General features: G+C 65.6%; 52 protein-coding genes (1 of these 52 running past the window's edge). 29 read left to right on the top strand and 23 right to left on the bottom strand.

The features are described from left to right. Positions 1 to 638: the 5' portion of a class I SAM-dependent rRNA methyltransferase gene (locus D7T59_RS09315; protein ID WP_049436108.1), read on the bottom strand. The gene continues 532 nt to the left of window position 1, outside the view; 638 of the gene's 1170 nt are visible here — the first part of the coding sequence; the start codon lies at positions 636 to 638; its stop codon lies beyond the left edge, outside the window. 349 nt (positions 639 to 987) lie between these two features. Here D7T59_RS09315 and D7T59_RS09310 point away from each other — a divergent pair, with 349 nt between their 5' ends. After that, on the top strand, positions 988 to 1950 hold the full coding sequence (locus D7T59_RS09310) for a TerC family protein (RefSeq protein WP_010487446.1): 963 nt from the start codon (positions 988 to 990) through the stop codon (positions 1948 to 1950). A 106-nt stretch (positions 1951 to 2056) separates the two neighbouring features. Continuing rightward, complete coding sequence (locus tag D7T59_RS09305) at positions 2057 to 2827, top strand: rhomboid family intramembrane serine protease (RefSeq protein WP_180851899.1); 771 nt, start codon at positions 2057 to 2059, stop codon at positions 2825 to 2827. 241 nt (positions 2828 to 3068) lie between these two features. On the opposite strand, the gene D7T59_RS09300 is transcribed toward D7T59_RS09305, so the two are convergent. The 7 genes from D7T59_RS09300 to rpmH all read right to left on the bottom strand — a co-directional run bounded on the left by D7T59_RS09300 (position 3069) and on the right by rpmH (position 11850). Then, the gene (locus tag D7T59_RS09300) at positions 3069 to 4175 is read right to left on the bottom strand and encodes a glycerophosphodiester phosphodiesterase family protein (protein WP_180851897.1); all 1107 of its coding nucleotides are present in this window, start codon (positions 4173 to 4175) and stop codon (positions 3069 to 3071) included. Positions 4176 to 4280: 105 nt separating this feature from the next. Beyond that, positions 4281 to 5198, bottom strand: coding sequence for a BRCT domain-containing protein (locus D7T59_RS09295; RefSeq protein ID WP_343203081.1), 918 nt, complete (start codon positions 5196 to 5198; stop codon positions 4281 to 4283). A gap of 155 nt (positions 5199 to 5353) precedes the next feature. Continuing rightward, on the bottom strand, positions 5354 to 6703 hold the full coding sequence (gene mnmE / locus D7T59_RS09290; protein WP_180851895.1) for a tRNA uridine-5-carboxymethylaminomethyl(34) synthesis GTPase MnmE: 1350 nt from the start codon (positions 6701 to 6703) through the stop codon (positions 5354 to 5356). Positions 6704 to 6706: 3 nt separating this feature from the next. Beyond that, entirely contained in the window at positions 6707 to 9379 is a 2673-nt protein-coding gene (locus tag D7T59_RS09285; protein WP_180851893.1) for a polysaccharide deacetylase family protein, read from the bottom strand. A 115-nt stretch (positions 9380 to 9494) separates the two neighbouring features. Further along, positions 9495 to 11210: a membrane protein insertase YidC gene (gene yidC, locus D7T59_RS09280; RefSeq protein ID WP_180851892.1), complete on the bottom strand. Its 1716-nt coding sequence runs from the start codon at positions 11208 to 11210 to the stop codon at positions 9495 to 9497. Further along, complete coding sequence (gene rnpA, locus D7T59_RS09275) at positions 11210 to 11704, bottom strand: ribonuclease P protein component (RefSeq protein ID WP_080355007.1); 495 nt, start codon at positions 11702 to 11704, stop codon at positions 11210 to 11212. The genes yidC and rnpA overlap by 1 nt, the downstream gene beginning before the upstream one ends. A gap of 5 nt (positions 11705 to 11709) precedes the next feature. Next, the gene (rpmH, locus tag D7T59_RS09270; protein WP_005411729.1) at positions 11710 to 11850 is read right to left on the bottom strand and encodes a 50S ribosomal protein L34; all 141 of its coding nucleotides are present in this window, start codon (positions 11848 to 11850) and stop codon (positions 11710 to 11712) included. A gap of 255 nt (positions 11851 to 12105) precedes the next feature. Between rpmH and dnaA the strand changes: the two genes are divergently transcribed. Further along, on the top strand, positions 12106 to 13437 hold the full coding sequence (dnaA, locus tag D7T59_RS09265; RefSeq protein ID WP_180851890.1) for a chromosomal replication initiator protein DnaA: 1332 nt from the start codon (positions 12106 to 12108) through the stop codon (positions 13435 to 13437). Positions 13438 to 13712: 275 nt separating this feature from the next. Continuing rightward, positions 13713 to 14813, top strand: coding sequence for a DNA polymerase III subunit beta (dnaN, locus tag D7T59_RS09260; protein ID WP_005411731.1), 1101 nt, complete (start codon positions 13713 to 13715; stop codon positions 14811 to 14813). Between the two features lie 207 nt (positions 14814 to 15020). Here the strand turns inward: dnaN and D7T59_RS21190 are convergent, their stop codons facing one another. Then, positions 15021 to 15371: a hypothetical protein gene (locus D7T59_RS21190; protein ID WP_180851888.1), complete on the bottom strand. Its 351-nt coding sequence runs from the start codon at positions 15369 to 15371 to the stop codon at positions 15021 to 15023. A 429-nt stretch (positions 15372 to 15800) separates the two neighbouring features. On the opposite strand from D7T59_RS21190, the gene recF reads away from it, so the two are divergent. From recF to D7T59_RS09195, 13 genes are all read left to right on the top strand, one after another. Further along, positions 15801 to 16895, top strand: coding sequence for a DNA replication/repair protein RecF (gene recF / locus D7T59_RS09255; RefSeq protein ID WP_180851886.1), 1095 nt, complete (start codon positions 15801 to 15803; stop codon positions 16893 to 16895). 112 nt (positions 16896 to 17007) lie between these two features. Then, a complete protein-coding gene (gene gyrB / locus D7T59_RS09250) occupies positions 17008 to 19467 on the top strand; it encodes a DNA topoisomerase (ATP-hydrolyzing) subunit B (RefSeq protein WP_164137083.1) in 2460 nt (819 codons plus the stop codon). A gap of 67 nt (positions 19468 to 19534) precedes the next feature. Then, positions 19535 to 20380, top strand: a complete 846-nt coding sequence (locus D7T59_RS09245) for a CPBP family intramembrane glutamic endopeptidase (RefSeq protein WP_164137082.1) — start codon at positions 19535 to 19537, stop codon at positions 20378 to 20380. A 71-nt stretch (positions 20381 to 20451) separates the two neighbouring features. Further along, entirely contained in the window at positions 20452 to 21258 is an 807-nt protein-coding gene (locus tag D7T59_RS09240; RefSeq protein ID WP_010487422.1) for a M48 family metallopeptidase, read from the top strand. A 132-nt stretch (positions 21259 to 21390) separates the two neighbouring features. Next, positions 21391 to 22578, top strand: coding sequence for a tetratricopeptide repeat protein (locus tag D7T59_RS09235; protein WP_180851885.1), 1188 nt, complete (start codon positions 21391 to 21393; stop codon positions 22576 to 22578). 143 nt (positions 22579 to 22721) lie between these two features. After that, positions 22722 to 23390, top strand: a complete 669-nt coding sequence (locus D7T59_RS09230; RefSeq protein ID WP_049429181.1) for an energy transducer TonB — start codon at positions 22722 to 22724, stop codon at positions 23388 to 23390. Between the two features lie 94 nt (positions 23391 to 23484). After that, on the top strand, positions 23485 to 24246 hold the full coding sequence (gene exbB / locus D7T59_RS09225) for a TonB-system energizer ExbB (RefSeq protein ID WP_004132614.1): 762 nt from the start codon (positions 23485 to 23487) through the stop codon (positions 24244 to 24246). Positions 24247 to 24303: 57 nt separating this feature from the next. Beyond that, the gene (locus D7T59_RS09220) at positions 24304 to 24729 is read left to right on the top strand and encodes an ExbD/TolR family protein (protein WP_012509603.1); all 426 of its coding nucleotides are present in this window, start codon (positions 24304 to 24306) and stop codon (positions 24727 to 24729) included. Between the two features lie 3 nt (positions 24730 to 24732). Beyond that, complete coding sequence (locus tag D7T59_RS09215) at positions 24733 to 25146, top strand: ExbD/TolR family protein (RefSeq protein WP_032129281.1); 414 nt, start codon at positions 24733 to 24735, stop codon at positions 25144 to 25146. A gap of 150 nt (positions 25147 to 25296) precedes the next feature. Continuing rightward, positions 25297 to 26757: a cardiolipin synthase gene (gene cls / locus D7T59_RS09210; protein ID WP_180851883.1), complete on the top strand. Its 1461-nt coding sequence runs from the start codon at positions 25297 to 25299 to the stop codon at positions 26755 to 26757. Between the two features lie 40 nt (positions 26758 to 26797). Then, positions 26798 to 27067: a hypothetical protein gene (locus D7T59_RS09205; RefSeq protein ID WP_180851881.1), complete on the top strand. Its 270-nt coding sequence runs from the start codon at positions 26798 to 26800 to the stop codon at positions 27065 to 27067. Between the two features lie 9 nt (positions 27068 to 27076). Then, positions 27077 to 27820: a pyridoxine 5'-phosphate synthase gene (locus tag D7T59_RS09200; RefSeq protein WP_180851880.1), complete on the top strand. Its 744-nt coding sequence runs from the start codon at positions 27077 to 27079 to the stop codon at positions 27818 to 27820. A gap of 142 nt (positions 27821 to 27962) precedes the next feature. Next, positions 27963 to 29054 (top strand): PA0069 family radical SAM protein, encoded by a 1092-nt coding sequence (locus tag D7T59_RS09195; RefSeq protein ID WP_111113897.1) that lies wholly within the window; start codon positions 27963 to 27965, stop codon positions 29052 to 29054. A gap of 148 nt (positions 29055 to 29202) precedes the next feature. On the opposite strand, the gene D7T59_RS09190 is transcribed toward D7T59_RS09195, so the two are convergent. After that, entirely contained in the window at positions 29203 to 29508 is a 306-nt protein-coding gene (locus tag D7T59_RS09190; protein WP_138970112.1) for a hypothetical protein, read from the bottom strand. A 318-nt stretch (positions 29509 to 29826) separates the two neighbouring features. On the opposite strand from D7T59_RS09190, the gene D7T59_RS09185 reads away from it, so the two are divergent. The 3 genes from D7T59_RS09185 to D7T59_RS09175 are packed head-to-tail and all read left to right on the top strand — an operon-like array spanning position 29827 to position 30954. Beyond that, positions 29827 to 30420 (top strand): hypothetical protein, encoded by a 594-nt coding sequence (locus tag D7T59_RS09185; RefSeq protein ID WP_180851950.1) that lies wholly within the window; start codon positions 29827 to 29829, stop codon positions 30418 to 30420. A gap of 18 nt (positions 30421 to 30438) precedes the next feature. Then, the gene (locus D7T59_RS09180; RefSeq protein ID WP_180851878.1) at positions 30439 to 30762 is read left to right on the top strand and encodes a hypothetical protein; all 324 of its coding nucleotides are present in this window, start codon (positions 30439 to 30441) and stop codon (positions 30760 to 30762) included. 9 nt (positions 30763 to 30771) lie between these two features. Next, positions 30772 to 30954: a hypothetical protein gene (locus D7T59_RS09175; protein ID WP_234367974.1), complete on the top strand. Its 183-nt coding sequence runs from the start codon at positions 30772 to 30774 to the stop codon at positions 30952 to 30954. A 60-nt stretch (positions 30955 to 31014) separates the two neighbouring features. Here the strand turns inward: D7T59_RS09175 and D7T59_RS09170 are convergent, their stop codons facing one another. The 3 genes from D7T59_RS09170 to D7T59_RS09160 all read right to left on the bottom strand — a co-directional run bounded on the left by D7T59_RS09170 (position 31015) and on the right by D7T59_RS09160 (position 34403). Continuing rightward, entirely contained in the window at positions 31015 to 31722 is a 708-nt protein-coding gene (locus D7T59_RS09170; RefSeq protein WP_180851876.1) for a 2OG-Fe(II) oxygenase, read from the bottom strand. A gap of 107 nt (positions 31723 to 31829) precedes the next feature. Beyond that, positions 31830 to 32846: a class 1 fructose-bisphosphatase gene (locus tag D7T59_RS09165; protein WP_180851874.1), complete on the bottom strand. Its 1017-nt coding sequence runs from the start codon at positions 32844 to 32846 to the stop codon at positions 31830 to 31832. 354 nt (positions 32847 to 33200) lie between these two features. Further along, the gene (locus D7T59_RS09160; RefSeq protein WP_106549157.1) at positions 33201 to 34403 is read right to left on the bottom strand and encodes an amino acid aminotransferase; all 1203 of its coding nucleotides are present in this window, start codon (positions 34401 to 34403) and stop codon (positions 33201 to 33203) included. A 171-nt stretch (positions 34404 to 34574) separates the two neighbouring features. Between D7T59_RS09160 and D7T59_RS09155 the strand changes: the two genes are divergently transcribed. Further along, positions 34575 to 36665, top strand: coding sequence for a TonB-dependent receptor family protein (locus D7T59_RS09155; protein ID WP_180851872.1), 2091 nt, complete (start codon positions 34575 to 34577; stop codon positions 36663 to 36665). Positions 36666 to 36820: 155 nt separating this feature from the next. On the opposite strand, the gene D7T59_RS09150 is transcribed toward D7T59_RS09155, so the two are convergent. Continuing rightward, positions 36821 to 37165, bottom strand: a complete 345-nt coding sequence (locus tag D7T59_RS09150; protein ID WP_180851870.1) for a hypothetical protein — start codon at positions 37163 to 37165, stop codon at positions 36821 to 36823. Between the two features lie 145 nt (positions 37166 to 37310). On the opposite strand from D7T59_RS09150, the gene D7T59_RS09145 reads away from it, so the two are divergent. Next, the gene (locus D7T59_RS09145; protein ID WP_004132921.1) at positions 37311 to 37709 is read left to right on the top strand and encodes a hypothetical protein; all 399 of its coding nucleotides are present in this window, start codon (positions 37311 to 37313) and stop codon (positions 37707 to 37709) included. 121 nt (positions 37710 to 37830) lie between these two features. Continuing rightward, positions 37831 to 38241 (top strand): hypothetical protein, encoded by a 411-nt coding sequence (locus tag D7T59_RS09140; RefSeq protein WP_164137069.1) that lies wholly within the window; start codon positions 37831 to 37833, stop codon positions 38239 to 38241. Positions 38242 to 38350: 109 nt separating this feature from the next. On the opposite strand, the gene D7T59_RS09135 is transcribed toward D7T59_RS09140, so the two are convergent. The 5 genes from D7T59_RS09135 to D7T59_RS09115 form a co-directional block, all read right to left on the bottom strand. After that, positions 38351 to 41104 carry a TonB-dependent receptor gene (locus D7T59_RS09135; protein ID WP_258013038.1) on the bottom strand — a complete coding sequence of 918 codons (2754 nt, stop codon included), beginning with the start codon at positions 41102 to 41104 and terminating at the stop codon, positions 38351 to 38353. A gap of 168 nt (positions 41105 to 41272) precedes the next feature. Then, complete coding sequence (locus D7T59_RS09130; RefSeq protein ID WP_180851867.1) at positions 41273 to 41671, bottom strand: hypothetical protein; 399 nt, start codon at positions 41669 to 41671, stop codon at positions 41273 to 41275. 127 nt (positions 41672 to 41798) lie between these two features. After that, positions 41799 to 42827 carry an alcohol dehydrogenase AdhP gene (adhP, locus tag D7T59_RS09125; protein WP_180851865.1) on the bottom strand — a complete coding sequence of 343 codons (1029 nt, stop codon included), beginning with the start codon at positions 42825 to 42827 and terminating at the stop codon, positions 41799 to 41801. A gap of 96 nt (positions 42828 to 42923) precedes the next feature. Next, positions 42924 to 43562 carry a bifunctional 4-hydroxy-2-oxoglutarate aldolase/2-dehydro-3-deoxy-phosphogluconate aldolase gene (gene eda, locus D7T59_RS09120; RefSeq protein ID WP_180851863.1) on the bottom strand — a complete coding sequence of 213 codons (639 nt, stop codon included), beginning with the start codon at positions 43560 to 43562 and terminating at the stop codon, positions 42924 to 42926. Between the two features lie 112 nt (positions 43563 to 43674). Further along, positions 43675 to 44265, bottom strand: coding sequence for a cysteine dioxygenase family protein (locus tag D7T59_RS09115; protein WP_099554114.1), 591 nt, complete (start codon positions 44263 to 44265; stop codon positions 43675 to 43677). A 238-nt stretch (positions 44266 to 44503) separates the two neighbouring features. Here D7T59_RS09115 and D7T59_RS09110 point away from each other — a divergent pair, with 238 nt between their 5' ends. Further along, positions 44504 to 45559 (top strand): LacI family DNA-binding transcriptional regulator, encoded by a 1056-nt coding sequence (locus D7T59_RS09110; RefSeq protein WP_180851861.1) that lies wholly within the window; start codon positions 44504 to 44506, stop codon positions 45557 to 45559. A gap of 108 nt (positions 45560 to 45667) precedes the next feature. Here the strand turns inward: D7T59_RS09110 and phhA are convergent, their stop codons facing one another. Then, entirely contained in the window at positions 45668 to 46561 is an 894-nt protein-coding gene (gene phhA, locus D7T59_RS09105) for a phenylalanine 4-monooxygenase (protein ID WP_180851860.1), read from the bottom strand. A 125-nt stretch (positions 46562 to 46686) separates the two neighbouring features. On the opposite strand from phhA, the gene D7T59_RS09100 reads away from it, so the two are divergent. Together D7T59_RS09100 and D7T59_RS09095 are read left to right on the top strand one after the other, a co-directional pair. Next, positions 46687 to 47172, top strand: a complete 486-nt coding sequence (locus D7T59_RS09100; protein ID WP_164137061.1) for an Lrp/AsnC family transcriptional regulator — start codon at positions 46687 to 46689, stop codon at positions 47170 to 47172. 147 nt (positions 47173 to 47319) lie between these two features. Then, a complete protein-coding gene (locus D7T59_RS09095) occupies positions 47320 to 48063 on the top strand; it encodes a hypothetical protein (RefSeq protein ID WP_164137060.1) in 744 nt (247 codons plus the stop codon). Between the two features lie 46 nt (positions 48064 to 48109). On the opposite strand, the gene D7T59_RS09090 is transcribed toward D7T59_RS09095, so the two are convergent. Both D7T59_RS09090 and D7T59_RS09085 read right to left on the bottom strand, forming a co-directional pair. Then, positions 48110 to 49102, bottom strand: coding sequence for a patatin-like phospholipase family protein (locus D7T59_RS09090; RefSeq protein ID WP_164137059.1), 993 nt, complete (start codon positions 49100 to 49102; stop codon positions 48110 to 48112). A 234-nt stretch (positions 49103 to 49336) separates the two neighbouring features. Continuing rightward, the gene (locus D7T59_RS09085; protein ID WP_180851858.1) at positions 49337 to 50350 is read right to left on the bottom strand and encodes a TIGR00266 family protein; all 1014 of its coding nucleotides are present in this window, start codon (positions 50348 to 50350) and stop codon (positions 49337 to 49339) included. Between the two features lie 158 nt (positions 50351 to 50508). Here D7T59_RS09085 and D7T59_RS09080 point away from each other — a divergent pair, with 158 nt between their 5' ends. Next, the gene (locus D7T59_RS09080; protein WP_099552628.1) at positions 50509 to 52779 is read left to right on the top strand and encodes a TonB-dependent receptor; all 2271 of its coding nucleotides are present in this window, start codon (positions 50509 to 50511) and stop codon (positions 52777 to 52779) included. Between the two features lie 112 nt (positions 52780 to 52891). Here the strand turns inward: D7T59_RS09080 and D7T59_RS09075 are convergent, their stop codons facing one another. Continuing rightward, on the bottom strand, positions 52892 to 53731 hold the full coding sequence (locus D7T59_RS09075) for an acid phosphatase (RefSeq protein ID WP_180851856.1): 840 nt from the start codon (positions 53729 to 53731) through the stop codon (positions 52892 to 52894). A gap of 262 nt (positions 53732 to 53993) precedes the next feature. On the opposite strand from D7T59_RS09075, the gene D7T59_RS09070 reads away from it, so the two are divergent. Both D7T59_RS09070 and D7T59_RS09065 read left to right on the top strand, forming a co-directional pair. Continuing rightward, on the top strand, positions 53994 to 54872 hold the full coding sequence (locus D7T59_RS09070) for a lipase family protein (protein WP_164139252.1): 879 nt from the start codon (positions 53994 to 53996) through the stop codon (positions 54870 to 54872). Between the two features lie 11 nt (positions 54873 to 54883). Then, on the top strand, positions 54884 to 56086 hold the full coding sequence (locus tag D7T59_RS09065) for a DUF4785 domain-containing protein (RefSeq protein ID WP_180851854.1): 1203 nt from the start codon (positions 54884 to 54886) through the stop codon (positions 56084 to 56086). Positions 56087 to 56381: the final 295 nt, after the last annotated feature.

The following is a 56381-nucleotide window of genomic DNA, read 5'->3' as shown; positions in this document are numbered from 1 at the left end:
TGCTGGCTCAACCATTCGCGGTTCTCGCGCTGGTCGGCGAAGAAGCCGGTCTTGTGCGCACCGGCCGGGTCGGCGCGGAACTTGATGCCGTACTCGGTGATCACCGACGCTTCGGTGGTGGTGTTGCCGTGGAAGTCGAAACTCTCCTGCTTCTGCACGTGCTCGTCGGCGAAGCTGTGGAAGCGGCAACCGGGGAACTGCTCGCGCAGGGCGTCATAGATCCACTCGCGATGGCGGAACATGCCGGCGGCGAAGAACTCGACCACCACCAGGTCGCCGTAGCGGTCGACCACCAGGCCGGACAGGCCGTCGCCTTCGCTGTGCACCACGCGCCAGGCGTCGGACACCGCGTCAAGCTTCAGCACCTCACGGCGCAGCGACACCGCCTGGGCGATCTTGCGCGAGAACCAGCCGGCATCGACCGGTACGTTCTGGTCGGTTTCGAGGATGCGCACGGCAATGCGCGAGTGCCCGTTGTAGAACCCGCGGCCAATGAACTCGCCATCGATGCCGACCACGTCGACGATGGAACCGGGCTTGGGCCGGACGGTCGGCTTCTCGACCAGTTTCTGGAAGATCCACGGGTGGCTGGAACGCCACGCATTCTTGAGGCGGACAATCGGAAGGGGGGTATTCATCCACCTATTGTAAACCGGGCACCGGGGTCAGATCCCCGCAGGGGCTCTGCCTCCGGCCGGCATGCCAACCAAGGTTGGCATCCACCAGGGCGGGGACGCCGGCCACCCGGCATTTGACGGCGGCCCGGCCAGACGGCAGAATCGGCGCCAGAAGGGGAGTAGCTCCCAGACGTTGTCGCCGTCATTTCGAGCCCGCAGGCTCCGGTGCAACGGCAGTTCCAGCCGACTGGGACTGCGAGCGAGACCTTCGCCGTACTGGCGAAGCTCTGTCCCTGGATCCCCCTCCCGATCCTCCGTTGCAGATCCTCGCCGTCCGGCCTGGCATTCATCTTTCCAACGGACATTCCCAATGCAGACGATCGGTAACGTGTGGTTGTGGGGCGGCTTCGCAGCGGTGGTGGTCATCGCCCTGCTGGTCGACCTCGTGTTGATGCGCCATGGTGGACCGCACAAGGTCACCTTCAAGGAGGCCCTGTGGTGGTCGATCGGCTGGGTCGCGCTGGCCCTGCTGTTCAATGCCGGCCTCTGGTACTACCTGAATGAGACCGCCGGCCAGGTGGTGGCCAACAAGGTCGGCCTCGAATTCCTGACCGGTTATCTGGTCGAGAAGGCGCTGGCGGTCGACAACATCTTTGTCTTCCTGATGATCATGAGCTACTTCGCGGTGCCGGAAGAGCAGCGCCAGAAGGTGCTGATCATCGGCATCCTGGGCGCGATCGTGCTGCGTACGATCATGATCTTCGCCGGCAGCGTGCTGATCAGCCAGTTCCATTGGCTGCTCTACGTGTTCGGCGCCTTCCTGCTGTTCACCGGCTGGAAGATGTGGTTCGCCGCCGGCCAGGAGCCTGATCTGGAAACCAACCCGGCGCTGCGCTGGATGCGCAAGCACCTGCGCCTGCTGCCGGACTACGCCGGCAACGCGCTGAGCGTGAAGCGCGATGGCGTGCGCTGGTTCACCCCGCTGTTCGCGGTGCTGATCCTGATCGCGGTGACCGACGTGATCTTCGCGGTGGACAGCATCCCGGCGATCTTCGCGATCACCACCGACCCGTTCATCGTGCTCACCTCCAACGTGTTCGCGGTGCTGGGCCTGCGCGCGATGTTCTTCCTGCTGGCCGGCATGGCCGACCGCTTCCACCTGCTGCCGTACGGCCTGGCACTGGTGCTGGGCTTCATCGGCATCAAGATGATGATCATCGACCTGTTCAAGATCCCGACCCCGGTGTCGCTGGGCGTGGTCGCGGTGATCATCGCCGCCACCGTGGTGCTGAGCCTGAAGTACCCTCCGAAGGAAGGCGAAGGCCAGGCCTGAGCCTGACCCGTTGAATGGCGCGGCCGGTGGGATTGTCCCGCCGGCCGCATCCACTCTCCCGCAGCGGTGGCCTTGGTTTCGCGCCAGTCACCGCCATTGCTGAGGTATGGACAACAACGCGCCCCTGCCCGCCGGCGACGTGCCGGCCCCCCGCAATGACCGCTCGCGCATCCTGCGGGCGTTCAATGTCAGCCTGGCCGCCGTGCTGGTGCTGGTGGCCGTGTTCGCCCTGCAGGGCACGTTCGACTGGCGACCCTGGGCCGTGGCGCCACTGGAAGCCAAGGGCCTGCTTGGCCTGATCGGCGGCCCGATGCTGCATGCTTCGGTCGAGCACATCGTTGCCAACAGCATCGCCATCCTGATCCTGGGCACCCTGGCCGGCAGCGTCTACCCGAAAGCCACCGTACGCGCGCTGCCCCTGCTGTGGCTGGGCTCGGGCCTCGGTGCGTGGATGCTGGGCAACCCCGGCAGCGTGCACCTGGGCGCCAGCGGCGTCACCCACGGCCTGATGTTCCTGCTGGCCAGCCTGGGCCTGCTGCGCCGCGACCGCGCGGCGATCGCCACTGGCCTGATCGGCATGCTGTTCTACGGCGGCATGCTGATGACCATCCTGCCGCACGCCGACGGCGTGTCCTGGCAGTCGCACATGGGCGGCGCCTTCGCCGGCATCATCGCCGCGCTGCTGTTCCGCAACGCCGACCCGCTGCCGCCGCGCCCGCGCTACAGCTGGGAAGACGAAGAAGACGAGGCCGAGCCGCTGGCCGACGACGAGCTGGAGCCGCCGTCACCGCAGCGCGTGCCGGTGCTGTGGCAGCCGCGCGAGGGCCAGGACTATGTGGTGATTCCGTTCCGCCGCCCGGAAGATCCGCGCGGTTGAGCGATGGTAGTGCCGGCCGCTGGCCGGCAACCTCATGAACCGGTAGTGGCCGACCTTGGTCGGCACTCCTGCCGTGTGCCAACCAAGGTTGGCATCTACCAGAGCCCGTCAGTTCGCCGCATTCCCGGAAGACCCGCGCGGCTGAAAATGCCCCGGTAGTGCTGGCCCCTGGCCGGCAGCCTCATGAACCTTCCGTGGGAATCTCCGGGTTGCCGGCCAGCGGCCGGCACTACCGGGAGAATCAGTTCCCCGCCGTGCCCATCCCGTCCACAGCCTGCCGTCCCAGCGCCGGGTCATCGGTGAAGAACGCATCGATGCCGGTGGCCAGGTAGGCACGCATTTCGGCGATCGAACCCTCTGCATTGCGCGCGTTGTCGGCGCCCTTGCGCAGGTTGCTGGCCTGGAAATGGTTCTCCGGGCGGAACGTGTACGGAATCACCATCAGCCCTACTGCGTGCGCATCGCGCACCAGCGTGGTCGGCGTGCCCAGTGCGCCCTTGTCATCCAGCGGAATGATCGAGCGCAGCTCCGGACCGATGCTGTCGGCGTAGCTGGCAATGTCCTTCAGCCCGGCCGGGGTCATCATCTGGGCGTAGGTCAGCTTGCCACCGGCCTTGGCGATGTCGGCTGGCTGGGTATCGCCCTTCCACAGCAGCTGCAGCAGGCGGATGTTGCTGCCACGTGGGATCTTGCCGCGCAGGTAACGCAGGTTGGCGGTCTCGAACGACTGGATGGTGACCGGGCCGACGTTGGTATAGGCGTTGCCCCGCAGCGCCGCCAGCAGCTTGTCTTCCATCGGCAGGCCGATCGACTGGAAGTAGGTCGGGTGCTTGATCTCCGGCACCAGGCCGATGCCGCGGTTGGCGCGGCCTGCCTGCTGGACCAGGAACGCGAGGATCTCGTCCAGGCTGGCGATGCGGAACTGGCCGTCATAGGCGGTGCTGCGCAGTTCCGGCAGGCGCTCGCGTGCGTACAGGGTCTTCAGCTCGGCCAGGGTGAAGTCTTCGGTGAACCAGCCATCGACCTTCTGCCCGTCGATGACCTTGCTGGTGCGGCGGCTGGCGAACTCCGGATGCGAGGCCACGTCGGTGGTGCCGCTGATCTCGTTCTCGTGGCGGGCCACCATCACCCCGTCCCTCGTCATCACCAGGTCCGGCTCGATGTAGTCGGCGCCATCGGCGATCGCCTGCGCATAGGCCGCCAACGTGTGCTCGGGCAGCAGCGCGCTGGCGCCGCGGTGGCCGTAGACCGACACCTTGTGCGCGGCCGGGGTGGAGGATTCAGCACTCATGGCCACCGATGGTGCCACGGCCAGCGACAACAGCAACGCACAACCCCACGACTTCACTGCGACTTCCCCAAGCGGTATGTGATGGGCGTCAGTATGCGGCGGCAATGTGACAGGCGGGGGACCTGCGGGTCGGATCCCCGAAGGGGCTCCGACCCTACTTCCTCAGTCAACCAAGGCGTCGTGGAAATCGCGTTCGTGGACGATCATGATCCGCAGCCCTTCCTTACGTAGCTCCACCGCACGTTCCACCTTGCGACCGTAGCAGGCATAACTCCAGCTGGGATTGCCCTCCGCGCCGATCACCAGATAGTCCACCTTCTTCGATGGTGCGCTGTGCACTCGGCCTCCCCTGGCCGTTACCAGCGCCTGGATATCAGCACGCGACCCTCTGGACGATGCACCCGTAAAGCAGAATCCACGCTCTTCGAAATGGATTTCGGGGCCCACCGCGCAGAGCCCGACCAGACTTCCGGCGATCTGCAACGACGGATCGGTCAAGGTTCGGTCATCGCCGAGGGTGATGAACTCGCTGAAGAACTGGCGAAGCAGATCCTGTTCCTGCGCATCCACCACGCCATCAGCCAGTACCTTGGCTACGAGGTGTCCGATCTCGTCGTACGGCCAGCATCCCTGTAGATGGGAATGCTCATCCATCCAGTCCGAAAGACCACGCAGCTCGGCCTCTGAAATCTGGCCATCAGCGATTATTCCGCCCAGTACGGCATGAAGTCGCTGGAGATCTGCTGTAGTGGCGTTGACCCGATCACTTGAGCACATCCGATCGATCAGCCATCGCAGATCCTCCGCCGCATCTTCGTCCATGCGACCTTCGCCAAGTGAGCGCTCGAGCACAGGCATCAGTTCAGTGAACGGATGCTGCTGGCGCTGATGCAAATGTTCCTGGATCCAGTGGGCCAAGAAGCCACGCTCATCGGCATTGATCTCTCTGTCAATGGAGATCCCTTCGATGATGCCTGCCAGTGAGTTCAGCGCTCGAGTGAGCTGCGCCGGGCTTGTGAAGTGAACGTAGGAAACATGGTCCGGATGCATCCGCAATTCCTTTGCCTGAATTTCCTGCACGCTAGCTCGGTCGGCGCCGGTACTCAAGACGTACCGGACAAGACTACGGACTATTGGAGCTGATCACGTCATTTTATGGGGGTCAGAGCCCTTTCGGGGATCTGACCCCGAATTGCAGAGACCTTGAACAGCCGAGCATGGGCTCGGCTCTACAGTTACTTTCCGATGCAGAAGCTGGAGAAGATCCTCCCCAGCAGATCATCGGCACTCATCTGGCCGGTGATCTCGCCCAGTGCATCGTGCGCCAGTCGCAGTTCCTCGGCGGCCAGTTCCAGGTGCTCATGCGCCAGCTCGCCATCGGCGCGCTGTGCATGCTCTTGTGCGCGCTCGATCGCATCCACATGGCGGGTGCGCGCGGAAAACTCACCGTCCACCTGCTCCCCTGCCCCGGCCGAGGCGATGCTGCGCAGACGCGCGTGTAGATCTTCGAGCCCGGCACCGGTGGCGGCCGAAACGAACACACGGTCCGGGTCATCCAGCGTGGGCAACGCCGCCAGCAGGTCCGACTTGTTGTGGATGTAGACCTTGTGCGGCACATCGGCCACGGCCTGCCCCAGCGCAGCCTCACCGGCCGCCGGATCGCGCGCATCCAGGACGATCAGCGCCAGGTCGGTGCGCTCGATCTCCACGTGGGCGCGGCGCATGCCTTCGCGCTCGATGGCGTCACCGCCGTCGCGCAGTCCGGCGGTGTCGACAAGGGTCAGTTCCAGGCCATCCAGGCGGATGGTCTCGCGCAGGGTGTCGCGGGTGGTGCCCGCGATGTCGGTGACAATGGCGCGCTCGCTGCCGGCCAGCGCGTTGAGCAATGAGCTCTTGCCGGCGTTCGGCGGACCGATCAGCACCGCGTGCAGGCCATCGCGCAGGCGACGGCCACGTTCGGCGTCGCGGCGCAGCAGGGCCAGATCGCTGCGCGCCTGCTCCAGCCCGCGGCGCACCTGTGCACCACCGAGCGTATCCAGCGGTTCGTCGGCAAAATCGATGGCCGCTTCCACATGGATGCGCAGCAGCACCAGCTGCTCGACCACGGCGTCGATGCGCCGCGAGAACACGCCATCCAGCGAACGGCGTGCAGCGCGCGCGGCGCGGTTGTCACCCGCGGCGATCAGGTCGGCGATGGCCTCGGCCTGGGCCAGGTCGAGCTTGCCGTTGAGGAACGCGCGTTCGCTGAACTCGCCCGGCCGTGCCTGGCGGGCGCCCAGCGCGATGCAGCGTGCGACCAGCTGCTGCTGCAGCACCGGGCTGCCATGGCCCTGCAGTTCCACCACTTCCTCGCCGGTGAAGCTGTTCGGCGCCGGGAACCACAGCACGATGCCATCGTCGATCACCTCATCGTCGGCATCGCGCAGGCGTGCGTAGTGCGCATGGCGCGGGCGCAGCGCGGGCGCACCCAGCGCGTTGGCGATGGCCGCAGCGCGCGGGCCAGACAGGCGCAGCAGGCCGACACCGCCGGCACCGGGTGCGCTGGCGATGGCTACGATGGTGTCAGTGCGGAAGGTATCGTCCATGGCTCAGAGTTTCTCCAGCTGTGCGCGCGCCTGCGCGGCACCGCTGCCCTGCGGCTGCAGTGCCAGGTAGGTGGTATAGGCCTGCTTCGCCTTGGCCTTGTCGCCCGCGTTGAAGTAGGCATCGCCCAGGTTGAGATAGGCCACGGCGCGCGAGGGGTCGATCTTCAGCGTGTTCTCCAGCCAGCGTGCGGCTTCGGCGTAGCGCTGCTGGCGGTAGTAGACGAAGCCGAGGTTGTTGGCGGCCTGGGCGAAGTCCGGGCGCAGCTTCAGCGCCTCGGTGAACTGCGCCACCGCCTCGTCGTACTGCTTTTCCCTGTACAGCTGCAGGCCACGGTCATTGGCCTGCTGCGCGCGCTGGCGATCCGACGCCGGGCCGGCGGTGGGCACCACCAGCTTGGCCTTGCCGCCCTGCAGGTCGGCCACGGTCACCGGTGCCTGGCTGCCCTTGGCTTCGCTGGCGGCTTCGACCTTGTTGTTCAGTGCGATCGCATCGGCGGTCAGCTGGCGCGTATCGGCGTTGAGGAATTCCTGGCTGTCCGGTACCTGGAACACGAACTCCCCGCCCTGCGAACCGGGCAGGCTGCCGAAGGCCGGCGTCTGGTGCGAAACGGCCGAGACGGCCGGCGCCACGTAAGCGGCCAGTTCGGTACCCGTAATCAGTCCATCGCCGTTGAGGTCGCCCTTGCCGGCCAATGCCTGCAGCAGCACCCAGGTGAACACCGAGTGGCCGTTCGGGCCGGCGTCGGCCACCTGCTGGTCGGCACCGCCGGCGGTCAGCATCTGCCGCGCGCTGCGGCGTGCGTTCTCGCGCAGGAACGACGATGACGATGGGCCGCCACGGGTCAGACCCAGGCCGCTGTAGCAGGCGTCCATCACGAACATCACGTGCTTGGCCTGCATGCTCTCGGCGATGTTCTGGATGTCGGTCATCGCGATCGCGTCGGTGGCGAATTCCTTCGGGTCCGAATCGACCGGGATGATGTAGCCGAGGTCGCGTCCGGAGGCGAGCTGGCGGGTGGCGCCATGGCCGGCGAAGAACACGAACACGCGGTCGTTCTTTCCGGTGCGGTCATCGGCCAGGCGGTCGTGGAAGGCGGCCAGGATGTTGTTGCGGGTGGCCTGCTCGTTCTTCAGCACGATCACCTGCGAGGACGGGAAGCCGAACTGCCCGGTGAGCGTGTCGGCCACCGCCTGCGCGTCGTGGCTGGCGTATTCCAGCTTCGGCCACTTGGCGTAGTTGTCGATGCCGACCACGATCGCCCACGACTTCTCGTAGCCGGTGGTGACGGTGGCATCGCGGTCACTGCCCTTGCGCGGTCGGGCAACGCTGAAGTCGCGGCCGTTCCAGCCGGCGAACTGGTAGCCGTCGGCGATCAGCCGATCCAGGATCTGCGGCAGCGCCTTCACCGCACGGTCGTGGATGTCGTGGAACAGGATGATGCCGCGCTGTTCCTTGTTCACCTGGTCAAGCACGCGCTGCACGATCGATTCGGGCACCGGGTCGGCCCAGTCCATCGAATCGATGTTCCACATGATCGACTTCAGCCCCGCTTCGTTGAGCAGCTGCAGGCCTTCGGCATTGCGCGCGCCATACGGGAAGCGGAACAGCGGCGCGCGCTTGCTGTCGACGTCCTTCAGCAGCGTGTCGGTGTCCAGCACCTGCTGGCGCAGCGCGTCACCGGTGGTGCGCGAGAGCTGGGCGTGGGTCAGGCTGTGGTTGCCCACGGCGTAGCCCTCTTCCATCAGGCTGCGGCTGATCTTGGCCATCGGGCCCAGGCTGACCTTGCCATCGGCTTCCACCTTGCCCAGGTTGCGGCCCACTTCGAAGAACACGCCCGGCACGTCGTAGCGCTTGAGGATGGTCACCACTTCATCGGTATAGGCCTTGTGCGGGCCATCGTCGAAGGTCAGCACCACGGTCTTGGCCGGCAGGTCGCGGCCGAAGATCTCGCGGTCACTGTCCTTCATCGACATCGGGTACGGCTCGATCACGCCGTAGTCGCGCAGGATCGCTTCGCGGCTGTAGTCCTTGTGCAGGTGGGCGATGTAGTCCTCCCACTTCTCGCGCTTGAGCTCGATGGCACGGGTGCGTTCGAAGCGGCTGAAGATGCGGGTCAGTTCCTGGTTGTAGTTGCGCTCGATCTCATCAAGCGCTTCCAGGTCCTCGCCGATGCGCTGGTGCAGCTTCACCGCCGGCAGCGAAGAGTCGGTGCCGACGCGCTCATGCAGATCGCGCAGCACTTCGCGGAAGGCCAGGCGGTCGGCGTCGAACAGTTCCGGCGCCGACTCGATGTAGTCCAGCACGGTGCCGAGGGTAGCGAAGCGCTGCGGACTGGAGCCGCGCAGCAGCGTATCGAACTGCGCGGCGATGGCCGTGCGCTGTTCCAGCCCATCGTGGAACAGCTGCTGGCCCACGCGCGTTGAGGTACCACGGTCGGTAGCCGACTGCTGTTCCTCGTCAGCCAGCAGCACGATGATCCGGCGGTACCCGTCGAGCTGCTTCTGCAACGCAGCCAGCAACGGTGCGGCGGCCGGATCGGCGGCCGCCGCGGCCTGTGCGCTGGGCTGGGTGACCGTGGTCGCCGGTGCCTTCGCGTCCTTGTCACCACAGCCGGCAACGACCAGGGTAAGCAGCAGCGAAGGCAGGAACAGGCGGAACGACGACGCACGCGACATGGCGGACTCGGAAGTGGGAGGAACGGTGTGCGGGGAATTCTAACGCCGCATGCGAAAAGCCCGCCTTGCGGCGGGCTTCTGCTGAGGTCAGCCGGCCAGCGGCCGGCTCTACCGATTACTTCTTTTTGACCGGGGCCGGGGCGGTGGTGGCCGGGACCGGCTCGCCGCCATGGCGCTTGGTCATCCACCACTGCTGCAGCAGGCCCAGGCCGCCGTTGACCACCCAGTACAGGACCAGGCCGGACGGCATGAAGGCCATCATGACGCCGAACACCAGCGGCATGAACTGCATCATCTTCTGCTGCATCGGGTCCATGCCCGGTGCCGGGGTAAGCTTCTGGGTGAACCACATCACCGCCACGTTGATCACCGGCAGGATGAAGTACGGGTCGCGTGCGGTCAGGTCCTGGATCCAGCCCAGCCACGGCGCCTGGCGCAGTTCGACCGACTCGACCAGCACCCAGTACAGGGCGAAGAAGATCGGCATCTGGATGAGGATCGGCAGGCAGCCGCCCATCGGATTGATCTTTTCCTTCTTGTACAGCTCCATCATTGCGGTCTGGAACTTCTGGCGGTCATCGCCATAGCGTTCCTTCAGCTGCGCGATACGCGGCTGGAAGCGACGCATCTTGGCGCCGCTCTTGTACTGCACGGCCGACAGCGGGTACAGCACCAGCTTCAGCAGCACCACCAGGCCGACAATCGCCCAGCCCCAGTTGCCGACCAGCTTGTGCACCTGGTTCAGCACCCAGAACAGGCCCTGGCCGATCACCGCCATCATCGAGAAGCGGCTGTAGTCGACCACGCGGTCCAGGCCCGGCACGTCTTCCTTGGCGATCAGGTTGACCAGCTTCGGGCCAACCCACAGGCGGGCTTCGGTGCTGGTGGACTGGCCCGGGGCCACGGTGAAGGCCGGGCCACGCGCCTCGATCAGGTCACGACCGGCCACCTGCGACAGCACGTAGTGCGCGGTCTGGTCCTTCTGCGGGATCCAGGCGGTGAAGAAGTGGTGCTGCAGCATCGCCAGCCAGCCGCCAGTGATGTTCTGGTTCAGCGTGCCGTCTTCCAGGTAGTCCTTGAACGCACGACGCTGGTACTTCTTGTCGTTGTCGTACCAGGTGGCACCGTTGAAGCTGAACGAATCCGGATTGGTCATGCTCCGCGACAGGATGGTCGGGGTGCGGTCCAGGGTGCGGTAGACGTAGCCATTCCACGGCGCGGCGCCGGCATTGCTGACTTCGTCCTTGAAGCGCACGGCGTACTCGTTGCGCGAGACGGTCAGGGTGCGCTTGATGGTCACGCCGTTGTCGGCGGTCCACACAAACGGGATCTGCAGCTCGTTCTGGCCCTTGGCCAGCACGAAGTCCCGGGTGTCACCGACCAGCTTGAAGCCGTCGGCGCCCGGCACCGGGGTGTTCTTGTCTTCGCTGGCCCAGCCACTGATCGCGCTGTACGGATGCGCGGGGTCTTCGGTCAGCAGGCGTACCGGCGGGCTGCCTTCGTCCTTGGTCTGCGGGAACTGCAGCAGCTCGGCGTCCAGCACGCGGCCGCCGTCGAGCACCAGGCGCAGCACGTCGGTGGTGACGGTCACGCGCTGGCTGGCCGGGGTGGCGCTGGCCTGGGCCTGCACGGCGGCCTGGCCCGGGGCACCCGGCACCTGGGCGCTGGGGATGGCGCCCGGGGTCGCGCCCGGAACGCTCTGTGCGGCGGCCGGGGCCGACGTGGTCGTCGGTGCCGGGGTCGGGGCAGCCTTTTCACGGCTCCACTCCATCCACAGCAGCACGGCCACCATCAGCCAGGCAAAAATGAGGAATACGCGGGTCTGGTTCATCAGCGGACAGGCTCGGCGGGGCCGGGACGCGATGCCGGCTCGGTCAAAGAAGGAGTTGCGATGCCATCAGGCGGCGGCATTGTGCCGTCCACGCCCGGCGTGGGCAATGCACGCAGGCGACGCAGCAGGCGCAGGAAGGCCTGGCGGATCTCGTCGTTGCTGGCGGAACGCGCAGCACTACGAGCCACGACGACAAAGTCGCCTGGCTGGATGTCGGTACGTGTCTGACGCAGGATGTCGCGCAGGACGCGCTTGATCCGGTTACGCCCGACGGCGTTCGGATCAACCTTGCGGGAAACCGCCAGACCCAGCCTGGCCGGCCGGTCAGCCGGCAGCCAGTGCAGGGTCATCAGCGGATCGGACACACGGCGGGCGCCGTTGAAGACCGTTGAGTATTCGGCACGCGTGCGAACCCGCGCAGAGCGAGGGAATCGCTTGCGCGGGTCTGCAGTATTCACTGTCGAAGGGATTGCGTCTGCCGCGAGGTGCGGCATGGCAATCAGGCGCTCAGGACTTTGCGGCCCTTGGCGCGGCGACGCGACAGGATCTTGCGGCCGTCAGCGGTCTTCATACGGGCACGGAAGCCGTGGTCGCGCTTACGCTTGAGGTTGCTGGGCTGGTAGGTGCGCTTCGTGGCCATTGGGGGCCTCTCGTATGAATGGGACGGAAAGAACCGGAAATTCTAGAGAGGTACCCCGCCCCAAGTCAACCCCTGGCAGCTACGCGAATTCACTGGGCTGTGCAATAGCTGTGGATGTTTTTGTGAATAAGTAGGGGACAAGCATTCCGAAGGCGGGCGCTCGGTGGTAGTCTGAGCCATCCATTTCCCCCCTTTCCGGCCTGTGTTTGGGCGCCTTGTCGCGTCCACGCCCCGGCCACCGGACGATTATTGCTGATGGATGCTTGGTCCCGTAGTCTCGAGCGCCTCGAAGCGGAGTTCCCGCCGGAAGACGTTCATACCTGGTTGAAGCCGCTGCAGGCCGATCTGCGCGTGGACAGCCTGGTGCTGTATGCACCGAATGCCTTCATCGTCGACCAGGTCCGCGAGCTGTATCTGGTCCGGATCCGCGAACTGCTGGCGCATTTCGCCGGCTTCAGCGACGTTTTTCTTGAAATCGGCTCGCGTCCGCGCCCCGTGGAGGCGCAGAACGCGCCGGTTTCCACGCCATCGGCGCATGTTTCCAGCGAACCGCAGGTGCCGTTTGCCGGCAACCTGGACAATCACTACACGTTCGCCAACTTCGTTGAAGGCCGCAGCAACCAGCTGGGCCTGGCCGCCGCCTTCCAGGCAGCGCAGAAGCCCGGCGACCGCGCGCACAACCCGCTGCTGCTGTACGGAGGCACCGGCCTGGGCAAGACCCACCTGATGTTCGCCGCCGGCAACGCCATGCGCCAGGCCAATCCGGGCGCGAAGGTGCTGTACCTGCGTTCGGAACAGTTCTTCAGCGCGATGATCCGAGCCCTGCAGGAAAAGACCATGGATCAGTTCAAGCGCCAGTTCCAACAGGTGGACGCGCTGCTGATCGATGACATCCAGTTCTTCGCCGGCAAGGACCGCACCCAGGAAGAGTTCTTCCACACCTTCAACGCGTTGTTCGATGGCAAGCAGCAGATCATCCTGACCTGCGACCGCTATCCGCGCGAGGTCGAGGGTCTGGAAGCGCGCCTGAAGTCGCGGCTTGCCTGGGGCCTGTCGGTCGCGATCGAACCGCCGGACTTCGAGACCCGCGCCGCGATCGTGCTGGCCAAGGCGCGCGAACGCGGTGCCGAGATTCCCGATGATGTTGCGTTCCTGATCGCCAAGAAGATGCGCTCCAACGTGCGCGACCTCGAGGGCGCGCTCAATACCCTGACCGCCCGCGCCAACTTCACCGGCCGCGCGATCACCACCGAATTCGCCCAGGAAACCCTGCGCGACCTGCTGCGCGCCCAGCAGCAGGCGATCAGCATTCCCAACATCCAGAAAACCGTTGCCGACTACTACGGCCTGCAGATCAAGGATCTGCTGTCGAAGCGTCGGACCCGCTCGCTGGCCCGTCCCCGCCAGGTCGCCATGGCCCTGACCAAGGAACTGACCGAGCACAGCCTGCCCGAGATCGGCGATGCCTTTGCCGGTCGCGATCACACCACGGTGCTGCACGCCTGCCGCCAGATCCGCACCCTGATGGAAACCGACGGCAAGCTCCGCGAGGACTGGGACAAGCTGATCCGGAAGCTGAGCGAATGATGCACGGATGCCGATGAGGCGTCATCGCACAAAACGGTGCAGAATCCGGTAGCAAGCGCGGGACACGTTGTGGATAAAAAAGGCGTTTGAAATCGCGCGGAATTTATCCACAGCTTTCCCCACCCCCTGGGGGTCGGTAATACAGAGGGTTTCGAGGTCTGAAATTCTTTTATTTACAAAGACTTAGCGTTGTTTTCCAGCGATTCTGTCTCTACCAGCACCACCAAGCTTTTGATTTATTCCACATTTTTTAAAGCATAGGGGCACGGAACCACATGCGTTTCACACTGCAGCGCGAAGCCTTTCTCAAGCCGTTGGCACAGGTCGTCAACGTGGTCGAACGCCGCCAGACCCTTCCGGTTCTGGCCAATTTCCTGGTCCAGGTGCAGAACGGCCAGCTGTCGCTGACCGGTACCGACCTGGAAGTGGAGATGGTGTCGCGGATCGCGGTTGAAGATGCCCAGGACGGCGAAACCACCATTCCCGCCCGCAAGCTGTTCGAGATCATCCGCGCCCTGCCCGACGGCAGCCGGATCACCGTCTCGCAGACCGGTGACAAGATCACCGTGCAGGCTGGCCGCAGCCGCTTCACCCTGGCCACCCTGCCTTCCAACGACTTCCCGTCGGTGGACGAAGTGGAAGCCACCGAGCGCGTGGCCATCGGCGAAGCGACCCTGAAGGAACTGATCGAACGCACCGCGTTCGCGATGGCCCAGCAGGACGTGCGCTACTACCTCAACGGCCTGCTGTTCGACCTGCGCGGCGATGCGCTGCGCACCGTCGCCACCGACGGCCATCGCCTGGCCCTGTGTGAAACCGACCTGGCCAAGCCCAGCGGTTCCAAGCGCCAGATCATCGTGCCGCGCAAGGGCGTGACCGAGCTGCAGCGCCTGCTGGAAAGCGGTGATCGCGAGATCGAGCTGGAAGTCGGCCGCAGCCACGTCCGCGTGAAGCGCGACGATGTCACCTTCACCTCGAAGCTGATCGACGGTCGCTTCCCGGATTACGAAGCGGTGATTCCGATCGGTGCCGACCGTGAAGTGAAGGTGGATCGCGAAGCCCTCCGTGCCTCGCTGCAGCGTGCCGCGATCCTGTCCAACGAGAAGTACCGCGGCATCCGCGTGGAAGTCTCGCCGGGCAACCTGAAGATCAGTGCGCACAACCCGGAGCAGGAAGAAGCCCAGGAAGAGATCGAGGCCGACACCACGGTCAGCGATCTGGCCATCGGCTTCAATGTGAACTACCTGCTGGATGCCCTGTCCGCGCTGCGCGACGAGGAAGTCATCATCCAGCTGCGCGACTCCAACTCCTCCGCGCTGGTGCGTGAATCCAGCAGCGAGAAGTCGCGTCACGTGGTCATGCCGCTGCGTCTCTGACAGCAGCGCTGTTCCACGTGGAACCGAACGACGCCCGGGATCTTCCCGGGCGTTTTTTTTGTTCCACGTGGAGCATCGCAGCAAGGCGTCGAACAGCATCCATTTGGAGGAACGTCCTCCTGCTCGTTGGTCCCCTCTTCCCCCGCCTTCAACACGATTGATGGCGAGTGTTGGGACCAGCGATTGCAGCCAATGCTCGCTGACGCCTCAGGTTTGATCGGAAGCGTCAGTACCTGGATTCTCAACGTGGGGCATTTGGCCAGATCTGGCTGGATTGGCGAAGCGGCGGGCTGCTGATGCTGCGATCCCCGCTGCTTCTGCAAACGCCTCTGTCCACAGGATTGATTCGGGGCGGATCAGGCCAAGCCTAGCTTCTAAATCTGGGTATAAATCTAAAGCATGGTGGTGATGGTAGAGGCAGATTTCGTGGAAAAACCAGTTATCTGCATGATTTAAAAGGAATTTATACAGCTGAAACCCCCTGTATAGAGGCCCCTCTGGCTGGGGGGGAACCTGTGGATAGTTTTCCGCGGCAGGCAAAAGGGCTTTTTTATCCACAGATTGCCCATACCTTGTGTATAAGTCATACAGGCCCGCTGTGGACAGCGTGAAACGAAGGGACTGAATTTTTTGAAATCTGTGGAACCCTCCAGGACACTGGATCGCAGATTTGAAGGAATCTGCGGGGTCATCCGACCGCACCCCCGCCGAAGCTCGCACTCACGCCTGTGCGAAGGCCCTGAAATCGTTGAAATCTGAGGGTAGAAGCCCTGCTGCCCTCGACAGAATTGAAGGGATTTAGGCCACGTCCAGGCCTGTAGAGGGCCAAGCGGATGGCGTGGCCCCACGTGGAACGTGCGATCGCTTGCCGCACAGAGGCTTCTCCTTCGCTTTGCAGCTGGCGCAGCGCGGTCGGCTTGACCGATGCAGTAAGCTGATGGATTCCCTGCCCCGCTACCGCCTCGTGCGGATGGTCTTTCGCGCCCCATGCTTATCCGCCGCCTCGCCCTGCACCAACTGCGTCGCTTCAGTGCGGTGGACCTGTTGCCGCAGCCGGGATTGAACCTGCTGACCGGCGACAACGGTGCCGGCAAGACCAGCGTGCTGGAAGCCCTGCATCTGATGGCCTATGGACGCAGCTTCCGTGGCCGGGTCCGCGATGGATTGGTGCGCCAGGGCCAGGAAGCGTTGGAAATCTTCGTGGAATGGGACGAACAGCGTGCCGATCACCCACCCCACCGGCGAAAGGCCGGGCTGCGCCACAGTGGCCAGGACTGGAAGGGGCGGCTGGACGGCGAAGATGTCGCGCAGCTGGGCAATCTCTGCGCCGCGCTGGCCGTGGTGACGTTCGAGCCTGGGAGCCATGCATTGGTCAGTGGTGGTGGCGAACCCCGCCGCCGCTTCCTCGATTGGGGCTTGTTCCACGTGGAACCGGATTTTCTTTCCCTGTGGCGCCGCTACTCCCGGGCGCTGAAGCAGCGCAATGCCCTGCTCAAGCAGGGCGGGCCGTCGCGGATGCTCGATACCTGGGATCACGAGCTGGCCGAGGCCGGAGAACCACTGACCAGCCGCCGCCAGCACTACCTGGAGCGTCTGCAGCAGCGCACTGTGGCCTTGGCCGCCAGTCTGGCGCCGCAACTCGGCATCCAGGGACTGGAACTGAGTCCTGGATGGCGGCGGCATGAACTGCCGCTGGCCGACGCCCTGCTTCTGGCGCGGAAACGCGACCGCCAGGCTGGCTACACCTCGGTCGGCCCGCACCGGGCGGACTGGAGCGTGGACTTCAAGAGCATTCCTGGTCGCGATGCGCTGTCCCGGGGCCAGGCCAAGCTGACGGCATTGGCCTGCCTGCTCGCGCAGGCCGAAGACTATGCCGAGCAGCGCGGCGAATGGCCGGTGATCGCGCTGGACGATCTGGCCTCGGAGCTGGATCGCACCCACCAGGCGCGGGTACTTGAGCGCCTGCTCAATGGCCCAGCACAGATCTTCATCACCGCCACCGAAACGCCGGCGGCGCTGGAAGAACTGACCCACATCGCCCGGTTCCACGTGGAACATGCACAGATCGTGGCTGTGCCATAGTGGGCACACCAGGGCCGCTCGACCCCGGCTGGTATAATTCGGGTTGGAATCCTTTCATTCTCGGCGCATCGCTCCAAGCGGTGGCCGACCTGCGGAGCCTACGGCAAGCGCAATGAGCGACGAACAGAACACCCCGGCAAACAACGGCAATTACGACGCCAACAGCATTACCGCCCTGGAAGGCCTGGAGGCTGTCCGCAAGCGTCCCGGCATGTACATCGGCGACGTGCATGACGGCACCGGTCTGCACCACATGGTGTTCGAGGTCGTCGACAACTCGATCGACGAAGCGCTGGCCGGCCATGCCGACCACGTTGCAGTGACGATCCACGCCGACGGCTCGGTCTCGGTATCCGACAACGGCCGCGGTATCCCGACCGGCAAGCACGAGCAGATGAGCGCCAAGCTCGGTCGCGAAGTGTCCGCCGCCGAAGTGGTCATGACCGTCCTGCACGCAGGCGGCAAGTTCGACGACAACAGCTACAAGGTTTCAGGCGGCCTGCACGGCGTCGGCGTCAGCGTGGTCAACGCGCTGTCGCAGAAGCTGCTGGTGGACGTGTTCCAGAACGGCTCCCACTACCAGCAGGAATTCAGCAACGGCGCCGCCGTAACCGCACTGGCCAAGCTGGAAGCCACCACCAAGCGTGGCACCACCGTGCGCTTCTGGCCGTCGACCGTCGCCTTCCACGACAACGTGGAATTCCACTACGACATCCTGGCCCGCCGCCTGCGCGAGCTGTCGTTCCTGAACTCCGGCGTCAAGATCGTCCTTGCCGACGAGCGTGGCGATGGCCGTCGCGATGACTTCCACTACGAAGGCGGCATCCGCAGCTTCGTGGAGCATCTGGCCCAGCTGAAGACCCCGCTGCACCCGAATGTCATCTCGGTTACCGGCGAGCACAATGGCATCGTGGTGGATGTGGCGCTGCAGTGGACCGACTCCTACCAGGAGACGATGTACTGCTTCACCAACAACATCCCGCAGAAGGACGGTGGTACCCACCTGGCCGGTTTCCGCGGTGCGCTGACCCGCGTGCTCAACAACTACATCGAGCAGAACGGCATCGCCAAGCAGGCCAAGATCAACCTGACCGGCGACGACATGCGCGAAGGCATGATCGCGGTGCTGTCGGTGAAGGTGCCGGACCCGAGCTTCTCCAGCCAGACCAAGGAAAAGCTGGTCAGCTCCGACGTGCGCCCGGCGGTGGAAAACGCCTTTGGTGCGCGCCTGGAAGAGTTCCTGCAGGAAAACCCGAACGAAGCCAAGGCGATCGCCGGCAAGATCGTCGACGCCGCGCGTGCACGTGAAGCCGCCCGCAAGGCCCGCGACCTGACCCGCCGCAAGGGTGCGCTGGATATCGCCGGCCTGCCGGGCAAGCTGGCCGACTGCCAGGAAAAGGATCCGGCGCTGTCCGAACTGTTCATCGTCGAGGGTGACTCGGCAGGTGGCTCGGCCAAGCAGGGCCGCAACCGCAAGAACCAGGCGGTGCTGCCGCTGCGCGGCAAGATCCTCAACGTGGAACGCGCGCGCTTCGACCGCATGCTGTCCTCCGACCAGGTCGGTACGCTGATCACCGCGCTGGGCACCGGCATCGGCCGTGACGAGTACAACCCGGACAAGCTGCGTTACCACAAGATCATCATCATGACCGACGCCGACGTCGACGGCGCCCACATCCGCACCCTGCTGCTGACGTTCTTCTACCGTCAGATGCCGGAGCTGATCGAGCGCGGTTACGTCTACATCGGCCTGCCGCCGCTGTACAAGATCAAGCAGGGCAAGCAGGAGCTGTATCTGAAGGACGACCCGGCGCTGGACAGCTACCTGGCCAGCAGCGCAGTGGAAAACGCTGCACTGGTGCCGGCCACCGGCGAACCGGGCATCGAAGGCCTGGCACTGGAGAAGCTGCTGTTGGCCTACGCCGCAGCCCTCGATTCCATCGAGCGCAACGCGCACCGCTACGACCGCAACCTGCTCGAAGCGTTGGTCGATTTCGTGCCGATGGACCTGGAGAGCCTGCGCAATGCCGGCGAAGGCGAAGGCCTGGATGCACTGGCCAAGCGCCTCAACCAGGGCAGCCTGGGCAGCCCGCGCTTCAGCCTGGAGCTGCAGGAAGCCAACGATGAGCGCCCGGCCGCCGTGCTGGTGACCCGTCGCCACATGGGCGAACAGCACATCCAGGTGCTGCCGATGTCGGCCTTCGAAAGCGGCGAACTGCGCGCGATCCACCAGGCATCCAAGCTGCTGCATGGCCTGGTCCGCGAAGGCGCCACGATCTCCCGCGGCGCCAAGTCGATCGAAGTGGACAGCTTTGCCAAGGCGCAGAACTGGTTGCTCGAAGAGGCCAAGCGCGGCCGCCAGATCCAGCGATTCAAGGGTCTGGGTGAAATGAATCCGGAGCAGCTGTGGGACACCACCGTGAACCCGGAAACCCGCCGACTGCTGCAGGTGCGCATCGAAGACGCTGTCGCAGCCGACCAGATCTTCAGCACCCTGATGGGCGATGTCGTCGAACCGCGTCGCGATTTCATCGAGGACAACGCCCTGAAGGTCGCCAACCTGGATATCTGACACAATCCGGTGATGGCCGGTGCGCGGGGAGGCGCGCCGGCCTTCGATCCTTGAACGCAGGTACCTGATGTCCGCATCCGCCCCGGTTTCCGCCCCGCCCCCGATTCCGCCGGCCTCGGCCGCGCCGCGTGTCGTTTCACCGCTGGCGGGGTTTTTCATCGACCTGGGCATCGCCGCTGTCACCCTGTTCGGCCTGAGCCTGATCAGCGGCCTGCTGTGGGGCCTTTACCGTGGCGTGGTGGTTGGTTATGCCAATGCGCAGGCCAGCGGAGGAACACCCGACGCCGGTCCGGTCGCGGCGACACTGGGCCAGCCTGGCGCGCTTGCGCAGATTCTCATGGCGCTGTTCGCCACCGGTGGTGCCGCGTTGCTGCTGTACTTCTGGCGACGGCCAGCCAACGCCGCCGAGCGCCGGGCGTCGCGCCAGGCGCTGCGCCGCCCATCCACCTGGGGCTGGACCCTGCTGGTGGCGACCCTGATCGTGCTCGGCAGCAACGGCATCGCCTTCCTGGCCAAGCAGTTCGGCATCGAGCCGGTCCCCACCAATCTGGCGCTGATGCAGAGCGCGATCGCGCGTTTCCCGTTGTTCCTGGTGCTGTTCGCGGTGGTACTGGCGCCGGCCTACGAGGAACTGCTGTTCCGCCGCGTGCTGTTTGGCCGCCTGTGGAAGGCCGGGCGCCCGTGGCTGGGCGTGGTACTGAGCAGCCTGGCATTCGCCCTGATCCATGAGATCCCGGGCACCAGTGCCAATGGCCCAGCCGAAATCGCACAGCTGTGGCTGGTCTATGGTGGCATGGGGGCTGCGTTCTGCTGGCTCTACCAGCGTACCGGCACGTTGTGGGCGGCGATCACCGCGCATGCCTTGAACAATGCGGTTGCCCTTGCCGCGATGGTGTTCCTGGGGTCAACGTAACGCCGCGTCCGCTTGACGAAAGATTAAGCCGCTACGCTACACACTGCGCATATGAACACGGGGGAGCTTCCATGAAACAACTGCTGCTGGCCCTTGTCATCACCACCCTGGTCAGCGCCTGCGCGACCACCACTTCCCCCACCGGGCGCCGGCAGATGGTGGGTGGCGTGTCGCAGGCACAGCTGGACCAGCTCGGCGCACAGGCCTTTGCCGAAACCAAGCAGAAGGAAAAGATCAGCACCGACGGCCGCCAGAACGGCTATGTGCAGTGCGTGGTCAATGCCCTGGTCGCGCAGTTGCCGCCTCAATACCGTGGCGTACGGTGGGAGACGGCGGTGTTCGTCGACAAGGAACCCAACGCATTCGCCCTGCCCGGGGGCAAGGTCGGCGTGAACACCGGCATCTTCACCGTGGCCAAGAACCAGGACCAGCTGGCTGCCGTGATCGGCCATGAAATCGGCCATGTCATCGCCCGTCACCACGAAGAACGCATCACCCGCCAGATGGGCGCGCAGACCGGTCTGGCCGTGCTCGGTGCGCTGGCCGGTGCAGCCTACGGCGAAGGCGCTGCCAGCACCGTCAACCAGCTCGGCGGCATGGGCGCGCAGACCGCCTTCCTGCTGCCCGGCTCACGCACCCAGGAAAGCGAGGCTGACGTGATCGGCCAACGGCTGATGGCCCAGGCCGGTTTCAATCCGGCGCAGGCAGTCGACCTGTGGCAGAACATGATGGCCGCCAGCGGCGGCCGCAGCCCGCAATGGCTGTCCACCCACCCTGATCCGGCCAACCGGATCCAGGAACTGCGACGCGATGCCCCGGCCCTGACGCCGGTCTATCAGCAGGCGCAGGCGGCCGGGCTACGGCCAAAGTGCGGATGAGTGCGCAGTTCTATGCTGTATTGCAGCACATAAAACGATTTCTCACGCCATCTGTTTCTGATACGTTTGGCGGCTCAGATTTTTCTGACAGTCCGACTTTGCCGCTAACCGGCGGTTCGATCGAGGTGAACGATGATTTTCCGTAACCACAAAGCTGTGCTTTCCGTCCTCGTCGCGACCGCCCTGACCGGCGCCGTGGTCACCGATGCCTTCGCGCAGTCCTCGCGCTCCTCCGAGCGCGGCAACCGCGGCGGCAAGCAGGCCAAGGCCGAGGCGCTGTACCCGAACGCGACCCGCCAGGAGCCGACGGTCAAGGCTTCGGCCAAGATGGGCAGCAAGCTGCAGAAAATGATCGACAGCTACAACAAGGAAAAGTTCCCGGAGACCCGCACCCAGGCCGACGCCATCCTGGCTGACAGCGCCGCGAACGAGTACGACAAGTCGCTGGCCGCGCAGCTGGCCTCGCAGGCCGCCTACCAGACCGACGACACCCCGGCGGCGATCGCCTATCTGAAGCAGGTGCTGCAGTTCAGCGGGCTGGACAACAACGGCCACTTCCAGTCGATGCTGATGCTGGGCCAGCTGGAGCTGCAGGAAGACAAGACCGCCGAAGGCCTGGCAACCCTCGACAAGTACTTCGCCGAGAGCAAGTCGACCAAGCCGGAAGAACTGATCGCCAAGGGCCAGGCGCTGTACCAGCTGGAGCGCTACCAGGAAGCGATCCCGGTGCTGAAGCAGGCCATCGCCGGTTCGGCCGAACCGAAGGACAACTGGAACCAGCTGCTGATGGCGGCCCTGTCCGAAGCCGGCCAGTCCGGTGAAGCGGTCAAGGAAGCCGAGGCGCTGGCCGCCAAGAACCCGAACGACAAGAAGGCCCAGCTGAACCTGGCCAGCATGTACATGCAGGCCGACCAGATGGACAAGGCGGCCGCGGTGATGGACAAGCTGCGCAGCAGCGGCCAGCTCACCGAAGAGCGCGAGTACAAGCAGCTGTACTCCATCTATGCCAACACCGACAAAAAGGAAAAGGACGTCATCGCGGTCATCAACGAAGGGTTGCAGAAGGGCATCCTGAAGCCGGACTACCAGGTTTACCTGGCCCTGGCCCAGTCCTACTACTACTCCGACCAGGTGCCGCAGGCGATCGATGCGTGGCAGAAGGCTGCCCCGCTGTCCAAGGACGGTGAGACCTACCTGAACCTGGCACGCGTCCTGCATGCCGAAGGTCGCATCCCGGAGGCCAAGCAGGCCGCCCAGCAGGCGCTGGCGAAGGGTGTGAAGAACCAGGCTGATGCCAAGAAAATCATCAACCTGAAGTAAGTAGGAATAACGCCTGAATGCCTGCTCAGTTGATGCGCAGGCGCTCAGGATTGGTATAAGCTTGGAGGTTCCTGCGGTGTCATGCACCGCTGATCAGGGATTCCGCCCCCGGCATCCCGGCCCCACTATTGAGCTCTTGGCGCATGACGGAACAACTAGTCGTTCACCGGTACGAACAACCCGATGACAAGGGGCTGAGCTGGCCTCGCATCGTCGGCATCGCGTTTGTAATTGCCCTGCATCTGGCCGCCTTCATGATGCTCCTCATTCCCGCCGTGGCTCCCAAGGCCGTGGCTGAGAAGGAGCGCAACGTCATGGTGACCATCGTCGATGCGCCGCCGCCGCCGCCCCCGCCGCCGCCGCCGCCGCCGCCGACCGATACTCCGCCGCCGCCGGTGAAGAATCTGTCGCCGCCGAAGCCGTCGCCGGTCCCGCCGCCGCCGCAGGCGCCGGTGGTGGACGTGCCGGAGCCGCGCCCGAGCGATATCGTCACCCCGCCGTCGCCCCCCGCGCCGCCGGCACCTGCGACCTCGATCGAGGCCAGCGTGGACATCTCGTCGAAGGCCATGAATCCGCCGCGCTACCCGCCGGCAGCCTTCCGCGCTGGTATCCAGGGCGAAGTGATCCTGATCATTGATGTCGATGCCAGCGGCAACGTCACCAATGTCACGGTGGAAAAGTCCAGCCGTAACCGCGACCTGGACCGTGCCGCGATGGAAGCGGCTCGCAAGTGGCGCTTCAACGCCGCTGAATCTGGCGGTAAGAAGGCGGCAGGTCGCGTTCGCGTCCCGGTCAACTTTGCGCTGAACTGATGCGCCCGGGTGGCCTCCTGGCCACCCCCGCTCCCAGTTCGATTGTTTAGCTTAGCTACACCCTTTATCACCACACACAACAAAGGTAAGCGTCATGCTGCAGGAAATTTTCATCGCCGCTGCTGCCGGGGGCAATCCGTCCAACGCCCTGTCGCAGATGGGCTTCGAGCACCTGATCCACGAAATGACCACCAAGCCGGGTGATTTCGCGGTTTCCTGGGTCGTGCTGCTGACCCTGGTCGTCATGTCGGCCATGTCCTGGTACTGGACCGTCATCAACATCTTCCGTGCCACCCGCCTGAAGAGCGCCGCTGATCGCGTCGTCAGCCTGTTCTGGGATACCCCGAACGCACAGGACGCCATCCGTGCGATGGAAGAGCAGCCGGCTTCGGAGCCGTTCTCGAAGATCGCCCTGGACGCTGCCCAGGCAGCTGCCCACCACCAGCGTGCTGAAGGCGGTGCCACCGGCGGCGTCGGTGAGAACCTGAGCCGTTCGGAGTTCGTCGACCGCGCCCTGCGTCAGGCCGTGACCCGCGAAAGCAACAAGCTGCAGTCGGGCATGACCCTGCTGGCCACCGTCGGCGCGACCGCTCCGTTCGTCGGTCTGCTGGGTACCGTGTGGGGCATCTACGGCGCGCTGATCAAGATCGGTGCCACCGGCTCCGCTTCGATCGACGCCGTTGCCGGCCCGGTGGGTGAAGCGCTGATCATGACCGCGATCGGTCTGTTCGTCGCGATCCCGGCCGTGTTCGCCTTCAACTTCTTCAGCAAGATCAACAGCGCGACCATCAGCAAGTTCGATACCTTCGCGCACGACCTGCACGACTTCTTCGCCACCGGTTCGCGCGTCCGCTAATTGCGACGCGCTGTACCCAGCGAGAACGTAGTCAACACGATCTAGACGGAGCCCGTTATGGCTTTCAGTAGTGGTAACAGCGGCGGCCCCATGGCCGACATCAACGTTACGCCCCTCGTGGACGTGATGCTGGTGCTGCTGATCATCTTCATCATCACGGCGCCCCTGATGTCCCACAAGGTCAAGGTGGATCTGCCGGAGGCCAACCTGGTCCAGAAGCCGGACGACACCAACGACCGAAAGGGGCCCATCACCCTGGCAGTCAAGGAAGATGGCTCGATCTACTGGAACGACGAAGAAATCAACAAGCAGACTCTCGAGTCGCGCTTGGCGACCGCCGCCCAGCAGACCCCGCAGCCGCCGCTGAACCTGCGTGGTGACCGCACCACCAAGATGCGTGTCATCAACGAGATGACCAAGATCGCGCAGGAACAGGGCATGCTGGACGTGGGCTTCGTCGCGACCAAAGAGAAGGGGCAGTAAGCCATGGCATTCAGTAGTGGTGGTGGCAAGGGCCCCATGGCAGACATCAACGTCACGCCCCTCGTGGACGTGATGCTGGTTCTGCTGATCATCTTCATCGTGACCGCGCCGATCATGACGTACCCGATCGCCGTGGACCTGCCGCAGCGCGTGCTCAACCCACCGCCGCAGCTGGTCGAACCGCCGCCGCCGATCGAGCTGAAGATCGACGCCAGCAACCAGGTCTCGTGGAACAACAGCCCGATCAATGCGAGCGAGCTGCAGCAGCGGATGGAGAACGAGGTCCAGAAGGACCCGACCAACCAGCCGGAACTGCGCATCGACGCCAGCCCTGATTCCGAGTACGACGTGATGGCCAAGGTTCTGGCCGCCGCGAAGAATGCTCAGATGAAGAAGATCGGTTTTGTGCAGCAGTAATCGCTACACCGCAACACAACAGTCATGACGCGACTGCAGACGCCCCTGGAAACAGGGGCGTCTTTTTTTTGCTTCCCGGGGTCAGATCCCTTTTCCGCAGGAAAAGGGATCTGACCCCATCAGGTGGCACTCGCCCGCTATGATCGCTGGATGCTCGCCCTCTTCGACTCCCTGCGTCACTGGCTCGATGGCATTGCCCACCTCGGCACGATCCTGGCGGTGGCCTACCTGCTGTACCTGTTCGCGCTGGCCGGCTGGATCATGCTGCAGAAGCGCGAGCCGGTCGCCACGCTGAGCTGGATCCTGTCGTTGGCGCTGCTGCCCTACCTGGGGTTGTTCATCTACTACCTGCTGGGCCCGCAGAAGGTGAAGCGGCAGCGGCTGCGCCGCGGACGCGCCCGTTCGGGCATGGAGCACTACAGCGATGTCTGCCCACCGGATGCCGACTGCACCGAGCTGGCCAAGATCGCGCAGGCGACCACGGGCCTGGCGCCGAGCAGCGCCACCGAAGTGACCTGGCTGGTGGACGGGGCCGCTACCTACGCCGCACTGTTGGAAGCGGTGGCACAGGCTCGCGATCATGTGCACCTGGAGTACTACATCTTCAATCCGGACCATGCCGGTACCGCCCTGCGCGACGCCCTGGTCGAGCGCGCGCGGGCCGGCGTGCAGGTGCGCCTGCTGCTCGATGCAGTGGGTTCTTCCGCTCTGCCCCGCCGCTTCCTGCAGCCTCTGGTCGATGCCGGCGGCGAGGCGGTCTGGTTCCATCCGCGGCAGCTGCTGAAGCCGTTCAAGCGGCCGTGGCTGAACCTGCGCACGCACCGCAAGCTGGTGATCGTCGATGGCCGGCTGGCCTTCACCGGTGGCATCAACATCACCGACGAGGAAGACGAGAGCCGCAGGCCGGACGCCTACCGCGACCTGCACATGCGCATCGGCGGCCACGTGGTGCGCAGTCTGCAGCTGGTGTTCGCCGAGGATTGGCTCTACGCCAGTGGCCAGGACCACTCGCGTTTCGACATCGCCCGCCTCTGGCCGGCCGACATGCCACTGCGCGCGGATGGCCCGATCAACGCCCAGGTGCTGGTCTCCGGCCCGGACTCGGGCTGGGAAACCATCCACCGCCTGCACGTGGCGGCCATCCAGGAAGCACACGAGCGGGTGTGGCTGGTGACGCCGTACTTCGTGCCCGGCGAAGCCGCACGGATGGCGCTGACCTCGGCGGCGTTGGGCGGACTGGACGTGCGCCTGCTGGTACCGAAGATGAGCGACTCCTGGTTCGTCACCCAGGCCGCGCGCTCCTACTTCGACGAACTGCTGCACGCCGGGGTGAAGATCTACGAGTACGGCCCGCGCATGCTGCACACCAAGGCCTTCATCGCCGACGACGACGTCTGCATCGTCGGCAGCGCCAACTTCGACCACCGCAGCTTCCGCCTGAACTTCGAGCTGTCGATGATGATCAGCGACCGTGACCGCGTCGCCGCCCTGGCCGGGCTGCTGCAGGGAGAGTTCGATCGCGCCACCCGCGTACACGACCAGGCCGGCCGTTCGCTGTGGCTGCACCGCCTGCCCGAGGCCTTCGCCCGGCTGGCCTCGCCGCTGCTCTGACGCAGCGCTACACTGCGGCGATCATCCGGGGAGCCCGACTATGTACTGGTTGTACCTGCTGCTGGCGCTGGGCTGTTTCGCCTTCGCGCTGAAGACCCCCAGCGCCGCATTGATGACCCTGTGCCTGCTGGCCGCCCTCGCCTTCCTGCTGGCCTGGGTGCGCGGCCGCTATGTGGCCCGCTTCGGCGACCTTCAGCGCGACCCTGCCACCCTTGTCGATGTCGAGGAGCTGCGCCGCCTGCGCGAACAGGCCCGGGCCCGCCGCAATGACGACGCCAACGACCACGATCCGTCCCCTCTTTCCAAGTAGTTCCGTTCCATGACCCAGCTCAGCGTCAACGTCAACAAGATCGCCGTCCTGCGCAATTCGCGCGGCGGCGCCGAACCGGACGTGGTACGTGCCGCCCAGGCCTGCCTGGATGCCGGTGCGCATGGCATCACCGTGCACCCGCGGCCGGACCGCCGCCATATCACCGCCGAGGACGTGCTGGCGCTGTCCACGCTGACCCGCGCGCGGGGTGTCGAGTTCAACATCGAAGGCAACCCGTTCGCGCCGCCGCGCGGGGGCTACCCGGGGCTGCTGCCGCTGTGCGCGCAGGCCCGCCCGGCGCAGGCCACGCTGGTGCCGGATGGCGATGGGCAGATCACCTCCGACCATGGCTTCGACTTCGAGCGCGACGGTGAGCGGCTGCGACCACTGGTGGCCGAACTGAAAGCGATGGGCTGCCGGGTCAGCCTGTTCGTCGACGCGGGCAATCCACTGCTGGAGCAGGCCGCTGAGGTGGGTGCCGACCGCGTCGAGCTGTACACCGGTCCCTACGCCGAAGCGCACGCCGCCGGCGACGCCGAGGCGATGCTGGCGCTGTTCGCCACCGCCGCACGCCGCGCGCAGGCGGTGGGACTGGGCGTCAACGCCGGCCACGACCTGTCGCAGGACAACCTGCGTGACTTTCTGGCCCACGTGCCAGAGGTACTGGAGGTGTCGATTGGCCACGCGCTGATCGGCGAAGCGCTGTATGACGGGCTGGATGCCACGGTGCGCGGGTACCTCGCGCTGCTTTGATGCATTGCAGCCGAGCGTAGGCTCGGCTCTACGAGGTGCCTGCATCAACTGTAGAGCCGAGCCCATGCTCGGCTCAGCACCGTCCTGAACCCTTCAGGCGACCGTCGCAGCCATTGAGACAGCCACGGCGTACCTTGCCGCAATGGGTATCGCGATCAAGGGCCGAGGTTCCACGTCCCACCTTGCAGGGCGCTTTGAAAGCACCGTCAGCGAGGCGGTGGACGATGGCTGGGCCGTGGACGAGAGCGAAGAATTCCTCGCCCCACGCCTGCGCACCGAGGTTCGTGCCGAGACCGCGCGCAGCATCATCAGCCGCAACACCTCGCCGGACGTCGGCTTCAGCCAATCGGTGAATCCGTACCGCGGTTGTGAGCATGGCTGCTCCTACTGCTTCGCGCGCCCCTCGCATGCCTATCTGAACCTGTCGCCGGGCCTGGACTTCGAGACCAAGCTGTTCGCCAAGACCAATGCGCCGCAGTTGCTGCGCAAGGAACTGTCGAAGCCGGGCTACGTGCCACAGCCGATCGCGCTGGGCATCAACACCGATGCGTACCAGCCGATCGAACGCAAGTTCAAGCTCACCCGCCAGCTGATCGAAGTGATGCTGGAAACCAAGCATCCGTTCTCGCTGATCACCAAGAACGCACTGGTCGAGCGTGACATCGATCTGCTCGCACCGCTGGCGGCGGAGAACCTGGTCAGCGTGCATTTCTCTGTGACCTCGCTGGACCCGCATCTCTCCGCAAAGCTGGAGCCACGCGCGTCGGCACCGCATGCACGGCTGCGTGCGATGAAGCGCCTGCATGAAGCGGGCATTCCGGTCGGTGTAATGGTGGCGCCGGTGATCCCGTGGATCAACGACAGCGAGCTGGAAGCCGTGCTGGAGGCTGCACATGACGCAGGTGCGAGCACCGCAGGCTACGTGCTGCTGCGCCTGCCGCTGGAAGTGGCACCGTTGTTCCGCGACTGGCTGGATACCCACCACCCCGATCGCGCCGCGCATGTGATGAGCACCATCCAGCAGCTGCGTGGCGGCAAGGACTACGACAGCCAGTTCGGCACGCGCATGCGCGGCCAGGGCGTGTATGCCGATCTGTTGAACAACCGCTTCAAGCTGGCGCGAAAGCGTCTCGGGTTCAATGCACAGAACAGCCATTGGCCGAAGCTGGATTGCAGCCGGTTCCTGAAGCCGTTGCCGCCGAAGAAGGATTCGCCGCAGGGAAGCCTGTTCTAGAACGCTGGACCGCTGCCCTCCTTACCGGCAACAATCTGCGCTTGGCCGGATGGCCTGCAGGCCAGGGAGGGATGCAGATGGATGACCCAGGATCCGTTACAGTGCGATGCCGTTCGCTTGACGACGAATCGGTTCGCACATGAAGCGCTCACATGCCTTCAGCTGTGGTGCGTTTCTGCTTTTCTGTGGTACCGATGCAGAGGCTGCCCGTGCGTTTGTGGTTGAAGACGCTGCCATGCGCGACCCCGCCTGCCTTACGGTCGAGCCGCGCCAGCGGCTCTTCGCTTGTCACCAGATCGTTGCCGGGGACAGCCGAGTGATCGGGCTGAGACGATTCCGCTCGTCGTGGAGGACCGACCGTTCCACCTTCAGCAAGCTCACGATCCAGCTCCCCGCTGATGCGAAAGCAGGCGACCGGTTCTCTGTCCCAAATGATCGAGTACGGATGTTCCATAGCAGAGGGTCCAGCGCGTTTGCCGGAAAGACGGGCTGCTACGGAGTGGCGGTCGCAGGGCAGGTGAGCGTAGTCTCCATCGGAGACGCCGGTGCCGAGATCCAGGTCGACGCAACATTTCGCTCTGCAAGCCCACTGCAATGGCCGGGAGAGTGCGAGGAACCGACCACGGTGTCAGAGCATCTGAGAGCCCAGCCATTGTCTCTGGAGCAGCTTGATGCATGGACGGGAGTGCATGATCCGGAGGCATCCCCCTTCGAACAGGCACACCCCTCCAGACGTTCGCGCAACTGAATCCGCACGAACGTGCTGTACATGATGAAACGCACTCACTGCTTCCACGCCAGTGGTCTCCTTCTCTACCTTGCGAGCGCACAGGTGGAGGCTCGCGCCCTGCACGAATGCATCGTCGTTCCGCAGGCCGCGATCGTCACTGACATGCCGGCTGGCCTGGACGAATTCGAACAGCGACTGTGGGTGGCGAATACAGGTCAGAGGGTGCGCAACGGCACGGACACCCTCCTTCTGCTGCGCCTCTTCTCGGAGTCGCCAGGCGCGATCGACTCCCAGCAGTACACCAAGATCACCGGCAGCCTGAAGGGATACACGCCTTCGCTGGAAGGGACGCCAGAGGTAGTGGATGCACGCCTCACCAGTGGCGGCGTGGGCTTTGTGCACAAGGGAGACTACTGGCTGTCCGATTCAGTCGACGTAGAACTACGTCAGACGCATAAGCGCGATAGTCGGATGGAAGTCAAAGTGACGGCTGTCGGGTGGAATAGTTATCGAAAAGAAGACCGTTCCTTCTATCTCCAGTTCACCTGTCAACTCAGGGAAGTCCCAGTCGAGAAGCTCAGTGCCTGGCAAGGCGGCGACAGTAATCTCTGGCGATCCTTTGGTCCCACCCGATAGCCGGGTGGAACTGCCTGCATGCAATCACTTCTGCGGCGACTGGCAATGCTGAAAATAGAAATTGATTCCCTGAGGTTCTACTCACGACTGGACGAGGATGCGTTCTTCTCCAGGTTGAACCAGATTCCGGGCGTGGTGTCTGTCGAAGGGTTCCTCAGGACGATCAACGTCTCTGTTGATCCGTCGGCTGTGGATGAGGAGGGTATGAGAGAGCTGATTTCGCTGCTCCAACGCTATGGAATCGACATGCGCCAGCTGCGGGAATTGGAGACGGAAGAATTCAGCCCTTGGATGCGGAACAGATCCGCCTACTGGTTCAAGTCGATGTATCCGGACCCGTGAGCACATGACATGAAGATCATCTACTGGCTGGGCATCGCGTTCCTGTGGATGCTTCCGTTGAACGTTCTGTTGCTGACGGGCGGCAAGCTGATCTCCGGCGACGCGCTTGGAGAAGAAGAGCTCGTTGGTTTCGGTGTGGCGGTGTTCGGTGCCGTAGCAGGCGGCATCCTCTATCGCCGTCGCCCACGGTAGCGTCGAGCTTGCTCGACGTCGCTCCAGGTTCAGTCGAGCAAGCTCGACGCTACGACGACGCTACCCTCCAAACAACTTCTGCGCACTCTGGAACAGGATCCAGCTCGTTGCGATGAACTTGTCACCGCCCTGCGGCCGGTTGCCACGATGGGTGTGGGTAAACGCCGTCGGCGCAATCAGCAGACTGCCGGTGCGCGGCGCGATCTTGCGGCCCTGGAACAGGAACTCGGTTTCCCCCTCTTCGAATCCGTCGTTGAGGTACAGCGTCCATAGCACGTGCCGGTGCAGGGTCTCGGCCTGCGGGTCCTTCGGGTACAGCTCGCAGTGCCAGTAGGGGTAACCACCCTCGCCCGCCGCATACCACTGCAGGTTGATGGCGCCGGGACGCAGGCAGGTCCGCGCAAGATCCGCCAGTTGTTGTGGCGGCATGTCGGGGAAGTCCTCGGCAGACAGGCGTCGCGGTTGGCCGTTGCTGTCCTGGATCTGCAACATCAGTGGTGCAATCAACGCCTGTGGATAACGGCGTAGATAAGTCAGCAGGCCATTGAACACCGCATGCTGCAGCTGATGGTCCACATCCTGCCAGCCGTCCAGGCCGCTGATGCGCAGATCCTTGCTGTGCTTGAGTTCCGGGAACACGCCACTGCCCACCGCACCGGGCAGCAGGCCACGCGTCGCACGCATGCGCTCAACGATCGCCGCGCAGACCTCGCTGGGGACGGCGTTGTGGATGACTTCGATGAAATCGACCGGGCCCTGCTCGTGCATGCGTGCATTCCTTAGGCGGCAACGGCTTGATGGTGCCGTTTGCCGCCCTCGGTGTCACCCCACGGTCATGTCATCGTTCTGCCACGACCGCTGTCGGAGGACCTGCCTCAGCCCTGCGCGTCGTCGTGCGCGTGGTGGTAGCGCACGGCCTCGGCCACTTCCTCGCGCGAACCGAGGAACACCGGCACGCGCTGGTGCAGCTGGTCGGGCTGGATGTCGAGGATGCGCTCGCGGCCGGTCCAGGCGGCGCCACCGGCCTGTTCGACCAGCAGGCCCATCGGGTTGGCTTCGTACATCAGGCGCAGCTTGCCGGCCTTGGACGGATCCTTCTTGTCCCACGGGTAGATGAAGATGCCGCCGCGGGTCAGGATGCGATGCACGTCGGCCACCATGCTGGCGATCCAGCGCATGTTGAAGTTCTTGCCGCGCGCGCCTTCCTTGCCTGCCAGCAGATCGCCGACATAGGACTGCATCGGCGCTTCCCAGTGGCGCTGGTTGGACATGTTGATGGCGAATTCCTGGGTGGCCGCCGGAATCTGCATGTTCTCGGTGGTCAGCACGAACTCGCCCTTCTCGCGGTCGAGGGTGAAGGCATGGGTGCCATGGCCGACGGTCAGCACCAGCTGGGTGCTGGGCCCGTAGATGCAGTAGCCGGCGGCGATCTGCTTGCTGCCCGGCTGCAGGAACGCGTCATCGCCCGGCAGTTCGACGTTGGTCGGGCAGCGCAGCACCGAGAAGATGGTGCCGACCGAGACGTTGACGTCGATGTTGGAGCTGCCATCGAGGGGATCGAACAGCAGCAGGAAATCGCCGCGCGGATAGATGTCCGGCACCGGCTGGCTGTGGTCCATTTCCTCCGAGGCGCAGGCGGCCAGGTGGCCACCCCAGGCGTTGGCCTCGAGCAGGATCTCGTTGCTGATGACGTCCAGCTTCTTCTGCGCTTCACCCTGCACGTTGCCGGTACCGGCGTCGCCGAGCACGCCACCGAGGGCACCCTTGCTGACGGCGATGGAGATGCTGGTGCAGGCGCGGGCGACGACCGCGATCAGCTGGCGCAGGTCGGCATTGATGCGGCCGGCGTGCTGTTCCTGGATCAGGAAGCGGGTCAACGAAGTACGGGACATGAGCGGGCAGGTCTCGGCAGCGGGAAAACGCCTATTGTCGCCGGTCCGGCCAGCGCGTGCGTGAGCGCGGGGAGGCGTAATCGTTTCCAGATGCGTTGCGCTCGTGGCGCCTTCTCTTCATGTAGGCGCAGCGAGAGGGGCACCGTGGCCAGGACACGCCGTAAACCCATCCCTGGGGGCTCGATCGGCGCATCCATGCGCCTCACGGTCCTGGCCACGGTGCCCCTCTCACTGCGCTTCAGGGTTCGCCGCGAGCGCGGCGGGAATGGCAAAGGCAAAGGCAAGAGCAAGAGCAAGAGCAAAAAACAAAGGCGCCTCGCGGCGCCTTTGTGATCAAACCACTGCAGTGTTGCTTCAGCCCTTGGCGACGGTGGCCACGGCCTTGGCGACGTATTCCAGGTTGTTCTGGTTCAGTGCGGCCACGCAGATGCGGCCGGTGCCGACGGCGTAGATGCCGAACTCGTCGCGCAGGCGCTCGACCTGCTCGCGGCTCAGGCCGGAGTAGGAGAACATGCCGGCCTGTTCGTTGATGAAGCCGAACTGCGGGGCACCTGCAGCGGCCAACTTCTCGACCAGGCCCTGGCGCAGGGCGTGGATGCGCTCGCGCATCTCGGTCAGCTCCTGCTCCCACATCGCGCGCAGTTCCGGGTTGGTCAGCACGCCGGCCACCAGCGCAGCACCGTGGGTGGACGGGCTGGAGTAGATGGTGCGGATCACACGCTTGACCTGCGACTGCACGGCCTTGGCGTCAGCGGCGGTCGGCGCCACCATCGACAGCGCACCCACGCGCTCGCCGTACAGCGAGAACGACTTGGAGTACGAGTTGGCGACGATGAAGCTGTCGATGCCGGCTTCGGCGATGATGCGCACCGCTGCGCCGTCCTGCTCGATGCCCTTGTCGAAGCCCTGGTAGGCCATGTCGATGAAGGGGAACAGCTGCTTGTCCTTCAGCAGCTGCGCGACCTGCTTCCACTGGGTGACCGTGAGATCGGCACCGGTGGGGTTGTGGCAGCAGGCGTGCAGCAGCACCACGGTGCCGGCTTCCAGCTTGCCCAGGTCGGCCAGCAGGGCGTCGAAGTTGACGCCGTGGGTGGTCGGGTCGAAGTAGGTGTACTCCACCACCTCGAAACCAGCTGCACTGAACACGGCGCGGTGGTTTTCCCAGCTCGGGTTGCTCAGCGCGACGGTGGCGTGCGGCAGCAGCTTCTTCAGCACATCGGCGCCGACGCGCAGTGCACCGCTGCCACCCACGGTCTGTGCGGTGGTGACGCGACCGGCGGCCAGCAGCGGCGAATCCTTGCCGAACACCAGCTCGCGCGTGGCCTGCGTGTACGCCGGCAGGCCATCGATCGGCAGGTAGCCGCGCGGTTTGGCTTCAGCGGCGAGCTGCTGCTCGATCTGCTTGACGGCGCGCAGCAGCGGAATGCGGCCACTCTCGTCGTAGTAGATGCCCACACCCAGGTTGACCTTGGTCGGGCGGCTGTCGGCGTTGTACGCCTCGGTCAGGCCCAGGATCGGGTCGCCTGGGACCAGTTCCACGTTTGCAAAGAAGGACACGGCGGTACTCGTTCGGTAGACGGAAAGGGGGAGGAATTGCGCCACGCGGTCTGCGGCTTTTCGGCCGGAAACAGCCCATCGTAACAAAGCCTGCCGGGGCTGGCCGCCGCCATCGTCATCGGCGGCCCCGTACCATGGCGTGCGTTGCCGCCTGGTCCATCAACCTGAATCATGAATCCCGCCGCACGACGCCATTGCCTGCCGCTGTCCGTTCTGCTGCTGTCGCCATTGGCGGCCATGGCCGAGCCTGCGCCCACCGCCCTGCCCGCCGTGCAGGTGCAGGCCGCGCGGGTGCCGGGCATCGACCCGTTCGCGCTGCCGGCCAGCCAGGACACGGTCTGGATCGATGCCAACCGTGCCGGAACGGGAGCGCAGCTGTCCGAGGCCTTGGCCGGGGTCCCGGGCCTGGTCGCCCGCGACCGGCAGAACTTCGCCCAGGACACGCAGCTGTCGATCCGTGGCTTCGGCGCTCGCTCGACCTTCGGCGTGCGCGGGGTGCGGGTGCTGATCGACGGCGTGCCGGCCACCATGCCTGACGGCCAGGGCCAGCTGTCGCACGCCAGCCTGCTCGGCGCCGAACGCATCGAGGTGCTGCGCGGACCCTTCTCGGCGCTCTACGGCAATTCCTCCGGCGGCGTGCTGCAGGTCTGGAGCGCGCAGGGCCAGGCGGGCGACCCGTGGCGGCTGCGCCTCAACGCAGGTGCTGACACCACGCTCAGTGTCGGCGCACAGCTGAAGGGGGCCGGCCAAGCGCTGGACTACAACATCGCGGCCAATCACTTCAGCACCGATGGCTGGCGCGATCACAGCCGTGCGCGCCGCGAGTCGCTCAACGCGCGCATCGGCGGTGAGCTGGGCGGTGGGCGGCTGGAGCTGCTGCTCAACGTGCTTGATGCACCGGATGCGCAGGACCCGCTGGGCCTGACCCGCGCCCAGGTGGCGGCTGATCCGCGCCAGGCCACGGCAGTGGCGCACCAGTACAACACCCGCAAATCGGTGCGGCAGCAGCAGGCGGGCCTGCGCTGGACGCGTGAAGCCGGGGCGCAGCGCTGGCAGCTGATGGGCTATGCCGGCCAGCGCGCGGTACGCCAGTACCTGCCGATCCCGCCGAGCGCCCAGGCCAACCCCCTGCATGCCGGCGGCGTGATCGATCTGGAGGGGGGCTATGGTGGGCTGGACGCGCGCTGGGGCTGGCACGGCGATCTGGCCGGGCGACCGCTGGACCTGGTGGCCGGGCTCAGTGCCGACCGCCAGCGCCAGCACCGCACCGGTTACGAGAACTTCATCGGCAGCACGCTGGGCGTACGTGGGCGCCTGCGCAGAGACCAGATCGACACCGTGCGGAACGTCGATCAGTTCGCGCAGGCGTGGTGGCAGTGGAGTCCACGCTGGTCAGTGCTGGCCGGCGTGCGCCACAGCACCGTGCGCTTCGAATCGGACGACCGCTACATCACCGGCCGCAACCCGGATGACAGTGGCCGCCGGCGCTACCAGGCCACCACGCCGGTGGCCGGGATCAGCTTCGAGGCAAGCCCGCAGTGGCGGCTGCACGCGGCGGTGGGACGTGGTTTCGAAACCCCCACCTTCAACGAACTGGGCTATCGCGCCGACGGTCAGGCCGGCCTGGCGCTGGATCTTGCGGCTGCGCGCAGCCGCAACCTGGAGGTCGGCAGCAAATGGCATGCGCAGGACGGAACCCAGCTCGATGTAAGCTTGTTCCGCGCAGATACCGACGATGAGCTGGCTGTTGCCAGCAATATCGGAGGGCGCAGCACCTACCGCAACATCGGCCGCACCCGCCGCCAGGGCGTGGAGCTGCAGTACCGGCAGCCGCTGGCCGAGCAACTGGAGCTGCAGCTGGCCTGGACCTGGCTGCAGGCGCAGGTGCGCTCGCCGTACGTGACCTCGAACAGCGTGGTCGCCGCGGGCAGCCGCCTGCCCGGCGTGCCACGCCAACAGGCCTTCGCACGCCTGCAATGGAGCCCCGCCGACTGGCAGTGGGCGCTGGAGGCCTCCGCCAGTAGCGATACCGTGGTCAACGACGTGGCGACCGAACGTGCGCCCGGCTTCGCCCTGCTGCATCTGGAAGGCGGGCGCCGCTGGGCCCTGCCTGGCGGTGAGCTGCGCGCCTTCGCACGGCTGGAGAACGTTCTGGACCAGGCCTACATCGGCTCGGTGATCGTCAATGACGGCAATGGCCGCTTCTACGAGCCTGGACCGGGACGGCGGGCCAACGTCGGCCTGCAATGGTCGTGGCGCTGAAGGGGTAGTGCCGGCCGCTGGCCGGCATCGCGCCGTGCAGGGACGTCAAGAGGTTGCCGGCCAGCGGCCGGCACTACCGGTCAGTTGGGGGCCCTGGCCAGAATCGCGCCGTGCAGGACGTCAGGAGGTTGCCGGCCAGCGGCCGGCACTACCGGTCAGTCGGGGGCCTTGGCCGGCACGAACGGCGAGGTCGGGTCGCTGGCCGGGAACGTCTCCTCCAGCGCCTCGTCCTGGTTGTTGCTGGCGCGCTGCTTGCGTTCACGCCGTTTGAGCGGGCTTTCCTGGCCGCCACGATGGCGGTCACCGCCGTCCTTGCGGTCCTGGGCGGCCTGTTCAGCCTCGTGCTTCACCGGCAGATGCTCTCCGGCGTGCTCGGCATCGAAGAACGGCGCACCGGTGCCGCGGTAGTCCGCGTTGTCGGCATCGCGCTTGCCGCGCTGCTCACCGGGAATGGGCGGGTGGTTTTCCCGCAAGGGGTCTTGGGAGGTCTCTCGGCTCATGGTCTGGCTACCTCGGCTGGGGCGTCCACTACACCCCCACGCAGGTAAAGCCACCGCGAACCTGGCGTCATGAACATCTCGCTCACCCCCCGGTAACGGCACCGCGCGTATTCCTGCCCACCCGCCCCCGCTGCAGGAGCCGGCCATGCCCCGTCTTGAACGACCCGCACCGTCCGTGTTCAACGCCCTGCTCGATCCGCTCGGCCAACGCACCGCGCAGCGCCGTACGCGTCGCCATGAGGATCCACAGGCGGTGGCGCAGGACTACCTGCAGTACATGCTCAGCGATTACGAAGAGCGTCGCGGCCAGAGCCACCGCAACTGGCGTGACCTCTGCCCGGTCTACGCCTTCGCGCTGACCACGCATGCTGCCGACTGGCCACGCGGTGATGCCGCCGATACCTGCGAGGAACTGGCGGAGCATTGGGAACAGATGCGCGGCCACTCCCGGCTGAGCTGGTCGCAGGCGCGGCCGGTGGTGGAAGACGCCTGGCGCGCGCTGGACCATATTCCGGCGGCGGCGGTAAGACCGTTGCTGCAGTAGCGCCGGGCCATGCCCGGCGAGCGCGCATGCGTGCAATGCAACGGTACGCGCGGAGTGGCTGGTACACCGCGCGGCCGGCTGGCTAGAATCCTGCACGCATTTCAATCAGGACGATGGCTGCATGAAGAAAATGATGTTCCTCGCCGCGCTGCTGCTGCCCATGGTGGCCCAGGCCTACTCCGGCCACGGCGGCATGAAGGCCAAGCGGATTTCCAGCGAGGTCTATGCCTACCATTTCGACAACGGCTTCACTGGCGAGGACGCCATGGGCTGGGATCCGGACCTGCAGTTCGCGTGGTCACGCCTGGCCGCGGCGCGCGCCTGCAAGGTCAGTGTCGATGAAGGTGCCGCCCTGGAGTACCTCGCGAAGAAGTTCGATCAGGACCCGGTGATGCAGGAAATCGTCGGTGTCGGTTTCCACGAGGCACAGATCCGCAGCAATTCTTCGTTCTGCACCCAGGCGCGTATCGACAGCACGAACGAGTTGGTGGAAGAGCTGAAGGCGAACGATCTGAAGTCGCGTTTCCGCTGAAAAGCAGCCGAGCGCCGGCTCGGCTGCACAGAACGCGGTGGTACCCGTGAACCTGTAGAGCCGAGCCCATGCTCGGCTTCATCAGCGGTCAATGGCAGCAGTTGGCGGCTCAGAAGTCCGCGCGGATGCCGGCGGTCACGCGGCGACCGGAGAACTCGTACTGGGTCGGGAACGCCTTGTCGATCGTGTAGCCGCGGGTCTTCTCGTCCAGCAGGTTGATCGCTTCCAGGTTCAGCTTCCAGGTGTCGTTCAGGCGGAAGCCGATCGAAGCATCCAGCTGGCCATAGGCATCGCGGTAGACCGGGTACATGTTGAGGTGGATGTACTCGACGTACTTGTCCTTGTAGTTATACGAGGCGCGTGCGCTGAAGCGATCGTTCTCGTAGTACAGGGTGAAGTTGTAGGCCTTTTCGGCCAGGCCCTCTGGCGGCGTCGGGATCGAGAGATCCGAGGCGCCGGTCAGCGAATTGTCCAGCTGGGTGTAGTTGGCAGTGATGCCCCACCCTTCCAGCGCCGGATGCAGCATCGACAGCGGCAGCTGTGCGACCAGTTCCACGCCGCTGACCTTGTACGAACCGTCGGCATTGACCGGCTGGTACACCTCGAAGTCGTAGTAGCCATCCAGCGAACCGTTGGCGTTGAGCTTCTCGACGTTGCGCTCGATGCCGGTCAGCGACTGCCGCACCACGCCGTCGATCTTCTTGGAGAAGTACGACGCGGCCAGCAGGCCACCGTTCTGCAGGTACTTCTCCAGGCCCACTTCCCACTGCTTGGCGGTGGTCGGCTTCAGCGCCGGATTGCCGTCCATGAAGCGGAAGCTGCTCCAGCTGACGGTGCGGCGGTAGGCGATGTCGGTCAGCGACGGGCGCATCAGTGTCTCCGACGCGGCACCGCGCAGCACCAGCCCCTCGGCGATCTCGGCAGTCATGTTGAAGCTGGGCAGCAGCTTGCTGTAGTCGCCGCTGCTGGAAATCGGCGCGGCAGTGAAGCCGCTGCTGCCATCGGGCTTCTGCACCGGATGGAAGCCGGAGGAGTCCACGTCGGTATCGATCGAGCGAACACCAAGATTGGCGTACACCGGCACGTGGCCGATATCGAAGTAGAAATCGGCCATGGCATACAGCGCCAGGGTCTTCTCCTTCACTTCGTAGTACTGGCCCGGGTCCTGCGGTGTCGCATAGCCGGGATAACGGAAGGTGGCACGCGCATAGGCGTTGGAGATCTGCTGCCAGTCCAGATCGCTCGGGCGATAGGCGCCACCCGGCGCCAGCTGGCTGATCCACATCGGGTTGCTGTCGGCCAGGGTGCGCGTATTCACCCATGCGGTGCTGCCGGCCGAGGGGCCCTGGATCTTGCCGCTGCCGAATTCACGCTGCTTGGTCTTGTCGGTGTAGCGCGCGCCGATCTGCACGGCGCTCAGTGCCGGGAAGAACGCCAGGTTCATCTGCCGGCGCAGGTCCAGCTGCGCGGCGTACTTGTCATCCTTCACCTTCTCCACTTCGGTTTCGTATGCTTCGAACAGGTACTTGTTGGCGGCGTTGTACATGTCGAAACCACCGACGCTGCTCGGCACGGTTTCGCCGCCATTGCCGGTCCAGCGCGTGCGCGACGGCGCATAGGCCACGTGCTTGAGATTGGCGTAATCCGAATCCTTGCGCGCACCGGAATAGCCGATCAATGCATCGATATCCCAGCCACCCAGCTTCCAGTCCAGCTTGCTGCTGAACTGGCGATAGTCGGTGTTGGCGTTGCGGTCCTTGCTGAGGATCTCGTGCTGGGTGGCGGTGTAGGCCACGTCCTTGAGTACGGTGATGCCGTACGCGCCCAGCGTGGTCTTGTCGTACTCGTGGATGCGCTCGAGCGTGCTGCGGCTGGAGGCCGAATAGGCCGCCGCATCGTACTCGTCTTCATGCGTGTCGTAGCCGCCGAGCATGGCGTCGAAGCTCAGCGTGAACGTTTCGCTGGGCTTGAACTGCAGCGATGCCGTAGCGCCCCACTGGTCCTGTTCGTTGAGGTAGACGCGGTCACCAACCTTGTCCTGGAAGATGATGCGGCTGGTCTCGTCCTTGTCCATGCGGTTCTTCACCGCGATTCCCGCATCGCGCGCCAGCACCGCGGCGGCCTGCGACGAGCGCGTACCGGAGGCTTCCAGGAAGCGCCCCATCGGGCGGAAGTTGATGCCGGAATTGGAGTCGGTGCGGTTGCTGCGCCTGGCCTTGGAGAACGACACCAGGCCGCCCCAGTCGCCCCAGGTGTCACTGGCCAGGAACGAGATCTTCGGGTCGACCTTGCCGTTGATCGAATTGTGCGAGGCCTCGGCCGAGGCGCTGAACTTCGGTTCGGCGTAGTCGAACGGCCTGGCGGTCTCGATGTAGACCGAACCGGCGATGCCACCTTCCTCATCCGCAGCGGTCGGTGACTTCTGCACGGTGACCGTCTGCACCACGTCGGCGGCGAAGATGTCGAACTGCACGTCGCGCCCGCCACTGCCCGAGGCGGTGGCCAGGTTGTTGATGGAGACGAGGGTGAACTCGCTGGGCAACCCGCGCACGCTGACCTTGCTGCCCAGGCCCTTGTTGCGTTCGATGGTGACACCGGGCATGCGCTGCAGCGCCTCTGCCAGATTCTGCTCGGGGAAATCAGCCACGTCGGTGGCGACGATCGAATCGGAGAAACCGATGTTGGCGCGCTTGAGATCGACCGCGCGCTCCAGGCTCTTCGCGTAGCTGCCGGTGACAGTGACGGTGTCCAGCTGCTGCAGCTGTTCTCGGGTATCGCCGTCTGCCTCTTCGGCCTCGGCCATGGCGTCGACGGGCAGCACGGCCAGGCCGCCGATCAGCACGGCGTGCACGGCACGGGACAAACGCTTTGCAAGAGGGGCTGCGGTGGCAGCCTCCCGGACTGGGTGACGCATCGGATGGATTCCCCGGTTCCCTGTGGTGATCCGCGCCGCGCCTGCCCGATATCCATGGGACAGACCCCTGCGCCGCGTTGCCGACGTTCGGCGGGCACCGAGCCTAGGGAGGAATTATTAAGCCTGTGTTGCGCTGCGCGAAGCGCGGCGACCGAACCACCAGCCCACCAGCAGCTGCACCGGCAGCGACGCCAGCAATGAAATGGCGAACCACAGGGGAAAATCCGCGCCTGTGGTCCACATCGCATAGCCGCAACCGAGCGCGATCAGTGACCAGATCGAGAACCCGTGCGAACGTGGCCAGCAAGGCGCGTAGTAGGTGGCGAAGGTGATGCCGGCGATGCCACCGAGCACGCTGAAGGTGAGATCCCACCCCAGCTGCATGCTGTTGTTGTCCGGCGACAGGCCCAGCAAGGGGGGAAGCCAGCTGGCGACGCTGCTGACCAGCGCAAGCGACAGCACGCCGCCGATCAGGGCGACGATGGACAGGAACAGGGTCTTGAGCAGGCCGGGCATGCGCGCATTGTACGGCGGCGCGACGTGTCCGAGGTCGCCGGCCAGCGGCCGGCACTACCGATGGGTCGGCACGGCCGCCGTGCCCGTGGGAGAGGGGTACGGAGCAGCGGCGGCCATGCACAGGCGGTCAGGCGGCGAAGTCGAGCACCACGCGGCCTTCGATGGTGCCCGCGTGCATGCGCGCGAACACGTCGTTGATGTTCTCCAGGCGATCGGTACTGACAGTGGCCGCAACCTTGCCTTCGGCGGCGAACTGCAGCGATTCCTGCAGGTCCAGCCGGGTGCCGACGATCGAGCCGCGCACGGTGATGCCGTTGAGCACCATGCCGAAGATGTCCAGCGGGAAGTTGCCGGGCGGCAGGCCGTTGAGCGAGACGGTGCCGCCACGACGCACCATGCCCAGTGCCTGCTCGAACGCCTTCGGCGACACGGCCGTGACCAGGGCGCCGTGCGCGCCGCCGATCTCCCTTTTCAGGAAGGCGGCCGGATCGGTGGTGCGCGCGTTGACGGTGATCTGCGCGCCGAGCTGCCGGGCCAATGCCAGCTTGCTGTCGTCCACATCCACCGCAGCCACGTTCAGGCCCATCGCGCGGGCGTACTGCACTGCCATGTGGCCCAGGCCGCCGATGCCGGAGATCGCCACCCAGTCGCCGGGCTTGGTGTCGGTGACCTTCAGGCCCTTGTAGACGGTCACGCCGGCGCACAGCACCGGCGCGATCTCGATGAAGCCCACGTCCTTCGGAAGCAGGCCGACATAGTTGGCATCGGCCAGTGCGTACTCGGCGAAGCCGCCGTTGACCGAGTAACCGGTGTTGCGCTGTGTCTCGCACAGCGTTTCCCAGCCACCCAGGCAGTGTTCGCAATGGCCACACGCCGAGTACAACCAGGGGATGCCGACCCTGTCGCCTTCCTTGACGTGCCCTACCCCGCCTCCCACGGCCACGATGTGCCCCACGCCCTCGTGACCGGGGATGAACGGCGGGTTCGGTTTCACCGGCCAGTCGCCCTCGGCGGCGTGCAGGTCGGTGTGGCAGACGCCACAGGCCTCGATCTTGACCAGTACCTCGCCCGCCCCCGGGCGCGGTACCGAGACTTCCTCGATGACCAGCGGCTTGCCGAACTCGCGTACGACGGCGGCCTTCATGGTGGATTGCATGTTCGGATCTCCGCAGTGCGCTTGCCTACAGAATGACGCCGGCTCGAGGCCGGCGCTTTGATCACGATCAAACCTTTGACGATCCGTGCAGCGTGTTCAGCTGGCCAGCACCGATGCCTCGCGCGCCAGGCGTTCGATCGCCTCCCAGTCACGGGTCTGCAGCAGCGCCGGGGTGGTCAGCCACGAACCGCCCACGCACAGCACATTGGGCAGGTGCAGGAACTGCGGTGCGGTCTGCGCGCTGATGCCGCCGGTCGGGCAGAAGCGCACATCGGCGAACGGGCCGTGCCAGGCCGCCAGCAGCGCGGCACCGCCGGCCTGCACCGCGGGGAAGAACTTGAAGGTGTCCCTGCCGTGCTCCAGGCCCAGGATCAGGTCCGAGGCGGTGGCGGCACCGGGCAGGTACGGCAGATCGGCATCGCGTGCGGCGGCATACAGCGCCGCCGTAGCGCCGGGCGACACCGCGAAGCGCGCGCCGGCCTGCTTCGCTGCCTGCATCTGTGCGGCATTGAGCACGGTACCGGCGCCGATCACGGCATCCGGCACGGCCTCGACCATCGCCTTGATGGCGTCCAGCGCCTGCGGCGTGCGCAGGGTCACCTCGATCACCGGCAGGCCGCCGCGGAACAGCGCCTGGGCTACCTCGACGGCTTCATTCACGTCTTCGGGGGTGTACACCGGAATCACCGGTGCCAGCTTCAACAGCGCACGCAGGCGCGGATCAGCGCTGGACATGGTCTTGCTCCTTGCCCGACGGGCATTGCGGATCGCCGCCGGGTCCGGCAGCGCAGCGGCGCATGATGCCATGCGCGCTGCGAAGGCGCTGGTACGCTGCCCTGCGTCGGGTTCAGACCGCGTCGGCCTGCAGTGCCTGGATTCGGCGCTGGTACCAGTCACCCCCAAGCGGATCGAACACCGCCGAACGTTCCATCGGCGCTTCGTACACATGCACCGAGATGGCCAGGGCTTCATCGCTGGCATTGCGCAGGGTGTGGTACTCGTGAGGTGGAATCAGGCTGCCGGCACTGCCGCAGCCGCCGCGCAGCACGGCATGGCGGCGGAAGCGCCAGCGCTCGCCGGCGCACTCCAGCAGTTCATAGCGGGTGATCTCCAGCTCGCCCGACCACACGCCCTCCACACACCACATGGCATCGTGGTCGTGCAGCGGCGTGCCCTGCCCTGGGCCCCAGCTCATGGCAATCACGCTGTAGCCGTGTTCGCGGCTGTGGTACAGCGGGCGTCGCGCGTAATGATCACTGACCGGGCGGTGCACGCATTCGGGCAACTCGATGCGGCTGTCCGCGATGGCTTCCTGCAGCGCCAGCTGCAGGTCGGCGGTGATGCGCTCGGCATCACCGGAGGTCATCGCCGCGTCGACTGCGGCGATCAACCGGTCACGGCCACGGAACGCCGGAAACGGAGAGGTCTGCAGGTCCATGCCCCGACTGTAGCGGAGCGTGGTTAAGGGAATGTTGGCGTTCGCGCGCGTCGCGCCCGCATTCATGGCAAGCACGCGTGAAAAACGGTTCAGATGCAAATGCTGTAGAGCGATCACAATGGAACCTCACGCGGTAGAACGTGTCGAACACGACGTGTTCCGCTCCAGCTGCGACATTCCGCAACTTCGCGCCCGACGGGCGCAAGGCTAGACTTCTCCGACTTACCTGGTTCTATACATGTCAGTGCGAATTATTAGCGATGCCGCGTTGCCGGCATCGAAGGGCAAGGCTGCCACGATCAACGACATCGCACGACTGTCGGGAGTTTCCAAGAAAACGGTTTCAAGAATCATCAACAACTCGCCGCTGGTGCGCAAGGACACCCGCGACAAGGTCGAGGCGTTGATGCGCGAGGTCGGTTACGTGCCCGACCCTCTGGCGCGCGGGCTCGCGTTCCGCCGCTCCTTCCTGATCGGCCTGGTGTATGACGACCCGGGCGCCCAATGCATCGTCGACCTGCAGCATGGCGCGCTGGAAGCGCTGCGCGGCACCGGTTATGAGCTGGTGGTGCATCCCTGCGACAGCCAGGACCCGGAGTGCGCGCAGGGCGTGCGCCGCTTCGTGCAGCAGCAGAAGCTGCATGGGGTGATCCTCGGCCCGCGTGCATCCGAATCGGTTGCACTCGCGCAGATGCTGGACGACATCGACTGCCGCTACGTGCGCATCAATGCACATGCGTCGGAGGATGAAGTGCAGGCGGTGGTCACCCACGATCGCGATGGCGCGGCAGCAGCAGCGGGTTACCTGCTCTCGCTGGGCCATCGTGACATTGCAGTGATCGCCGGGCCGGGAGACCGGCGCGCGGCGCGTGAGCGTACCCATGGCTTCCTTGAACGGTTGGCCCAGGTGGGGCTGACCTTGCCGGGCGAGCGCGTGCTGGAAGCGGGCGACACCTTCGAGTCCGGCGTGCATGCCGCAGAGCGCCTGCTGATGGGTGGACAACGCCCCAGCGCGATCTTCGCCGGCAACGACGAGATGGCGGCCGGTGTCTACCAGGTTGCGCTGCGTGCGGGTATTGCCGTGCCACAGCAGCTGTCGATCGTCAGCTATGACGACAGCCCGCTGGCCTCGCGGTTGTGGCCGCCGCTGACCTCGGTGCGCCGCCATGTGTCCGACATTGGCCGCATGGCGGCGGCAATGCTGGTGCAGACCGAGGTGCCTGAGGCCCCGACTGCGGCCAGCGTGCATCCACAGCTGATGGTGCGGGGCTCTTGCCGGGCCGTGGACGCCTGAGCGCCCTGCCCTTGCCTGCACCGCTGCGAAGGTGCAGGCATCAGGCAACAACGAAAACGGCGCACCCAGGTGCGCCGTTTTCAGTGCGAAGCCGTGCGCGTCGTGTGCTTACACGTCGCCGCCGTCGGCCCAGCCTTCCCCCGTGCCCTTCTGGAACACGCGGTCATCGCTCTGCACGTCACCGGCAGGCAGGTGCGCCTGGTCGGCCAGTGCCGCGTAGATCGGGGTGAAGTCCGGCGACGTCGCCTGCATCAGCTGCTCGAAGCTGTCGATGACGAAGTAGGTCTTCTGGAAAGTGTCGATGCGGTACTTCGTACGCATGATGCGCTGCAGGTCGAAGCCGATGCGGTTGGGCGCGGCCGATTCCAGCGAGTACAGCGATTCGCCCTTCGACGACACGATGCCGGCACCGTAGATGCGCAGGCCTTCGGGCGTATCGATCAGGCCGAACTCCACCGTGTACCAGTACAGGCGGGTCAGGTTCTGCAGCGCATCCGGGCCGATCGCGTGCGCTTTGACGCCGCCGCGCCCGTACGCCTCCATGTAATCGGCGAACACCGGGTTCATCAGCAGTGGCACGTGGCCGAACAGATCGTGGAACAGGTCCGGTTCGGCGATGTAGTCGATCTGGTCCGGGCGACGGATCCACCAGGTCACCGGAAAACGGCGGTTGGCCAGGTGGTCGAAGAAATCCAGTTCCGGCAGCAGGCCTTCGACGCCGACCAGGGTCCAGCCGGTGGCCGCGCCCAGTACTTCGTTGAGCTGGTCGAAGCGCGGAATCATGTGCGCGCTCATGCCCATCTCGTCCTGCGCATCCAGGAACTCCTGGCAGGCGCGGCCGACCAGCAGCTCGCGCTGGCGCTGGTACAGCGTGCTCCAGGTGGCGTGGTCGTCGGCGGTATAGGTGTCCCACGGCTGCTCGACGAGCGCGGTGGTGTACACCGGCACGTAGCCCTTGTCGGTCTGCTGGTGTTCGACGCGGCGGGGCTGGGCGAGGTCCATGGGGCACTCCTTGACGGGATACCCACGATGCTAGGGCAGAGCACGCGCAACAGGGTTGCAAAAGTTGCGCCTGTTGGCCTTGTTGGCGCAATATCCTTGCGTACTCACCATGTTGCGGGGCAACAATGGCCGGAGAAGTCCAGTTCGATCGCACGGATATACGCCTGCTGGCTGAAATCCAGCGGGATGGGCGCGCCACCAACGCCGAACTGGCGGCGCGGGTGAATCTTTCGCCTTCGGCCTGCCTGCGGCGGTTGCAGCGGTTGGAAAGCGAGGGCGTGATCGTCGGCTATGGCGCGCGGCTGGAACCGCGTCAGCTGAGACTGGGCCTGCAGGCTTTCGTGCGGGTGCAGCTGGAAAAGCACGACCAGGCCGCCATCGGCCACTTTGTGGACAGCGTGCAGGCGTGGGACGAGGTGGTGGCCTGCCATGCGCTGACCGGCGACATGGACTACCTGCTGCACGTCTACGTGCGCGACCTGGAGCACTTCTCGCGCTTCCTGCTGGACCGGCTGCTCAATGCCGGTGGCGTGGCCGATGCCAATTCCAGCTTCGTGCTGCGCACGGTGAAGGGCTTCCAGGCCCTGCCGCTTTCGCAGCTGGAGCCGTGATCATCCGGCGGATGTGGGAGAGCGTGACTTGCTTTGCATCCTGGGCGATGCAAGGCATTTTCCTACGGTGAGACGGATGAACCTCTGACAGAGTGACGCAATCAGCCTTCCTAGACTCACTGGACAACCCTGTCCGGAGAGATCGACATGAAAGTCTGCCTTGCTCCAGTCATTGCCCTGCTTGTCGCTGGCCTGATGCCGGCCGCTGCGGGTGCTTCCCCCCAGATCGCCAACGCCCAACCTCTGGCGCTGAGTTGCGGTACCACTGAATTCATCGGCATGACCAGCAACTCGTCGACGCTGGCCAAGCGCCAGTGCAATGGTAGCTATGTCTATGGAATCGGCGTCTCGGTCAATGAAGCGGTGGAGAACCTCAACGGCTTCATGGCGGTGCTGCAGGCTGGCGTGAGCTGCAGCGCGGATGCCAGCAGCATCGTCAGTGGTGCCTACGGCAAGGGTGTTTTCGCCCAGTTCGTCTGCAATGGCTGGCCGATTGCCGGCGTGGGCAACTCACCCACCACCGCGGCGCGCAACTCGCTGGCCATCGCGACGGAAATGGCGGCCACGGGTACCCATTGCTCAGCGCCCCTGCAGGGTTCGTACTATCCGGAATCCTGGGGGTTCCGTTTCCGCTACGACTGCGGCAACACGCAGACCCTGAAGAGCTGGTCCATCAGTGGGCTCGGTGCCAGCATCGATGACGCCAACGTCATCGCCATGCGACTGATGCGTTATTCCACAGCGGCAGGCCAGAGCTGCAACTTCGAGAAGGCCGAAATCAATGGCGTCATTCTGCACGCCACGCTGGTCTGCAACGGCTCGTACATCCATGGCTACGGCAGCTCGGTGACGGCCGCAGCCAACGACGCACTGGCCCAGATCGGCGCCTGACCCGTCGTGAGGCCCCTGGGGGTGACCCGCATGGAGCGGGTTGCCCTCAGCACTTCTCCTTGCGGCCCATCAGCCTGCCCAGGCGCGATGCTTCCTCGCACTTCGGCGCCGCCACCGGCGCCGGTGCGGCTGCCGCGGCGCGCGCGCGCTGCAGCTGCTGGATCTTCGCGCGGATCTGCGGCATCGCTGCCATCGCGGCCTTTTCACCTTCCAGGATTGCCGTGCCGCGCTGGCTGAAATCGGCAGCGCCGATGTCCAGTACCTTCGGGCGGATCACGATGTCGGCGCGCGCCAGTTCCTGTTCGCCGAGGCGCTGGCCCATGATCGAGATCGACTGGTTGACGATGCCCAGCATGTCGGTCGGCGCCTTGCCGCTGGCCTTGCTGGAAATGTCCACGGCGATCACGAAGTCGGCGCCGAGCTGGCGCGCGGCATCCACCGGCACCGGGCTGACCACACCGCCATCGATGTAGTTGCGACCGCCGATCTTCACCGGCTCGAACACACCGGGAATGCTGCTCGACGCGCGCACCGCCTGGCCGACGTTGCCGCGTACGAAGATCGCACGCTCGCCGGTTTCCAGCTGCGTGGCCACGGCGGCGAATGGCTTCTTCAGGCGTTCGGCCGGACGGTTGGCGACCTGCTCGTTGACGTAGTCCTGCAGCTTCTGGCCCTGCACCAGGCCACCGGAGAACAGGCGTACGTCGCGGATGCTGGCTTCGTCCAGGGCGACTGCCTTGCTCTGCATCTGGAACGCGTCCATGCCGCTGGCGTACAGCGCACCGACCACGCTGCCGGCGCTGGTGCCGGACACCACGGCCGGCTCGAAGCCGTTGGCCTCCAGCATCTTGATCACGCCGATGTGGGCGAAGCCCTTGGCTGCGCCACCACCGAGGGCGATGCCGATCTTCACCGGCTTGGCCTGCGGCACCACGGTCGGTGCCGGCGGCGGTGTGGGGCGGACCGGGTCGCCACCGCAGCCGGCCAGCAGGCCGATCAGGGCAACGGACAGCAGCATGCGGGGGCGGAACAGGCTCATCGGCAGTGCGCTCGCGGCGCCGGACTCGGGAAAGGGCGCCAGCATACCGAAGCCGTGGCGGGGCGGGCAGGGTGGGAAGCATCGCCCATTCATGAAGGTAGTGCCGGCCGCTGGCCGGCAATCATTGGGAACCTGGCAACGGTCCATGGGGCTGCCGGCCAGCGGCCGGCACTACCGGGATGCTCGCCRAGGTCCATGGGGCTGCCGGCCDGTGGCCGGCACTACCGGAGGCGGTCAGAACCGGTTGTCGCCGTCCAGCATCCGGCCCAGACCGCCCAGTACCGAGCCTTCGCCGCGGCTCTGGCCACCGCCCTGCGGTGCGGCCATCCACATGCGCCCGGCCAGGCGCGAGAACGGCAGCGACTGCAGCCAGACCTTGCCTGGCCCGGTCAGCGTGGCCAGGAACACGCCCTCGCCACCGAACAGCATGCTCTTGATGCCGGCGACCCGGCGCACGTCCATGTCCACCGTGGGGTGATACGCCACCACGCAGCCGGTATCCACGTCCAGGCGTTCACCGGCAGCCAGCTCGCGCTCGACCACGCAGCCGCCGGCGTGGATGAAGACCCAGCCGTCGCCTTCCAGCTTCTGCATGATGAAGCCCTCGCCGCCGAACAGGCCGGTCATGATCTTGCGCTGGAACTGCACGCCGATCTGCACGCCGCGCGCGCCGGCCAGGAAGCTGTCCTTCTGGCAGACCAGGCGGCCGCCATGCTGGTCCAGTTTCATCGCCAGCACGGTGCCGGGGTAGGGCGCGGCGAAGGCGACCTTGCCCTTGCCGTGGCCGCTCTGCGTGTAGACGGTGGCGAACAGGCTTTCCCCGGTCAGCACGCGCTTGCCTGCGGCCATCACCTTGCCCATGAACCCGCTCTGCTCGCCGTTGGCGGCGCCGAACACCGTGTCCATCTGCACCGTGGCGTCCTTGAACATCAGCGCGCCGGCCTCGGCGATGGCGCTCTCGCCGGGGTCAAGCTCGATCTCCACGAACTGCATTTCATGGCCGACGATACGGAACTCGATGTCGTCGGCGCGACCGCTGGTGCCTGCCGGCACCGGCGGCGGGGTGTTGGGCATGCCCGGGGCCGGCGCCTGCAGCTCGGCCACCTCGGCGATCGGCGTCCACCCGTTCATGCCCTGGCACCAGGCCAGCGCGCGTGGATTGGCCTGCGCGTAACGGCGCGCGGCCTCGTCATCAAGCGGGCCGAGGCGCTCGGCCTGGGCGGAGGCATGGAAGTACCACTGGGTCATGGCGGCGGGTCCGTCGCGGTGGAAACCCCGAGTCTAGCGAGCGCCCGGGGGCGCCGGCGACGGGGCCATGAACGGCGGGCATTTGCGGCGTAGGTGCTGTATTGCAACAATTATCTGGTAGCGCCGTTTTACCACCCCTCCAAACACAGCCTACCGCCATGTCCCCGACCCGTACTTCCCGTGGCCGCCTTCCGGTCGCGCGCCCCCTCGTTGCCGCTCTTTCCGCCCTGCTGCCGCTGGTAGCAGCCGCCCAGGAAACCCCCGCTGCCAAGGATCCGGTTGCCCTCGATGCCCTGCAGGTGACCGCGCAGCGCCGCGTCGAGAACGCCAAGGACGTACCGGTCGCACTGAGCGCGATCCAGGGCGAGAAGCTGGATGTGCTCGGCTCGGCCGGCGATGACATCCGCTTCCTGGCCGCGCGCGTGCCCAGCCTCAACATCGAGTCGTCCTACGGCCGTGCCTTCCCGCGCTTCTACATCCGTGGCCTGGGCAACACCGATTTCGACCTCAATGCCTCGCAGCCGGTGTCGCTGGTATATGACGACGTGGTGCAGGAAAGCCCGCTGCTGAAGGGCTTCCCGCTGTTCGACCTGGCCAACGTGGAAGTGCTGCGTGGCCCGCAGGGCACGCTGTTCGGCCGCAACACCCCGGCCGGCGTGGTCAAGTTCGATTCGGCGCGTCCGTCGCAGGATGCCGACGGCTACGTGCGCGTGGGCTACGGCAGCTACAACAGCTGGAACGTGCAGGGCGCCTACGGCGGCCCGCTGACCGACCGCTGGTCGGCACGTGTCTCGGCGATCTACCAGCGCCGCGATGACTGGGTCGACAACACCCGCGCCGGTGCCCCCAACAGTGGCTTCGAAGGCTATGACGAAGCCGCCGGCCGCGTGCAGTTCCTGTACGAAGGCGACGACTTCGAAGCGCTGTTCAACCTGCACAAGCGCAAGCTCAACGGCACCGCGCGCCTGTTCCGCGCCAACATCATCCAGAAGGGCGGCAATTCGCTGGTCGAGAACTTCGACCGCGACAAGGTGGCCAACGACGGCGTCAACTTCTCCGACCTGGAAACCTGGGGTGGCAGCGCGCGCCTGCAGTGGAACCTCGGCTCGGTGACCCTGCACTCGATCACCGGCTACGAGACCGCCGAATCGCTCAACCGCGGTGACATCGACGGCGGCTACGGTGCGGCCTTCCTTGGTGCCGGCAACTACGGTCCGGGCCTGATTCCGTTCTCGTCGGAGTCGGCCGACGGCCTGCCGCACCACCGCCAGTGGACGCAGGAAGTGCGCATCGAGTCCAACGAATGGGGCCGCTTCGACTGGCAGGCCGGCGTCTTCTACTTCGATGAAGACGTGACCATCAACAACTTCAACTACGACTCGCTGACCCCGGGCAACCCGCAGACCGGCCACGTGGTGCAGAACCAGCGCAACAAGGCGTGGGCGGTGTTTGCTTCGGGCGACTTCGATGTCACCGACCGCTTCAAGCTGCGTGCCGGCGTGCGCTACACCCAGGACAAGAAGGACTTCAGCGCCAGCGTGCTGCAGGCCGTTCCGTTCGGCACCCCGGTCAGCGGCCCGTACCTGGCCAACACCGACGTCAACGACGTCAGCTGGGATGTCAGCGGCGTGTACAAGCTGACCGATGACATCAACGCCTACGCCCGTGTGGCCAAGGGCTTCCGCGCACCGTCGATCCAGGGTCGACTGGCCTTCGCACCGGGCCTGTCGCAGGCCGATTCGGAGAAGGTCATCTCGTATGAAGCCGGCATCAAGGCCGACCTGTTCGAGCGCCGCGCGCGCCTGGGCCTGAGCGTGTTCCGCTACAACGTCGACGGCCAGCAGCTGATCGCCGTGGGCGGCACCAACAACACCGCCACCCTGCTCAATGCCGACAAGACCATCGGCCAGGGCGTGGAGCTGGACCTGGAGGCCTACCTGGCCGACAACGTCCTGCTGACCTTCGGTAGCAGCTACAACGACACCGAGATCAAGGACAAGAACCTGGCGGTGGCGATCTGCGGCGGTGGCTGCACCATTACCGACCCGACCACGGTGATCAACGGCCAGACCTATGCGCTGGTGAACGGCAACCCGTTGCCGCAGGCACCGAAGTGGATCCACAACGCGACCCTGCGCGTAGGCTTCCCGCTCAGCGACGGCAGCGAGCTGTACGCCTACACCGACTGGGCTTACCGCAGTGCGGTGAACTTCTTCATCTACGAGTCGCCGGAATTCCGCGGCCGTAGTTCGCTGGAAGGCGGCCTGCGCCTGGGCTACAACTGGGATTACGGCCAGTACGACGTGGCCGTGTTCGGCCGCAACCTGACCAACCAGACCCGCGTGGTCGGCGCGATCGACTTCAACAACCTGACCGGCTTCCTCAACGAGCCGCGTACCTGGGGCGTGGAGTTCACCGCGAAGTTCTGATGCGGTTGCTGCGTTGATGCAATGAAGAAGGGCCGGCGCAATGCCGGCCCTTCTGCTTTACACCCATCGGTAGTGCCGGCCGCTGGCCGGCAACGATTGATCCGGCACGCGCTTACAACGCGCTCTGCGGGCGCACCTTCAGCACCGCTTCCTCGGTGGCGCAGTCGCGGCTGGAATGCAGGCCGGCCTTGCGTGCGGCGGCGATTTCCTTGCGCGCAGCCAGCAGATCCTTGTTGAACGCGGCGTTGTCGTGCAGGCGGGCCACGGCGGCGGCGCCCATGAAGCGGCCTTCCAGGATGTCGCTCTGCCAGTGCACGTTGCACACCAGGCGGCTCTCGCCGTAGTTGCGGCCGCGGGCCTGGATGGCATCGGCGCGGTCGGGTGCGATCTCCGACAGGATCAGGGCCCAGGCCCAGCCGATCGAAGTGTGGCCGGACGGGTAGGAGCCGTTCTTGCGCAGGCCTTCCTCGTCCTTCGGCGAGCAGGTCGGTTCACCATTCACCATGAACGGGCGGGGGCGCTGGTAGTGGTTCTTGGCGGCCTTGGTGGCGGCGCTGGCGTCGATCCGGCTGCGCTCCAGCAGGCGATACAGCGCCGGGGTCTTCACCGCGTCGACGTCGATGTCGGCAGCACAGGAGAAGTGGTTGGCGCCTTCGGGGAAGCCGAGCTCGGCATCGACGCCGGCCTGGGCGAAGCGTGGGCTGCCACGCAGTGCACGGGCTTCACGGCTGACCTGTTCGTCAAGGGCCAAGGCGGCCGAACCGGCCACCGGCGGCGCCGGCACCAGGTCCAGGCTGGCCGGTACTGCGCTCTTGTCGAAATAGCCCACCGCCTTGGTGGTGATGTTGGCTTCGACAGCGGTCGGCTTGGCGGCGGTGGCGGCGCAACCGGCCAGGGCCACGGCAACGGCGAGGCCGAGCAGCGGGCGGGCAGGGCGGGAGATCAACGACATGGACAGGCTCCGGAGAAAAAAACACCGCGCCATGATCGCAGTCCGTATACGACACCGCAGTGGCCATCGGTCATACGGCCAGACCCGGCATGGTCATCGGAACAATATGAAAAGCGTCATCGAGTGACGTCAGTCTCCTGAATCCGGGCGCAGCGCACGGACTTTCACGCCGCTGCACCGCGAGCATCGGCACAACGGCAAGCGCCAGCGCCGTCCAGTTCCAGCCGGGTCGGGGGGATCCGCAGACAGAGGGAGAGAAGCGATGCGCAGCACCGCAACAGGAAGTACCGTCCTGGCCCTGATCCTCGGGCTTGCAACAGCGCCGGCGCAGGCCGCCGAGGTGTATGGCGTGGCCTTCGTGCATGGCACCGGCGCACAGACCAACGCCACCCAGGACTACTGGCAGCCGGCCATCGTCGACACCGTGCGCCAGGGCCTGCCGAACAGCAGCAACTACGTGGTCGTCAACTGTGACTTCACCCAGTACATGTGGAAGCCGGAAGCCGCCGGCTGCCTGGCCAACCAGCTGACCAGCTTCATCGACAGCCGCGGCATCACCCAGCTGGTGGTGATCACCCATTCCAATGGCGGCAACGTGGTGCGCTGGATCCTGTCCAACCCGACCTACGACAGCCGCTATCCGAAGATCATCCGCACGGTGCGCAAGGTCACCGCGCTGGCACCGTCTTCGGCGGGCACGCCGCTGGCCGACGCGGTGCTCAACGGCAACACCTTCGAAACCTCGCTGGGCTGGCTGCTGGGCTACAAGAACGATGCCGTGCGGCAGCAGCAGGTGGCGAGCATGGCCACCTACAACGCGCAGAACCTGTACGGCACCACAGGCCGCCCGGCATTGCCCAAGCCGTTCCGCGCGGTGGTGGGCAGTGACGTGGAATCGGCGGTGTGGGACAGCAACAGCTACTGCGGTGGCTATGCCGCCAATGTTGGCCTGGAGTTCACCCAGAACTGGCTGTCGTCCTGCTCCGATGGTTTCCTGGAGTGCAGCAGCCAGAAGGCTGCCGGCACCACCTGGTTCACCGACAAGCAGCGCACCCAGGGGGCAGAGCCGCTCAGCCACAACCAGAGCCGCCGCGAGTGCTTCGGCCTTGGCACGATCCTGCGCAACGACCTGACCCAGTGAGGGAGACGACCATGACGATTCATTCCACCCTGCTGGCCAGCGCGGTGCTGGCGGTGCTGTCCCTCTCCACAGCGCAGGCTGCGCAGCCGTTGAATGCCGCACGCGCCGGCGATCAGGTGCCAACCGCCCTGGTGACCGCACCGCTGCCCGCCGATGAAAGCGAACACGCGCCGTTATCGTTTGCCTGGGCGTTGGACCCGGCCGAACCGCTGCAGGAGGCGACTCCGTATGCCTCGGTCAGCCGCAGCTACTGGCAGCAGGTTGATGGCACGCAACTGCAGCGCGGTCTCGATCTGCCGCTGACGGCGCCCGATGCGGTGATCCAGCTGAGCCCGGCCGAAGGCGCGCGTGCAGTGCCGGCCAACGCGCTGCAGATGCGCGACCCGGCAGGCCGCAGCAGCGTGGCGCGCAGTGTCGACGCGCGCGCGCTGCAGCAGGCCGGCATGCCGGTGAGCGATGGCAGCAGCATGCTGCGTACTGGCGCAACCAGCGCGGCCGGTGCGTACACGCTGCAGAGCGCGCAGGCGCAGGGCCGCTACGTGGTGCAGGTGCTGGAGCCGAACAGTCCGCTGCGGCTGGAGGTGCAGGCCAACCAGGCGCAGGTGCTGGCCGGTGGCAACCTGCAACTGCAGGCGCGCCTGCTGGAAGACGGCGCCACTCCCGCAACGCTGGCCTCCCGTCGCAGCAGTCTGGGCGGTGAAGCGTTGCTGGTTGCACCGGACGGCCGCAGCTGGCCGCAGCGCCTGCTGCGCACCACCGATGGCGCCCTGCGTGCGCAGGTGCGGATTCCGGCTGATGTCGGCAACGTGCAGGGGCTGTGGGAGCTGCAGGTGTTCGCCCAGGCCGATGGTGTGCTGCGCGATGGCAAGGTGGCGTTCGCGGTGGCGCGGCCGACCGCGCGCTTCACCGGCCAGGCGGCACCGGACCGGGCCAGCCGCCAGGTGGCGTTGCCGCTGCAGGTGGCCGCCGCTGGCCGCTACGAAGCACGCGGCACGCTGTATGCCACGGCCCGCGATGGCCAGCTGAAGCCGGTCGCGCAGGCGCATGCGGCCGCGTGGTTCGATGGCCCGGGCGCAGGCCAGCTGGTGCTGCCGTTCGACCAGGCCGCATTGCCCACCGGCTTCGGCGCGCCGTACGAGCTGCGCGACCTGCAGCTGCAGGACCAGAGCCGGATGGCACCGATCGAATCGCGCGCGCTGGCGTTGAGGTTCTGAAGCAATGCAGCGGGCCGGATTCCCCGGCCCGCTGCATTGGCTGACTGGGGTGGAACCGACTGGGGTGGAACCGACTGGGTAGAGTCGACTAGGTAGAGTCGACTGTTAGTCGACTGCTCTTCCAACAGACCGCAAAAACCCCGCGCTGCGCGCGATAGTCGACTAACAGTCGACTCTACCGCCGTCCCGCCGTCCCGCCGTCCCGCCGTCCCGCCGTCCCGCCGTCCCGCCGTCCCGCCGTCCCGCCGTCCCGCCGTCCCGCCGTCCCGCCGTCCCKCCGTCCCRCCGTCCCRCC

The sequence above is a fragment of the Stenotrophomonas maltophilia genome (assembly GCF_013464915.1).
Taxonomy (GTDB): domain Bacteria; phylum Pseudomonadota; class Gammaproteobacteria; order Xanthomonadales; family Xanthomonadaceae; genus Stenotrophomonas; species Stenotrophomonas maltophilia_AT.
The sequence above is the reverse complement of the archived record's forward strand: the minus strand, read 5'-3'. Positions and strand labels throughout refer to the sequence as shown.

What these genes read in the sequence shown, in the direction of transcription:
- D7T59_RS09070 (WP_164139252.1), top strand. Translation starts at nt 53,994, where the DNA reads ATGCGCAGCACCGCAACAGGAAGTACCGTCCTGGCCCTGATCCTCGGG.
- D7T59_RS09145 (WP_004132921.1), top strand. Translation starts at nt 37,311, where the DNA reads ATGCCCCGTCTTGAACGACCCGCACCGTCCGTGTTCAACGCCCTGCTC.
- adhP (WP_180851865.1), bottom strand. Translation starts at nt 42,827, where the DNA reads ATGCAATCCACCATGAAGGCCGCCGTCGTACGCGAGTTCGGCAAGCCG.
- D7T59_RS09240 (WP_010487422.1), top strand. Translation starts at nt 20,452, where the DNA reads ATGAAACAACTGCTGCTGGCCCTTGTCATCACCACCCTGGTCAGCGCC.
- D7T59_RS09305 (WP_180851899.1), top strand. Translation starts at nt 2,057, where the DNA reads ATGGACAACAACGCGCCCCTGCCCGCCGGCGACGTGCCGGCCCCCCGC.
- phhA (WP_180851860.1), bottom strand. Translation starts at nt 46,561, where the DNA reads ATGGACCTCGCCCAGCCCCGCCGCGTCGAACACCAGCAGACCGACAAG.
- gyrB (WP_164137083.1), top strand. Translation starts at nt 17,008, where the DNA reads ATGAGCGACGAACAGAACACCCCGGCAAACAACGGCAATTACGACGCC.
- D7T59_RS09310 (WP_010487446.1), top strand. Translation starts at nt 988, where the DNA reads ATGCAGACGATCGGTAACGTGTGGTTGTGGGGCGGCTTCGCAGCGGTG.
- D7T59_RS09180 (WP_180851878.1), top strand. Translation starts at nt 30,439, where the DNA reads ATGCAATCACTTCTGCGGCGACTGGCAATGCTGAAAATAGAAATTGAT.
- D7T59_RS09230 (WP_049429181.1), top strand. Translation starts at nt 22,722, where the DNA reads ATGACGGAACAACTAGTCGTTCACCGGTACGAACAACCCGATGACAAG.
- yidC (WP_180851892.1), bottom strand. Translation starts at nt 11,210, where the DNA reads ATGAACCAGACCCGCGTATTCCTCATTTTTGCCTGGCTGATGGTGGCC.
- D7T59_RS09175 (WP_234367974.1), top strand. Translation starts at nt 30,772, where the DNA reads ATGAAGATCATCTACTGGCTGGGCATCGCGTTCCTGTGGATGCTTCCG.
- cls (WP_180851883.1), top strand. Translation starts at nt 25,297, where the DNA reads ATGCTCGCCCTCTTCGACTCCCTGCGTCACTGGCTCGATGGCATTGCC.
- D7T59_RS09065 (WP_180851854.1), top strand. Translation starts at nt 54,884, where the DNA reads ATGACGATTCATTCCACCCTGCTGGCCAGCGCGGTGCTGGCGGTGCTG.
- D7T59_RS09205 (WP_180851881.1), top strand. Translation starts at nt 26,798, where the DNA reads ATGTACTGGTTGTACCTGCTGCTGGCGCTGGGCTGTTTCGCCTTCGCG.
- recF (WP_180851886.1), top strand. Translation starts at nt 15,801, where the DNA reads ATGCTTATCCGCCGCCTCGCCCTGCACCAACTGCGTCGCTTCAGTGCG.
- D7T59_RS09090 (WP_164137059.1), bottom strand. Translation starts at nt 49,102, where the DNA reads ATGAGCCTGTTCCGCCCCCGCATGCTGCTGTCCGTTGCCCTGATCGGC.
- D7T59_RS09075 (WP_180851856.1), bottom strand. Translation starts at nt 53,731, where the DNA reads ATGTCGTTGATCTCCCGCCCTGCCCGCCCGCTGCTCGGCCTCGCCGTT.
- rpmH (WP_005411729.1), bottom strand. Translation starts at nt 11,850, where the DNA reads ATGGCCACGAAGCGCACCTACCAGCCCAGCAACCTCAAGCGTAAGCGC.
- rnpA (WP_080355007.1), bottom strand. Translation starts at nt 11,704, where the DNA reads ATGCCGCACCTCGCGGCAGACGCAATCCCTTCGACAGTGAATACTGCA.
- D7T59_RS09155 (WP_180851872.1), top strand. Translation starts at nt 34,575, where the DNA reads ATGAATCCCGCCGCACGACGCCATTGCCTGCCGCTGTCCGTTCTGCTG.
- D7T59_RS09100 (WP_164137061.1), top strand. Translation starts at nt 46,687, where the DNA reads ATGGCCGGAGAAGTCCAGTTCGATCGCACGGATATACGCCTGCTGGCT.
- D7T59_RS09095 (WP_164137060.1), top strand. Translation starts at nt 47,320, where the DNA reads ATGAAAGTCTGCCTTGCTCCAGTCATTGCCCTGCTTGTCGCTGGCCTG.
- D7T59_RS09285 (WP_180851893.1), bottom strand. Translation starts at nt 9,379, where the DNA reads ATGTCGCGTGCGTCGTCGTTCCGCCTGTTCCTGCCTTCGCTGCTGCTT.
- D7T59_RS09115 (WP_099554114.1), bottom strand. Translation starts at nt 44,265, where the DNA reads ATGGACCTGCAGACCTCTCCGTTTCCGGCGTTCCGTGGCCGTGACCGG.
- D7T59_RS09245 (WP_164137082.1), top strand. Translation starts at nt 19,535, where the DNA reads ATGTCCGCATCCGCCCCGGTTTCCGCCCCGCCCCCGATTCCGCCGGCC.
- D7T59_RS09170 (WP_180851876.1), bottom strand. Translation starts at nt 31,722, where the DNA reads ATGCACGAGCAGGGCCCGGTCGATTTCATCGAAGTCATCCACAACGCC.
- D7T59_RS09150 (WP_180851870.1), bottom strand. Translation starts at nt 37,165, where the DNA reads ATGAGCCGAGAGACCTCCCAAGACCCCTTGCGGGAAAACCACCCGCCC.
- eda (WP_180851863.1), bottom strand. Translation starts at nt 43,562, where the DNA reads ATGTCCAGCGCTGATCCGCGCCTGCGTGCGCTGTTGAAGCTGGCACCG.
- D7T59_RS09195 (WP_111113897.1), top strand. Translation starts at nt 27,963, where the DNA reads ATGGGTATCGCGATCAAGGGCCGAGGTTCCACGTCCCACCTTGCAGGG.
- D7T59_RS09200 (WP_180851880.1), top strand. Translation starts at nt 27,077, where the DNA reads ATGACCCAGCTCAGCGTCAACGTCAACAAGATCGCCGTCCTGCGCAAT.
- exbB (WP_004132614.1), top strand. Translation starts at nt 23,485, where the DNA reads ATGCTGCAGGAAATTTTCATCGCCGCTGCTGCCGGGGGCAATCCGTCC.
- D7T59_RS09140 (WP_164137069.1), top strand. Translation starts at nt 37,831, where the DNA reads ATGAAGAAAATGATGTTCCTCGCCGCGCTGCTGCTGCCCATGGTGGCC.
- D7T59_RS09085 (WP_180851858.1), bottom strand. Translation starts at nt 50,350, where the DNA reads ATGACCCAGTGGTACTTCCATGCCTCCGCCCAGGCCGAGCGCCTCGGC.
- D7T59_RS09110 (WP_180851861.1), top strand. Translation starts at nt 44,504, where the DNA reads ATGTCAGTGCGAATTATTAGCGATGCCGCGTTGCCGGCATCGAAGGGC.
- D7T59_RS09130 (WP_180851867.1), bottom strand. Translation starts at nt 41,671, where the DNA reads ATGCCCGGCCTGCTCAAGACCCTGTTCCTGTCCATCGTCGCCCTGATC.
- D7T59_RS09185 (WP_180851950.1), top strand. Translation starts at nt 29,827, where the DNA reads ATGAAACGCACTCACTGCTTCCACGCCAGTGGTCTCCTTCTCTACCTT.
- D7T59_RS09165 (WP_180851874.1), bottom strand. Translation starts at nt 32,846, where the DNA reads ATGTCCCGTACTTCGTTGACCCGCTTCCTGATCCAGGAACAGCACGCC.
- dnaA (WP_180851890.1), top strand. Translation starts at nt 12,106, where the DNA reads ATGGATGCTTGGTCCCGTAGTCTCGAGCGCCTCGAAGCGGAGTTCCCG.
- D7T59_RS09190 (WP_138970112.1), bottom strand. Translation starts at nt 29,508, where the DNA reads ATGGAACATCCGTACTCGATCATTTGGGACAGAGAACCGGTCGCCTGC.
- dnaN (WP_005411731.1), top strand. Translation starts at nt 13,713, where the DNA reads ATGCGTTTCACACTGCAGCGCGAAGCCTTTCTCAAGCCGTTGGCACAG.
- D7T59_RS09080 (WP_099552628.1), top strand. Translation starts at nt 50,509, where the DNA reads ATGTCCCCGACCCGTACTTCCCGTGGCCGCCTTCCGGTCGCGCGCCCC.
- D7T59_RS09220 (WP_012509603.1), top strand. Translation starts at nt 24,304, where the DNA reads ATGGCTTTCAGTAGTGGTAACAGCGGCGGCCCCATGGCCGACATCAAC.
- D7T59_RS09215 (WP_032129281.1), top strand. Translation starts at nt 24,733, where the DNA reads ATGGCATTCAGTAGTGGTGGTGGCAAGGGCCCCATGGCAGACATCAAC.
- D7T59_RS09235 (WP_180851885.1), top strand. Translation starts at nt 21,391, where the DNA reads ATGATTTTCCGTAACCACAAAGCTGTGCTTTCCGTCCTCGTCGCGACC.
- mnmE (WP_180851895.1), bottom strand. Translation starts at nt 6,703, where the DNA reads ATGGACGATACCTTCCGCACTGACACCATCGTAGCCATCGCCAGCGCA.